Source organism: Rhizobium sp. B21/90 (assembly GCF_019355815.1).
GTDB lineage: Bacteria > Pseudomonadota > Alphaproteobacteria > Rhizobiales > Rhizobiaceae > Rhizobium > Rhizobium rhododendri.
On record NZ_CP072163.1, the window covers coordinates 1,208,390 to 1,266,060 of the forward strand.

At 61.2% G+C, this 57,671-nt stretch carries 50 protein-coding genes and 1 tRNA gene (1 of these 51 cut by a window edge); 27 read left to right on the forward strand and 24 right to left on the reverse strand.

The window, feature by feature from the left end; genetic code table 11:
• Nucleotides 1-212 precede the first annotated feature (212 nt).
• Together J5278_RS23650 and J5278_RS23655 are read left to right on the forward strand one after the other, a co-directional pair.
• The gene (locus J5278_RS23650) at nt 213-1,307 is read left to right on the forward strand and encodes a porin (RefSeq protein WP_374109210.1); all 1,095 of its coding nucleotides are present in this window, start codon (nt 213-215) and stop codon (nt 1,305-1,307) included.
• 221 nt (nt 1,308-1,528) lie between these two features.
• The gene (locus tag J5278_RS23655) at nt 1,529-2,314 is read left to right on the forward strand and encodes a class I SAM-dependent methyltransferase (RefSeq protein ID WP_219258561.1); all 786 of its coding nucleotides are present in this window, start codon (nt 1,529-1,531) and stop codon (nt 2,312-2,314) included.
• Nucleotides 2,315-2,420: 106 nt separating this feature from the next.
• Here the strand turns inward: J5278_RS23655 and J5278_RS23660 are convergent, their stop codons facing one another.
• The gene (locus J5278_RS23660) at nt 2,421-3,398 is read right to left on the reverse strand and encodes an acyltransferase (protein WP_219258574.1); all 978 of its coding nucleotides are present in this window, start codon (nt 3,396-3,398) and stop codon (nt 2,421-2,423) included.
• A gap of 548 nt (nt 3,399-3,946) precedes the next feature.
• On the opposite strand from J5278_RS23660, the gene J5278_RS23665 reads away from it, so the two are divergent.
• Nucleotides 3,947-4,597, forward strand: a complete 651-nt coding sequence (locus J5278_RS23665; RefSeq protein ID WP_219258575.1) for a helix-turn-helix transcriptional regulator — start codon at nt 3,947-3,949, stop codon at nt 4,595-4,597.
• Nucleotides 4,594-5,955, forward strand: coding sequence for a HipA domain-containing protein (locus tag J5278_RS23670; RefSeq protein ID WP_219258576.1), 1,362 nt, complete (start codon nt 4,594-4,596; stop codon nt 5,953-5,955). Before J5278_RS23665 ends, J5278_RS23670 begins: the two co-directional genes overlap by 4 nt.
• 300 nt (nt 5,956-6,255) lie before the next feature.
• Here J5278_RS23670 and J5278_RS23675 read toward each other — a convergent pair.
• The 8 genes from J5278_RS23675 to J5278_RS23710 form a co-directional block, all read right to left on the reverse strand.
• Nucleotides 6,256-6,331: transfer RNA gene (locus J5278_RS23675), tRNA-Val, on the reverse strand.
• A gap of 222 nt (nt 6,332-6,553) precedes the next feature.
• On the reverse strand, nt 6,554-7,834 hold the full coding sequence (locus J5278_RS23680) for a TRAP transporter large permease (RefSeq protein WP_142831335.1): 1,281 nt from the start codon (nt 7,832-7,834) through the stop codon (nt 6,554-6,556).
• A complete protein-coding gene (locus tag J5278_RS23685) occupies nt 7,825-8,400 on the reverse strand; it encodes a TRAP transporter small permease (protein ID WP_142831334.1) in 576 nt (191 codons plus the stop codon). The genes J5278_RS23680 and J5278_RS23685 overlap by 10 nt, the downstream gene beginning before the upstream one ends.
• Before the next feature lie 98 nt (nt 8,401-8,498).
• Complete coding sequence (locus tag J5278_RS23690) at nt 8,499-9,473, reverse strand: TRAP transporter substrate-binding protein (RefSeq protein WP_219258577.1); 975 nt, start codon at nt 9,471-9,473, stop codon at nt 8,499-8,501.
• 176 nt (nt 9,474-9,649) lie between these two features.
• The gene (locus J5278_RS23695) at nt 9,650-10,531 is read right to left on the reverse strand and encodes an amidohydrolase family protein (RefSeq protein ID WP_219258578.1); all 882 of its coding nucleotides are present in this window, start codon (nt 10,529-10,531) and stop codon (nt 9,650-9,652) included.
• Nucleotide 10,532: 1 nt separating this feature from the next.
• Nucleotides 10,533-11,669: a mandelate racemase/muconate lactonizing enzyme family protein gene (locus J5278_RS23700; RefSeq protein ID WP_219258579.1), complete on the reverse strand. Its 1,137-nt coding sequence runs from the start codon at nt 11,667-11,669 to the stop codon at nt 10,533-10,535.
• A 4-nt stretch (nt 11,670-11,673) separates the two neighbouring features.
• Nucleotides 11,674-12,579, reverse strand: coding sequence for a 5-dehydro-4-deoxyglucarate dehydratase (gene kdgD, locus J5278_RS23705; protein WP_142831330.1), 906 nt, complete (start codon nt 12,577-12,579; stop codon nt 11,674-11,676).
• A 69-nt stretch (nt 12,580-12,648) separates the two neighbouring features.
• Complete coding sequence (locus tag J5278_RS23710; protein ID WP_257623424.1) at nt 12,649-13,386, reverse strand: FadR/GntR family transcriptional regulator; 738 nt, start codon at nt 13,384-13,386, stop codon at nt 12,649-12,651.
• 143 nt (nt 13,387-13,529) lie between these two features.
• Here J5278_RS23710 and J5278_RS23715 point away from each other — a divergent pair, with 143 nt between their 5' ends.
• The 16 genes from J5278_RS23715 to J5278_RS23790 all read left to right on the forward strand — a co-directional run bounded on the left by J5278_RS23715 (nt 13,530) and on the right by J5278_RS23790 (nt 34,513).
• Nucleotides 13,530-14,327: an NAD(P)-dependent oxidoreductase gene (locus tag J5278_RS23715; RefSeq protein WP_219258581.1), complete on the forward strand. Its 798-nt coding sequence runs from the start codon at nt 13,530-13,532 to the stop codon at nt 14,325-14,327.
• Between the two features lie 397 nt (nt 14,328-14,724).
• Entirely contained in the window at nt 14,725-14,814 is a 90-nt protein-coding gene (gene kdpF / locus J5278_RS23720) for a K(+)-transporting ATPase subunit F (protein WP_111221508.1), read from the forward strand.
• A gap of 33 nt (nt 14,815-14,847) precedes the next feature.
• Nucleotides 14,848-16,551: a potassium-transporting ATPase subunit KdpA gene (kdpA, locus tag J5278_RS23725; protein WP_143123246.1), complete on the forward strand. Its 1,704-nt coding sequence runs from the start codon at nt 14,848-14,850 to the stop codon at nt 16,549-16,551.
• Between the two features lie 25 nt (nt 16,552-16,576).
• Nucleotides 16,577-16,717: a hypothetical protein gene (locus J5278_RS23730; RefSeq protein ID WP_209184825.1), complete on the forward strand. Its 141-nt coding sequence runs from the start codon at nt 16,577-16,579 to the stop codon at nt 16,715-16,717.
• A gap of 43 nt (nt 16,718-16,760) precedes the next feature.
• Nucleotides 16,761-18,827 (forward strand): potassium-transporting ATPase subunit KdpB, encoded by a 2,067-nt coding sequence (gene kdpB / locus J5278_RS23735; protein WP_142831326.1) that lies wholly within the window; start codon nt 16,761-16,763, stop codon nt 18,825-18,827.
• 55 nt (nt 18,828-18,882) lie between these two features.
• Nucleotides 18,883-19,449: a potassium-transporting ATPase subunit KdpC gene (gene kdpC, locus J5278_RS23740; protein ID WP_209229648.1), complete on the forward strand. Its 567-nt coding sequence runs from the start codon at nt 18,883-18,885 to the stop codon at nt 19,447-19,449.
• Between the two features lie 50 nt (nt 19,450-19,499).
• On the forward strand, nt 19,500-22,211 hold the full coding sequence (locus tag J5278_RS23745) for a sensor histidine kinase KdpD (protein ID WP_142831324.1): 2,712 nt from the start codon (nt 19,500-19,502) through the stop codon (nt 22,209-22,211).
• Complete coding sequence (locus J5278_RS23750) at nt 22,208-22,900, forward strand: response regulator transcription factor (RefSeq protein WP_209229646.1); 693 nt, start codon at nt 22,208-22,210, stop codon at nt 22,898-22,900. The genes J5278_RS23745 and J5278_RS23750 overlap by 4 nt, the downstream gene beginning before the upstream one ends.
• 210 nt (nt 22,901-23,110) lie before the next feature.
• Nucleotides 23,111-24,868: an alpha/beta fold hydrolase gene (locus J5278_RS23755; protein WP_209229644.1), complete on the forward strand. Its 1,758-nt coding sequence runs from the start codon at nt 23,111-23,113 to the stop codon at nt 24,866-24,868.
• A 69-nt stretch (nt 24,869-24,937) separates the two neighbouring features.
• Nucleotides 24,938-26,092 (forward strand): glycosyltransferase, encoded by a 1,155-nt coding sequence (locus J5278_RS23760; protein ID WP_219258583.1) that lies wholly within the window; start codon nt 24,938-24,940, stop codon nt 26,090-26,092.
• A gap of 4 nt (nt 26,093-26,096) precedes the next feature.
• On the forward strand, nt 26,097-28,289 hold the full coding sequence (locus J5278_RS23765; protein WP_219258584.1) for an exopolysaccharide transport family protein: 2,193 nt from the start codon (nt 26,097-26,099) through the stop codon (nt 28,287-28,289).
• Entirely contained in the window at nt 28,289-29,422 is a 1,134-nt protein-coding gene (locus J5278_RS23770; RefSeq protein WP_219258586.1) for a glycosyltransferase family 4 protein, read from the forward strand. The genes J5278_RS23765 and J5278_RS23770 overlap by 1 nt, the downstream gene beginning before the upstream one ends.
• The gene (locus tag J5278_RS23775) at nt 29,419-30,825 is read left to right on the forward strand and encodes an O-antigen ligase (protein ID WP_257623425.1); all 1,407 of its coding nucleotides are present in this window, start codon (nt 29,419-29,421) and stop codon (nt 30,823-30,825) included. The genes J5278_RS23770 and J5278_RS23775 overlap by 4 nt, the downstream gene beginning before the upstream one ends.
• Nucleotides 30,822-32,369 carry a lipid II flippase MurJ gene (locus J5278_RS23780; protein WP_219258588.1) on the forward strand — a complete coding sequence of 516 codons (1,548 nt, stop codon included), beginning with the start codon at nt 30,822-30,824 and terminating at the stop codon, nt 32,367-32,369. Before J5278_RS23775 ends, J5278_RS23780 begins: the two co-directional genes overlap by 4 nt.
• Nucleotides 32,362-33,375 (forward strand): polysaccharide deacetylase family protein, encoded by a 1,014-nt coding sequence (locus tag J5278_RS23785; RefSeq protein ID WP_219258592.1) that lies wholly within the window; start codon nt 32,362-32,364, stop codon nt 33,373-33,375. Before J5278_RS23780 ends, J5278_RS23785 begins: the two co-directional genes overlap by 8 nt.
• On the forward strand, nt 33,368-34,513 hold the full coding sequence (locus tag J5278_RS23790; protein WP_219258594.1) for a glycosyltransferase: 1,146 nt from the start codon (nt 33,368-33,370) through the stop codon (nt 34,511-34,513). Before J5278_RS23785 ends, J5278_RS23790 begins: the two co-directional genes overlap by 8 nt.
• Before the next feature lie 5 nt (nt 34,514-34,518).
• Here J5278_RS23790 and J5278_RS23795 read toward each other — a convergent pair whose 3' ends face one another.
• Nucleotides 34,519-35,847 carry a hypothetical protein gene (locus J5278_RS23795; RefSeq protein WP_257623426.1) on the reverse strand — a complete coding sequence of 443 codons (1,329 nt, stop codon included), beginning with the start codon at nt 35,845-35,847 and terminating at the stop codon, nt 34,519-34,521.
• On the reverse strand, nt 35,844-36,995 hold the full coding sequence (locus J5278_RS23800; RefSeq protein WP_257623427.1) for a glycosyltransferase family 4 protein: 1,152 nt from the start codon (nt 36,993-36,995) through the stop codon (nt 35,844-35,846). The genes J5278_RS23795 and J5278_RS23800 overlap by 4 nt, the downstream gene beginning before the upstream one ends.
• 507 nt (nt 36,996-37,502) lie before the next feature.
• Between J5278_RS23800 and J5278_RS23805 the strand changes: the two genes are divergently transcribed.
• Complete coding sequence (locus J5278_RS23805; RefSeq protein ID WP_219258596.1) at nt 37,503-38,564, forward strand: aldo/keto reductase; 1,062 nt, start codon at nt 37,503-37,505, stop codon at nt 38,562-38,564.
• 45 nt (nt 38,565-38,609) lie between these two features.
• On the opposite strand, the gene J5278_RS23810 is transcribed toward J5278_RS23805, so the two are convergent.
• The 8 genes from J5278_RS23810 to J5278_RS23845 all read right to left on the reverse strand — a co-directional run bounded on the left by J5278_RS23810 (nt 38,610) and on the right by J5278_RS23845 (nt 47,742).
• Nucleotides 38,610-40,460 carry an ABC transporter ATP-binding protein gene (locus J5278_RS23810; protein WP_257623428.1) on the reverse strand — a complete coding sequence of 617 codons (1,851 nt, stop codon included), beginning with the start codon at nt 40,458-40,460 and terminating at the stop codon, nt 38,610-38,612.
• A 35-nt stretch (nt 40,461-40,495) separates the two neighbouring features.
• The gene (locus tag J5278_RS23815) at nt 40,496-41,254 is read right to left on the reverse strand and encodes a DUF1028 domain-containing protein (protein ID WP_219258598.1); all 759 of its coding nucleotides are present in this window, start codon (nt 41,252-41,254) and stop codon (nt 40,496-40,498) included.
• Nucleotide 41,255: 1 nt separating this feature from the next.
• Nucleotides 41,256-43,043 (reverse strand): gamma-glutamyltransferase family protein, encoded by a 1,788-nt coding sequence (locus J5278_RS23820; protein WP_219258599.1) that lies wholly within the window; start codon nt 43,041-43,043, stop codon nt 41,256-41,258.
• A 21-nt stretch (nt 43,044-43,064) separates the two neighbouring features.
• Nucleotides 43,065-43,949 (reverse strand): ABC transporter permease, encoded by an 885-nt coding sequence (locus tag J5278_RS23825; RefSeq protein WP_142831318.1) that lies wholly within the window; start codon nt 43,947-43,949, stop codon nt 43,065-43,067.
• Entirely contained in the window at nt 43,946-44,893 is a 948-nt protein-coding gene (locus J5278_RS23830; protein WP_219258600.1) for an ABC transporter permease, read from the reverse strand. The genes J5278_RS23825 and J5278_RS23830 overlap by 4 nt, the downstream gene beginning before the upstream one ends.
• Before the next feature lie 57 nt (nt 44,894-44,950).
• A complete protein-coding gene (locus tag J5278_RS23835) occupies nt 44,951-46,459 on the reverse strand; it encodes an ABC transporter substrate-binding protein (protein WP_219258601.1) in 1,509 nt (502 codons plus the stop codon).
• 69 nt (nt 46,460-46,528) lie between these two features.
• On the reverse strand, nt 46,529-47,260 hold the full coding sequence (locus tag J5278_RS23840; RefSeq protein ID WP_257623475.1) for a FadR/GntR family transcriptional regulator: 732 nt from the start codon (nt 47,258-47,260) through the stop codon (nt 46,529-46,531).
• Between the two features lie 242 nt (nt 47,261-47,502).
• Nucleotides 47,503-47,742 (reverse strand): hypothetical protein, encoded by a 240-nt coding sequence (locus J5278_RS23845; RefSeq protein WP_142831314.1) that lies wholly within the window; start codon nt 47,740-47,742, stop codon nt 47,503-47,505.
• A 359-nt stretch (nt 47,743-48,101) separates the two neighbouring features.
• On the opposite strand from J5278_RS23845, the gene J5278_RS23850 reads away from it, so the two are divergent.
• From J5278_RS23850 to J5278_RS23865, 4 genes are all read left to right on the forward strand, one after another.
• Nucleotides 48,102-49,796: a bifunctional diguanylate cyclase/phosphodiesterase gene (locus J5278_RS23850; protein ID WP_257623429.1), complete on the forward strand. Its 1,695-nt coding sequence runs from the start codon at nt 48,102-48,104 to the stop codon at nt 49,794-49,796.
• A gap of 225 nt (nt 49,797-50,021) precedes the next feature.
• A complete protein-coding gene (locus tag J5278_RS23855; protein ID WP_202617198.1) occupies nt 50,022-50,381 on the forward strand; it encodes a PAS domain-containing protein in 360 nt (119 codons plus the stop codon).
• Nucleotides 50,382-50,393: 12 nt separating this feature from the next.
• A complete protein-coding gene (locus J5278_RS23860) occupies nt 50,394-51,704 on the forward strand; it encodes a sensor domain-containing diguanylate cyclase (protein WP_219258604.1) in 1,311 nt (436 codons plus the stop codon).
• Between the two features lie 98 nt (nt 51,705-51,802).
• The gene (locus tag J5278_RS23865) at nt 51,803-52,930 is read left to right on the forward strand and encodes a hypothetical protein (protein ID WP_219258605.1); all 1,128 of its coding nucleotides are present in this window, start codon (nt 51,803-51,805) and stop codon (nt 52,928-52,930) included.
• A gap of 70 nt (nt 52,931-53,000) precedes the next feature.
• Here the strand turns inward: J5278_RS23865 and J5278_RS23870 are convergent, their stop codons facing one another.
• From J5278_RS23870 to J5278_RS23890, 5 genes are all read right to left on the reverse strand, one after another.
• Nucleotides 53,001-53,207 carry a hypothetical protein gene (locus tag J5278_RS23870; RefSeq protein ID WP_143123244.1) on the reverse strand — a complete coding sequence of 69 codons (207 nt, stop codon included), beginning with the start codon at nt 53,205-53,207 and terminating at the stop codon, nt 53,001-53,003.
• 20 nt (nt 53,208-53,227) lie between these two features.
• Nucleotides 53,228-53,584, reverse strand: coding sequence for a hypothetical protein (locus J5278_RS23875; protein WP_209229624.1), 357 nt, complete (start codon nt 53,582-53,584; stop codon nt 53,228-53,230).
• 20 nt (nt 53,585-53,604) lie between these two features.
• A complete protein-coding gene (locus J5278_RS23880; protein ID WP_219258607.1) occupies nt 53,605-54,075 on the reverse strand; it encodes a hypothetical protein in 471 nt (156 codons plus the stop codon).
• A gap of 25 nt (nt 54,076-54,100) precedes the next feature.
• Nucleotides 54,101-55,507: an efflux transporter outer membrane subunit gene (locus tag J5278_RS23885; protein ID WP_219258608.1), complete on the reverse strand. Its 1,407-nt coding sequence runs from the start codon at nt 55,505-55,507 to the stop codon at nt 54,101-54,103.
• A gap of 121 nt (nt 55,508-55,628) precedes the next feature.
• Nucleotides 55,629-56,249 carry a TetR/AcrR family transcriptional regulator gene (locus J5278_RS23890; RefSeq protein WP_142831343.1) on the reverse strand — a complete coding sequence of 207 codons (621 nt, stop codon included), beginning with the start codon at nt 56,247-56,249 and terminating at the stop codon, nt 55,629-55,631.
• 114 nt (nt 56,250-56,363) lie between these two features.
• Between J5278_RS23890 and J5278_RS23895 the strand changes: the two genes are divergently transcribed.
• On the forward strand, nt 56,364-57,440 hold the full coding sequence (locus J5278_RS23895; RefSeq protein ID WP_219258610.1) for an efflux RND transporter periplasmic adaptor subunit: 1,077 nt from the start codon (nt 56,364-56,366) through the stop codon (nt 57,438-57,440).
• Nucleotides 57,437-57,671, forward strand: the beginning of a protein-coding gene (locus J5278_RS23900; protein WP_142831305.1) for an efflux RND transporter periplasmic adaptor subunit. 845 nt of this gene lie beyond the right edge of the window; only the first 235 of its 1,080 coding nucleotides appear in the window; its start codon is at nt 57,437-57,439; its stop codon lies beyond the right edge, outside the window. Before J5278_RS23895 ends, J5278_RS23900 begins: the two co-directional genes overlap by 4 nt.

Genomic DNA, 57,671 nt, shown 5'->3' on the forward strand with positions numbered 1-57,671 from the left:
ACCTAAATTGCATCACCGAGTAAGTCGGCGTATTTTCTGTGTAACGGCTGGCGTTTCAGCGGATCGTCCAATGCCCAAATGCATCCGATATGCGTTGGCGCTCGCGACCCGGTTTGTAATCACTCCCCCGCGCAAATCTGTTTGACGCGCATTTTCACTTGTCGGCAGGCTCATTATTAGCCTGCTACATTTATGGGGGTTGATACGTGAATATGGTAAAACCGCTTCTGGGCTTTGGGTCCGCGCTCTTTGCAATCTCCCTTGCCCACGCTGCCAATGCAGCGGATGCAGCAATTGCTGCAGAGCCCGAGCAGCTTGAATATGTTCGTCTCTGCGACGCCTATGGCGCAGGCTATTTCTTCATTCCAGGCACTGAAACCTGCCTCAAGATCAGTGGCACGGTGCGAACCGAGGGAAAATGGCATAATCCGTATAACCCGGGAACGGGTGGCGACTACGGCACGCTTTGGCACTCGCGCGCCCAGATCGCGGTCGATACCGCATCGGATACCGAATACGGCGCGCTGAAGACAGACAGCATCTACCGCTTCGACTGGCAGGAAGGCGTGACAACCGATAAACTGGTCTGGGCCAATATCAGTCTGGCTGGCTTTACCATTGGCAAGATAGATTCGGCATATAACCTTTACATGGGTTACGCCGGAAACGTCATGAACGACGATATCGTCTATGACGGCCCGCCCGAAATCAACCAGATTACCTACAACTACGATGCCGGAAACGGCATCACGGCTGTCGTTTCGCTGGAAGATACGAACTCTGGCGCTGACCTGTCCGCCTATAACGGCGCCTGGGTCCAGTCCAAGACCAACGAATATATTCCGAACGCCGTTGCCGGTATTGGTTTTAAATCCGGTGCCTGGCAGATCCGCTTTGTCGGTGGTTACGATGCTATCGTTGAAGAAGGAGCCGTCAAAGCGCGCGTCGATGCAGATTTCGGCATCTTTAAAGCGTTTCTGATGGGCGGTTGGAACACGGACGGCAACAAGCTCAACAAATATGCCGGCTCGAACCTTGATCCGTCGGCTTGCCCGGCTGGCCATGCCGAACTGTGCGGCTGGGGCGACTGGGCATTGTGGACCGGCGTCACTCTGCCGATCGACGAGAAACTGCAGGCAAATGGCCAGGTAGCCTTCGCCGACTCGAAAATCCTTCAGGTGACAACCAATATTCGGTGGAGCCCGGTTAAAAACATGCTGGTCGAGCCGGAAGTTACCTATACCAAGTTCGACTCGGTAAATCAGGAGCAATGGGCTGGCATCCTGCGCCTGCAACGCAGCTTCTAGTGCGACGACAATTACTCTGAGACAAACAGGAGAAGCCTGGCATTTCGCCCGGCTTCTCCAACACGCTTCGAGCCGAAGTCTGCAACTTTGTTGCCAACAGCGCTCGATGTGCCGCTTACGACTTTCATACGAGTGCCGAGATGGAATGGTAAAACTGCTCTCGGCGCGCAGAGATGCCTACATCCTCTGTTCCTGATGGCTCACCTGAGCGGAGATGCAAAATGAAATCAAATGAAGTCGCCAACTGCTGGGAGGCCAACGCCGAAGCCTGGACCCGGCTGACCCGTGCTGGCTATGATGTCTATCGCGACGTTCTCAATACGCCGGCTTTCCTGGATATGCTCCCTCCGGTGGCTAACCTGAAGGGGCTGGACCTGGGCTGTGGCGAAGGGACGAACACGCGTGCGGTCGCACGTCTCGGTGCACACCTTACCGGGCTCGATATCGCGCCAACTTTCATCCGACATGCCCGCGAGGCGGAGCAGCAGGATCCCATCGGTATCGACTACGTGCTGGGCGATGGCCTGACGATCGATTTTCCGGATGCGAGCTTCGATTTTGTCGTCGCCTTCATGTCGATGATGGATATGGCAGATCAACGAGCGGTCTTCTCCGAGGTGCAAAGGGTATTGAAGCTGGGTGGATTCTTCCAGTTCTCGATTTTACACCCATGCTTTGTACCGCCAACCCGGAAGAATATTCGCAACGAAGCAGGCGAACCCATCGCTGTGCAGGTCGCGGACTATTTTGAAGAACCGGACGGCCAGATTGAGCGATGGACCTTCTCCGCGATACCCGCAGAACAGCGGGTGACGGAGAAGCCCTTCGAGGTACCGAGATTTCATCGAACGTTGACCACTTGGGTATCGATGATCGTCGAAGCCGGGCTGCAAATTGAAGCGTTTGGCGAACCTCGCGCAACCAAACAAGTCGCCAAATCTCAGCCATCTGTGGCGGACACGCGCATTGCCCCACTCTTTCTCCACATCAGAGCACGAAAGCCGTAGGCTCGTCGTTGACCGCTCCTGGGACGAGAACATCAGCACGCCGGATCTGCCTACGGTTTCGCAATGAACCCTCTTGCATGGCGGTGATGCGGCAGGGGCCGTTTCGCTACAAATCCTGCGATTTTGGTCGTTCGAGCTTCGTCCAGCTGGACTTCGAGGCAAGGCGGTTGATCGGGCGTTCCACCAGCAGGTAACAGACTTCTGCGATGGCAAGGGCAGCGACGATTGAAACGATGGCGTTCATGTGGCCCAACCGGTCGAACTTGAGGACGGCGGCGAGCACGATGCCGTGGGTGAGATAGAGCGAATAGGACGCATCGCCGAGTTTCTCCAGAGGCGACAGCAGGCGCGCGGGCCAGCGCCCGCAATCCTCGAGCGCAATGCAGCTTGCAAGCAGCAGCCCGGCGGGTAGCCCCCAGACGATAATGCGGTAGGGCGTCATGTCGATGTGGGCAACGGCTGTTGCGGCCAGGAGGACGACGCTGCCGGCCAGGCCTATCAGTGCGACGCCAGCGGGGATGGGTTTGCGCAACTGTGAAATGCCGAGACCGAGGACAAACTCCAGCAGCATCGGCGTGGTCCACTGGATCATGGCGGGCGCCTGCCAGTCGTAGAGGCCGAGGGCGACCAGTGCGCAGAGCAGGGCGGAGGCGACGACAATCGGACGGGTGGTGAAAAGTGCCGCCGCAAAGACGGCATAAAAAAGCATTTCAAGGTTCAGTGTCCAACCCGGCACGAACAGCGGCCAGATGTGACCGCCGGGGTCCAAATGCGGAATGAACAGCATCGATAGGATGATCCGCCGGGCATCGAACGAGAAGTTTGACAGTAGGCCGAGGGCCGATGCGCCGCAGACGGCAAAGGTGACGAGCCAGTAGAGCGGGGCTATCCTCAGCAATCTTCTGGCCAGGAAAACACGCGGCGTCTCGCGCGTCCCGACGGTGCCCATGATGAAGCCCGAGATCAAAAAGAATATGTCGATGCCAGCTCCACCAGCATCAAAAGCGCCGTCGCTTAAATGATAGAAAAGGACAAGAAGGGCTGCAATTGCCCTCAGGCTCTGTACAGAACGTAATTTTTTCAAAATGAAATCCAGGTACGGTTGCTCTTCAAAGACGAGCGATAGCCCCGTGACGTGACCATATTGTGCCGTTCTGTCATTGGGGTAGCGGTGGCTGATTTTGCCACCATCGCCCGTTGCGTCATGCCATCCTCGTTGACTGGTGTAGCATGGTGGTCAGTTTGACCAGCTGAAAGCCTCACCACGGCTCGTCTTCGAGCCAACTATAGAGGATCAGCGAAAAGATTAGCGCTATTTCCGTATCTGCCAGGTGAAGGCCTGTTGACCGCACTGTGCTGCTTGCCCAAAGATACAGTCGCGCACTTGGGAGGCTGCATGATTTTGTTATTGCTCTTATACGCGCCCTCGCTGAGTTCGACTCTTGGGCTTCCCAAATCCTGCCTTTCTCACATGACGAGGATGGCATCACTCACACCAAATACGTTGTTCGAGTTTATCAAGCTGCTCCCGATCGGGTGCAGACCACTTGGATATTATTCAATCGTGCGACTTGTGACCCCGTACGGGATCAAGGGCTGAGTTGCTCCCATACGGGATCAATGTCCATTGATTTGGAGGCGCTCGCCTGCTATGTTCCCGCTCGGGAGCGAAATATGGCAAATAACCCTAAATTTCCGAAGAAACAGCACGCTCTTGGTGGCACTGATAATGTCCAGGATTTGGCGCGACGGCTGGCGGCCGGCGAAGCTTCTGTGGATGTGATCAAACGCATCAACGAAAGTATGGCCGCCCATAGCAGCATCATCAAAACGATATCGTCGGCCGGAGAGATCGCCAAGGTATTATCGCAGATCAGCGAGACCGGGAAGATCATGGAGAGGTTCAAGGTCTCGCTCCCAAAGGTCGATCTTAAGCTCCCCGATCCTTCGCAAAGGATACAGGCCTCGCTACCGCGGCCTCTCGACGACTTGCCGTCGTATATCCCGCCAACTATGGCGGACACCTGCCCGGACGTGCCTCACTCAAACCTTTCAAGCGCACCCAAGAAAGCCACGCAGATCAACACGCCGGGCGATCTCGGCCAAATGATACGCCGTGCCCGAGAAACGCGCGGGCTTTCCCAGCAAGCCTTTGCGGACCTAGCCGGCGTTGGTCGACGGTTCATTTCCGAACTTGAAAACGGCAAGGCAACGCTCGAATTCGACAAGGTGCTGACGGTGCTGCGGGCCGCCGGCATCTCGATGTTTGCAAGAGACCGATGACGTCGATGGATGTTCTGGCTCTTGATGTTCGCCTCGACGGCTACGACCACCCGGTCGGCATTCTGGTACGCGATCCAAACGGCGCAATCGCATTCGCCTATCGCAGCGACTATGTTTCCCGTAGCGATGCCACGCCGTTGTCGCTATCCTTGCCGCTTGGGACAAATCCATTTGAAGATTTGGTTGCTCGGCCATTCTTCGACAATCTGCTGCAAGAGCGGGACAGCGCCTTGTCGGACATCATGGCGCGCGAGGGACTGTCGCGTGACGATGTTGTGGGGCTTCTGTACCATCTCGGCAAGGATTGCGCCGGTGCGCTCTCCATCCTGCCGGCCGGCGCGGCACCGACAAAGGTGCCCGGCGAATACGGAAAAGATTACCTTCCGCTCGACCTCAACCGCCTTGAGGCGATCGTCGATGCGCTACACAAGCGCAAACGCTTGCCTGCTGGAATAGAAGACCCGTCGCCCCTGGCAGGCATGCAGAGCAAGATCGCTCTGACACTCCTGCCGGACGGATCACTTGCCGAGCCTGTTCCAGGCTCAGGCGCACCGACCACACATATCCTCAAGGTGCCGGACCAGGACCATCTGCAAGACGCCCTTCTTGAGAACGAGGCAATGCGCCTGTCGCGGTCGCTCGGTTCCGATACCGCCGACACGGTGGTTTTGCCACTCGGCGGGCTTAATACGCTGCTTGTGACCCGATTTGACCGGGCGCTAAACCAGCAAAACCGCATCGTCCGAATCCATCAAGAGGACTTTGCCCAGGCCTTGGGCTTGCCTGCGTCCCTGAAATACGAACGACGCGGAGCAGGCAACCGTCGCTTCGACGTGTCCGCGATCCGACGAGTCCTCGAAGCGACGATTGATCCGGCCGGCGCCAAGGAGATTTTCATCCGGGCGACACTGTTTGATCTCCTGGTCGGCAACGCCGACGGTCATGCCAAGAACTTCGCCCTGCTTTACGAGCGGGGAGGTCGCATACGCATGGCGCCACGCTATGACATCCTGCCAACTCGACTGGATGAGGCTTTAACGGATGAGCTCGCCTATCGGATCGGCCAAGCGGAGACGCTCGACGAGATAACGACCGACAATTTCGACTTATTCCTCAAGACGCTTGGTGTCGATGGTGCCGCCGCGCGCCGGCGCATCCGCGTCAACTACACCACATCCATTGGCGGCGAGCTTGCCGACCATCTAGACGATCTTGGACAACGCGGCCTGAAACGGCTTGCGGATCTCATCGCATCGAACATCAGGACGCTTTTCGATGCGTTCGGACTGGAGGTTCCAGAGAAAGCGAGGGATCGCGATGCCTTTATCGGCAGAGGTGGCGGATCGCTGTTAAGTTGATTGCGGCGGCATAGCCTTGACGACGGCGGCGGTGAAGTAGCGTCGTTTCGACACTGGCCAACAAGAGCCTTTGGCAAGCCACGCAGCTCTCAGCTAATCGCTCAGACGCGCAGGCAGAACTCCGTGACCCGGGATGCAGAACTTTGATGTGTTCGACCAGCCAGGCCTCATGCGGGATTTCGTAGGGGCAGAATAGCGGGCGCCGACATCGTCGGGCAGAGTACGAAAAGACGGAAATTGTCCCACTTTTGGCGGTGGAAAAGCCACATAAAAGTCATACAAAATATGATTTTGGTGAGATGGTGGGCGATGACGGACTCGAACCGCCGACATCCTCGGTGTAAACGAGGCGCTCTACCAACTGAGCTAATCGCCCGTCGCATTCGCTGGGAAACTTCCAGCTGCGTTCGGTGGCCGCTTTCTAGTCTTTGCGAAAAAAATCTGCAAGAGCGAATGTTCATAATTCTCGGCTTTTTTTCGGGTGGTGACAGCGGTCGGTCGCAAATTCCTTCGCCTGTCAGGGCGACCGTCTATCGCCACTCAGCCGGTCATACAGTGGCCTCCCGATCAGGGGATCCGGTGGTTCCGGCGGCCCAGCTTATCGGAAGATATCCTGCACCAGCATGGACGTTTCCGGAACCAGCGTTACGATCATCAGCGTCACCCAGAGTGCGAGCATGAACGGCCAGATCGACTTTACCACCGTGCTGACCGGTACTTCGCCGATGGCGCAGCCGAGGTAGAATGCTGCTCCAACCGGTGGTGTGTTGAGGCCGATGGTCGAGTTCAAGAGTACAATGATGCCGAACTGGACGGGATCCATGCCGTAATGGGTGACGATCGGCAGGAAGATCGGCGTGCACACCAGGATATGGGCGGCCATATCGAGGAAGATGCCGAAGATGAACAGCGCGATGTTGACGAGGATGAAGATCACCCAGGGCTGCGTGCTGATATGGCTGAGCGCATCGCCGGCCATGTCGGCAACGCCGTAGATGCTCATGAGGTAGCCGAACATGGTGGAAATGCCGATCAGAAGCAGCACTACGCCCGTGGTTTTTGTCGCCTTGGCCACCGCCTTCAGGAAGCTCTCGAAGGACAACGTGCGATAGACGAACACCGTCAACAAAAGGGCATAGAGTACGGCGACGGCGCCAGCTTCTGCGGCGGTAAAGACGCCCGAAAGGATGCCACCGACGATGATGACGATGATGAAGAGGCCGGGCACGGCTGCCGCAAGGCTTCGCCAGACTTCGGTCCAGCCGGGGAAGACGCCCTTGGCATAGCCGCGCGACCGCGCCACGAAGTAGGCGGTCATCAGGTTGGCGATGGTGAGAATCAGGGCGGGAATCGCGCCGGCCATGATCAGCGAATTCATCGAGACGAGGCCGCCGGCCGCCAGCGAATAGATGATCATGTTGTGGCTTGTCGGCATGAGAGCGCCGACGAGAGAGGAATAGGTGGTGACGTTGACCGCATAATCGGCATCGATGCCTTCGCGCTTCATCAGCGGAATGAGCGCCGAGCCCATGGCGGAGACGTCGGCGACAGGCGATCCGGAAACGCCCCCGAACATCGTGCAGGCTACGACATTGGTCATGCCGAGACCGCCCCTGACATGGCCGACCATCGCCTTGGAGGCGCGGATGATGCGGTCGGCAATGCCGCCATACATCATCAGCTCACCGGTGAAGATAAAGAACGGGATCGTCAGGAAGGAGAATGTCCCCATGCCAGACGCCATGCGCTGGAAGACGACCGCCAGTGGCAGGCCCTCGTAAAGCACGGTGGCAATGGAGGAGAGGCCGATGGCAAAGACCACCGGCATGCCGAGTATCAGGCCTACGACGAAGGTCGCGCAGAGAATGATCAATGCCATGAGGGGATTACCTTGATTTTCAGGATGGCGGCGATGATGCGTTCGACGGCGAATAGGGCGATCAAAAGGCCGCCGGCGGCCAGCGGCACGTAACTCCAAGCCTGTGAAATTGGCAGGCCGGCATTGAGGTAGGGTGCCATCTCCACCGCAAGCTCGGCGCCGCTGTAGGCCATCGACAATCCGAAGACGATCATGCCGAGATAGACGATGATCTCTGCAGCCATCCGAAATGGCTCGGGCGCCAGATTGAGCAGCGAATCCATGCCGATATGCCGCCCGTCGCGCACGCCGACGGCCGCCGCAAAGCAGGTGACATAGAGAATGACGACCAGCGCGAAGATTTCCGTCCAGGCCGGCGAGTCGTTCAGCACGTAGCGCCCGAAGATCTGGTAGAGGACGGCCGCAACGATCAGCAGCGTACCGAGCACCGCAAATTTCAGGCAGATCCGCGAGAGCCAGGCGTTGAAGGCGAAGAAGCGGCCAAGCGGGCCCGTCGTATTGACGGTCGTCCGGATCGTCTCGGCACGCGCGGGGTCGATGGGCGGTGCATGCGGATGCGCAGCCATGGGCGGTCTCCTCGGATGATGATCGTCAGGCGGAGTGGATAGCCGTCACCGCCACGCAGTGGTCAGGGCCGACGCGCTGTCACGCGCCGGCGGAGACGTTATTTCGTGGCCTTGATGGCGGTGATCATGTCCTTCAGGGCGGGATCGGTGACGAACTGATCGTAGATCGGCTTCATCGCGGCCTCGAACGGTGTCTTGTCGATGGTGATGACCTCGACGCCGGATGCCTTGACCTTCTCTTCGGACGTCGTTTCCATGGCGTCCCAGAGCTGGCGCATATAGGTGACCGACTGTTTGGCGAGCTGGCGGACCTGCGTCTGTTCAGCCGGTGTGAAGCTGTCGTAGACGCGCTTCGACATCAACAGGACATCCGGGGACATCGAGTGTTCGGTGAGCGAGTAATACTTCGCCAGCTCATAGTGGTGGAAGTTGTAGTAGCTCGGCCAGTTGTTTTCGGCACCGTCGATCAGCCCCGTCTTCAGGCCGGTATAGACTTCACCCGTCGGCATAGGCGTGGCGTTGGCGCCGAGCGCCTTCATCATCGCCACCCAGACATCCGACTGCTGGACGCGGATCTTCATGCCCTTCAGGTCTTCCATCTTGCGCACCGGCTTGGTGGTGTAGAAGGAACGCGAGCCGGAATCGTAGAAGGCAAGGCCGACCAGTCCGTGGGCATCGCAATCGGCGAGGATCTTGTCGCCGATCGGCCCGTCGAGCACTGTGCGCATCTGCGCCTTGTCGTGGAACATGAAGGGCAGGACCGGCACCATCATCGCCGGGCAAATGGTGTTCAGCGTTCCGGCATTGACGCGGATGAAGTCCAGCGCGCCGAGCTTGACCTGCTCGATCGTGTCCTTCTCGCTGCCGAGCTGCGAGTTCGGGAACACCTTGATGGTATATTTTCCGTCCGACGCCTTGCCGAGCGCGTCGCTCATGAACTGCACGGCTTTGACGGTCGGGTAGTCCGGTGCCTGGACGTCGGCCGAGCGGAACTGGCGCGCCTGTGCCGGCGCGAACGCGCCGAGTGCCAGCAGGCCGGCAAAGGCAGCAGTGATGATCTTGCTATGCGTCATTGTTTCTCTCTCTCCCAGTACGAAACAAAATGGCCGTGCGCTTTGGCTCTGTCAGAGAGCGAGGCGCCGGTTAGGCGTAGAAATCGATGTTGCCGGGGATCGGGACGTTCAAACGCTACTCGACGCCCCGCTGTCCTCCCATGCCGAAGCCGAAACCTCCCCGTTCCGGCAAAACCTCAAGCCACCGTGCCGTTGGCAGGCAAAAATCCATAAAGCTGCTCCGGATTATCGACCAATGCCAGCTTTCGGGCATGGTCATCCGAAAGCCAGCCAAGCACGGTATCCACTAGCGCAGCATCGTCAGGATATTGCTCCTGCTCCCGCGCCAGATTGTGCGGCCAGTTGGTGCCCCAGACGATCCGCTCCGGCGCATGGGTTGCGATTGCACGGGCGACCGCCGCGATATCGGCAAAGTCAGGACCGCCGAATTTCGACGATTCATAGCAGCCGGCAAACTTAAACCAGCAACGGCCGGCATCGATGAGCCGCTTCAGCGCTGCGACCTCTGGTCCGTCAGGCGCCGCGCCCGCAAAAAACTTGCCGTGATGATCGAGAACCCACCGTGATTTCAGCGTCGCGAGCCGCGGTTCATGGCTGATGATGTCGCTGCCGTCGAACTGTATCGCCAGCATCCAGCCCCGGACACTTGCCTTTTTGTCAATATCCTCGAGAGCCTCCAGCCCGATCCCCCCGCCAGGCAGATCCATGATCCGCGCTCCCACGACGCCGGCCTTAGCGAGCGCGTCGAGTTCGGCGTCGGTCGTGTCTGCATCGATGACCGCAACGCCGCGAGCGCTGCTGCCCATTTCGGCCAGGCAGGCCATCAGGTTGCCATTGGCGCGCTGGTGGGAATTGCCCTGCGTGATCACCACGCGCTCGATGCCGAGCCACCCCATCAGCTGACGATATTGCGATGGTGTCGGCAGGTCGCCGGCTGGCAGAGGCGGTCCGCCGGGAAGTGCCGGGAAGCCGGGCAGGTACATATGCGTCTGGCTGTCGATCGCACCGGCGGGAAGGGCGATGCGCGGCTTGCGGCCGGAGAGGGGACGGACGAGCATGTCAGTCGTCTCCCATGCGGAACTCGGCGAGTGCCGCGCGGTCGATCTCGATGCCGAGCCCCGGACCATCCGGTATCGCCACGACGCCGTCGACGTGTTCGATGGGCGTCGTGATGACGGCCTGGCGGAAAGGATTGTCGGTGCGGTCGAATTCGAGGATCGGCTCGATAGGATTGACCCGCACCGGGTTGGGGATCATCGACGCCATGAACTGCAGTGCTGCGGCGATATGGACCGCAGTGCCCCAGACATGCGGCACGACGCGCACGCCATGCAGCGCCGCCATGTCGGCGATGCGGCGGGCTTCGGTGAAACCGCCGACGCCGCAAAGGTCCGGCTGGATGATGTCGATGGCGCGGCTCTCGATGGCCTCCTGCATGCCCCAGCGCGTGTGCCAGGTCTCGCCTCCCGCAACCGGGATAGGCTGGCCTGCGCGCACCGCGCGATAGGCGTCCAGTTGTTCCGGCACGACGGGCTCCTCGAACCAGTCGATGCCGTATTCGGCGGCGCGCTTGCCGAGCGACACTGCCTCGATGACATCGTAGCCGTGGTTGGCGTCGATCATCAGCCGGGTGTGCGGTCCGATGGCTTCGCGCACGGCGCGGATGACGCGCAGGTCCTCCTCAACATCGAAACCGATCTTGATCTTGACCGCATGAAACCCTGCCTTGGCATGGGTTCCCATCTCGTTGGCATTGTCCTCAATCCGGTCGACGCCATCGCGTTTGAAGCTGCCGGTGGCATAAGCGCGGACGCTCTTGCGGAAACGACCGCCCAGAAGGGTCGAGATCGGCACGCCGAAATGCTTACCCTTGATATCCCAGAGCGCAATGTCGATGCCGGACAGGGCGGTAATGGAAAGGCCTCGTTGGCCCTGGTCGCGCAGCGCGTTGTAGAGGACCGCCCAGATCTTTTCGGTCTCCAGTGGATCGGCACCGATCAGCCGGCTTGTATAGGCAGCCACAACTGCCGCATTCGGTCGCGCCGGGCCGAGGCATTCGCCCCATCCGATCTTGCCGTCGTCGCAAACGATCTCGACGAGCATATGCGCGCGGCGGTCGAAGCGCATCGATGCACTTTCGAAGGGCACCGGCAGGCGGTATTCGAGCAGGTGCGTGTTGACGGCAGCGATCTTCATCGGCCTAGCGCTTCCAGGGCGAAATGAGCTTCTCGAGCATGGCCTCTTCGTCCCGCGTCAGGTCTTCCAGCGGCGGCCTGACCTTGCCGGCATCGAAACCCTGCAGCCGCACGCCGGCCTTGATGGCAGCGACGGCATAGCCCTTGCGGCGATTGCGGATCGCCATGAACGGATAGAAGAAGTCCTTGAGGATCGTCTCGCAACGGGCGCGATCGCCGGAACGGAGTGCTTTGTAAAAGTCGACGGCAAGATCCGGCACGAAGTTGAAGACGGCCGACGAGTAGGTGGTAAAGCCGGCGCCGAGATAGGCTTCGGCGAAAAGCTCGGCCGTCGGCATCCCGCCGAGATAGGTGAGACGATCGCCGAGGGTCGCGGTGATCTGGCGGACGTTGCCGATCTCGCCGGTGCCATCCTTGAAGCCCACCAGATTAGGGCAAGCATCGCAAAGACGCTGCAGGGTGTCGACCGACAGCACCGAGTTGTCGCGGTTATAGACCATGACGCCGATATCGACCGACTGGCAGATGCGCTTGATGTGGGTGAAAAGACCTTCCTGCGGCGCATCGATCAGGTAATGCGGCAGCAGCAGGATGCCATCGGCGCCTGCCTTCTCTACGGCCTGCGCCAGTTCGACGCCGACATGGGCGCCGAAGCCACAGCCGGAGACGATGGCGGTCGAGCCGGCCGCTTCCTTGGCGGCCTTGACGATTGCCGGAATTTCATCGGGCGACAGCGAGAAGAACTCGCCAGTGCCGCCAGCTGCAAAAAGCACCGGCGCATCGTAGCTGGAAAGCCATTCGATGTGGCGCTGATAGCTTTCCGGCTGGAATTTTTCGTCCGCCCCGAAATGGGTGACGGGAAAGGATAGAAGGCCGGCACCAAGCGCGGTCTTGATTTCTTGTGGTGTCATCGGGTTCCCCTCCAGGCTCCTCCAGCTGCATTTGTCGTATAGGCAGCAGAGCCCATTGTCAACAACTCATCATACAGGTTTGCGTTGCCCGCGCAACAGTGTGCGGTAGCGGTCCTGGCTGCCCCTGAGGTGGCGGCGCATGGCGGCCCGGGCGGCTTCCTCGTCGCCGGCAGAAATGGCGGCGACGATCTGTTGATGCTCGTCGTCGATGAGGAGGATGTAGGTCGACTGGTCGGCTTCGTTCTCTCCGTCACGGATGGCAGCACGGGGAATGATGCGCGGTCCGATCATCGACAGGAATTCGCGAAACCGACCGTTATTGGTCGCTTCGGCGATGGCCAGATGCAGCGCGAAGTCGGCCTCGCTGGTCGGCACCCCGGCGTCGAGACAGTCGCGCACGGCGTGGTGGCGCTCGAAGATAGCCTCTTCCTGGGCCGGCGATCGGCGCAGGGCGGCAAGGCCCGCCGCCTCGACTTCGACGGCTGTTCTTAACTCCAGAAGCTCGATAACCGAGGAAACACGGGCGTGATCGAGGCTGCCGAAGGCCTGGATCTGGCCAGGCGGGTCCAGCACGAAGACACCCGCACCCTGTTGCGCCTCGACCAAGCGGTCGGCGCGAAGAGCAGCGATGGCTTCGCGCACCACCGTTCGGCTGACCCCGTGGGTTTCGGTCAGTTGCGCTTCGCTCGGCAGCTTGCTGCCCGGGGGGAACTGGCCGGCGGCGATGGCGCGGCGCAATGTGTCGCTGAGACGGGCCACCAGGGTTTGCGACTTTGCTTCGGTTTGTGACTTAGGCTGTAGGGCCACGCCGTCGGTTCCTTCGATCTGCAAGACTTCTTTGGTGGAAATGCCTATATCATATTGGCGACATAAGCCATGACGAAGCTGCATCGTTGACGCAAATCTGCCAACATGTATGATGAGTTGGAATGGGTTTGGAGGAGTTGGATATGAAGAGATTGCTGGTGACCGGCGCTGCCGGCGGTTTAGGCCGGGCAATGCGGACACGTCTGGCGTCGATGGCGGATGTCATCCGGCTGTCGGATATCGTCGAGCTCGGTAAGGCTGAAGCCCACGAGGAAGTGGTGACCTGCGACCTCAGCGATGCCGAGGCCGTCGATCGGCTCGTGGAGGGTTGTGAAGGTATCCTGCATCTGGGCGGCATCTCCGTCGAAGACAAGTTTTCCAAGATCCTGAATGCCAACCTGCTCGGCCTCTACAATCTCTACGAGGCGGCCCGTGCCCACGGAAAGCCGCGCATCCTGTTTGCGAGCTCGAACCACACCGTCGGTTTCTACAGGCAGGATCAGCACCTCGACACAGTCGCGCCGATGCGCCCCGACGGGCTTTATGGCGTGTCGAAATGTTTCGGCGAGGCCCTCGCGCACATGTACTTCGACAAGTTCCAGCAGGAGACTGCCATCGTGCGGATCGGCAGCTGCATGGAAAAGCCATCCAATCATCGGATGCTGTCGACTTGGATGTCCTTTGACGATTTTGCCAGCCTGATCGGCTGCGTCTTTCGCGCGCCGATGCTGGGATGCCCGATCATCTGGGGCGTGTCGGACAATGACAGCCGCTGGTGGGACAATTCCGCCGCCTCCTTCCTGGGTTGGCATCCGAAGGACAATGCCGAGCGCTTTCGTGCCGAGCTCGAGGCGGCCGTCGTTCGCCCCGATCCCCGTTCGCCCATAGCCGTCTACCAGGGCGGGCAGTTCACGCAGGATCCGATCTTCGTCGAGGATTGAGGCAACTCTGCCCACCGGCTAAACCCGGCTGCCTCCTCGAGACAGCCCGCAGTCGCGGCTTCTGCTCGCGGCTGTGTCACACGCATGCCGCATTTTTTTTGCGAGCGCTCTCTGCCCCGAGCCCACGCAGACTGCAAAACCTCCAAATCTTTATAGCTTTTTTATATGGGCCGCCGCGATCACGTCTCGAACGTTTATGCGGATCGGGTGCATATCATTGGTGCGGGAAGCGCGTGCTTTCTCGCCGGGCGTAAGCCCTGTGGCTCCCTGTTTCTCGACAATCTGAAAGGACATGCGCGCGATGGATATCGCCATGCTTGGCATCGTCATCATCTTTTTCGGGCTTTGTTTTGCCTACACCAAAGCCTGCGACCGTCTCTGAAGAGGAATAACACCCATGCTGTTCGACTACATTTTGAGCGGTGCGGTGACCGTCTTCCTGACGGTCTATCTCACCTATGCCCTCATTCGCCCAGAGCGCTTCTGATCCGCCCGGCGCCGGGACCTGAAAGATAACCCCATGACCCTCAACGGATGGCTTCAGATCCTGCTTTTTTGCGGGATCGTCATAGTGCTCGTCAAACCGCTCGGCGGTTACATGACCCGCGTGTTTGCGGGCGAGCGCACCTACCTCTCGATCGTGCTCGGCCCTGTCGAGCGCGGCCTTTACCGACTTGCTGGCACCAGCGAGCGCGAGGAGCAGCACTGGACCTCCTATGCGTTCTCATTGCTGATGTTCAATCTTCTCGGCGTCGTCGTGCTCTATGCACTGCAACGCTTCCAGGCGGTGCTCCCCTACAATCCCGCCGGCATGGCTACCGTGCCGACAGACCTGTCGTTCAACAACGCCGTGAGCTTTGTCACCAACACCAACTGGCAGAACTACGGCGGCGAAAGCACAATGTCGTACCTGACACAGATGGCAGGCTTCACGGTCCAGAACTTCCTGTCGGCAGCGACCGGCATGGCCATCGCGATGGGCCTCATCAGGGGCTTTTCGCGCGCCTCCGGTAAAGCGATCGGCAATTTCTGGGTCGATATGACCCGCGCCACATTCTACATCCTGCTGCCGATCTGCATCGTCATGACGCTGGTCTTCGTCTATCTCGGCGTGCCGCAAACGCTGGGCGCCTATGTCACCGCAACGACGCTCGAAGGCGCGCAGCAGACCATCGCTGTCGGCCCGGTCGCCTCGCAGCTGGCGATCAAGATGCTCGGCACTAATGGTGGCGGCTTCTTCAATGCCAACTCAGCCCACCCGTTCGAAAATCCGGATGCGATTTCCAATCTCATCCAGATGGTGTCGATCTTTGCCATCGGCGCGGCCCTCACCAATGTCTTCGGCCGGATGGTCGGCAATCAGCGGCAGGGCTGGGCAATCCTCGCAACGATGGGCATCCTGTTTGTCGTCGGTGTCGGTGTCACCTACTGGGCCGAGGCTGCCGGTAATCCCTTGATGCATGCCTTCGGTCTGCAGGGCGGCAACATGGAAGGCAAGGAAGTCCGCTTCGGCGTAGTGCTTTCCTCGCTCTTCGCCGTCATCACCACGGCGGCCTCATGCGGCGCGGTCAACGCCATGCATGGTAGCTTCACGGCGCTCGGAGGCCTTATTCCGCTCATCAACATGCAGCTCGGCGAAGTCATCGTCGGCGGCGTCGGCGCAGGCTTCTACGGCATCGTGCTGTTCGTGATCATCGCCATCTTTGTTGCCGGCCTGATGGTCGGCCGCACGCCGGAATATCTCGGCAAGAAGATCGAGGCCAAGGAAATGAAGATGGCGATCCTTGCCATTCTTTGCCTGCCGACCGCGATGCTGATCTTCACGGCGATTGCCTCCGTGCTTCCGAGCGCCGTTGCCTCCATCGGCACGGCCGGGCCACATGGCTTCTCGGAGATCCTCTATGCCTACACCTCGACGGCTGCCAATAACGGTTCTGCCTTCGGCGGCCTCTCGGGCAATACGCCCTGGTACAACATCACGCTTGGCATCTCGATGCTGATGGGTCGCTTCCTGGTGATCATCCCGGCTCTGGCGATTGCCGGATCGCTGGTCACCAAGAAGCGGGTCCCGTCGTCCGCCGGGACGTTCCCGACCGATGGTCCGCTGTTCGTCGGCCTACTTGTCGGCACGATCGTCATCGTCGGTGGCCTGACCTTCTTCCCGGCGCTGGCGCTCGGACCGGTGGTCGAGCATCTGATGATGATCGCCGGACAGACATTCTGAGGTCTTCCAGATGATCCTGCGACACATGCTGCGCAAACGTACACGCCCTCGCGCCGGTTCGCCGGCACGAGGGCCGGCAGCCACGACTCGCGCCTCGGACGTCATCCTGATGATGATGGCCATCCTGCTGGTCGTGCTTGCCGCCTTCAAAATCCTTCACGGCTGACCGGCCCATCCGATCACGCTTCCTCTTTCGCTGGAGTCTCTCAATGAGCCAGGCAAAATCTGCGAGTATCCTCGATAGTCGCATTCTCATACCCGCCATCGGCGGTGCATTCGCAAAGCTCAACCCACGTACGCTTTCCAAGAACCCGGTCATGTTTGTCGTTGCGACAGTTTCCCTGCTGACGACGGTGCTGTTCATCCGTGATCTGGCCACCGGCGGAAGCAATCTCGGCTTTTCGCTGCAGGTCAATATTTGGCTCTGGTTCACGGTCCTGTTTGCCAATTTCGCCGAAGCTGTTGCCGAAGGGCGCGGCAAGGCGCAGGCGGCCTCGCTGCGCAAATCGCGCACGGAAACCCAGGCCAAGCTGCTGCAGTCGGGAAGCCGGGATGCCTTCACCATGGTGTCTGGCACGAGCCTCAAGGTCGGCGATGTCGTGCTGGTCGAGGCCGGTGACATCATCCCGTCGGACGGCGAAGTGATCGAAGGCGTTGCCTCCGTCAACGAGGCGGCAATCACCGGCGAATCCGCCCCTGTCATCCGCGAGTCCGGCGGCGACCGTTCGGCTGTGACCGGCGGCACGCAGGTGCTCTCCGACCAGATCCGGGTCCGCATCACCGCGGCTGCCGGCTCGACCTTCATCGACCGCATGATCGCCCTGGTGGAAGGCGCCGAACGTCAAAAGACCCCGAACGAGATCGCCCTCAACATCCTGCTCGCCGGGATGACGCTGATCTTCGTTCTCGCTACCGCCACGATCCCGAGCTTTGCCTCCTACGCCGGCGGCTCGATCCCGATCATCATCCTGGTCGCGCTGTTCGTCACGCTCATCCCGACCACCATCGGCGCGCTACTTTCGGCCATCGGCATTGCCGGCATGGACCGTCTGGTCCGCTTCAACGTGCTCGCCATGTCGGGCCGCGCCGTGGAAGCTGCCGGTGACGTCGATACGCTGCTTCTCGACAAGACCGGCACGATCACGCTCGGCAATCGCCAGGCAACATCCTTCAGGCCTGTGCGGGGTGTTACCGAGCAGGATCTCGCCGACGCTGCGCAGCTGGCCTCGCTTGCCGACGAAACGCCGGAAGGCCGCTCGATCGTCGTGCTCGCCAAGGAGAAGTACGCGATCCGTGGCCGCGACATGACGGCGCTGTCGGCCACCTTCGTGCCATTCACGGCGCAGACCCGCATGAGCGGCGTCGATGTCGATGGATCGTCGATCCGCAAGGGTGCCGTCGACTCCGTGCTTGCCTATGTCACCGGCGCCGGTGCGTCTTCCGGCAGTGCCGATCATGACGTCGTGCGCGAGTTGCAGGCTATTGCCGACGAGATCGCAAAATCGGGTGCGACACCGCTGGCCGTTGCCCGCGACGGGCGCCTGCTCGGCGTCATCCAGCTCAAGGACATTGTCAAGGGCGGCATCCGCGAACGCTTTGCCGAACTGCGCCGCATGGGCATCCGCACCGTGATGATCACGGGCGACAATCCGATGACCGCAGCGGCCATCGCTGCCGAAGCCGGTGTCGACGACTTCCTCGCCCAGGCGACGCCTGAAATGAAGCTGGCGCTGATGCGCGAGGAACAAGCCAAGGGCAAGCTCGTCGCCATGTGCGGCGACGGCACCAACGACGCTCCGGCGCTGGCCCAGGCCGATGTCGGCGTGGCTATGAACACCGGCACGGTTGCGGCACGAGAAGCGGGCAACATGGTCGATCTTGACAGCGATCCGACCAAGTTGATCGAGATCGTCGAGATCGGCAAGCAGTTGCTCATGACCCGCGGCGCGCTCACCACCTTCTCGATCGCCAACGACATCGCCAAGTATTTTGCGATCATCCCGGCCATGTTCATCGCCTTCTACCCGCAGCTGAAGGCGCTCAACATCATGGGGCTGGCCTCGACGCAGAGTGCTATCCTGTCAGCGATCATCTTCAACGCATTGATCATCATCGCACTGATCCCGCTGTCGCTGAAGGGTGTCAAATACCGGCCTATCGGTGCCGGCGCGCTACTCAGCCGCAATCTGCTCATCTACGGTCTCGGCGGCGTCATCGTGCCTTTCATCGGCATCAAGGCAATCGACATGATCGTCACGGCGCTTGGCCTTGCATAACCCGCGTCGCCACCGCCGCATTCTCGCTTTCACCCCAACCAGGGAGTACTCATAAATGCTGAACCAGCTCCGCCCCGCCATTGTGATGATCGTCGTGACCACGGCTCTCACCGGCCTTCTTTATCCGCTGGCAATGACCGGCGCCGCCCAGGCGCTGTTTCCGACACAGGCCGCCGGCAGTCTTGTCGTCATGGACGGCAAGGTCATCGGCTCCAGGCTGATCGGACAGGCGTTTGCCAGCGACCGATATTTCCACGGACGTCCGTCTGCTGCCGGCGATGGCTATAATGCTGCCAGTTCCGGGGGCTCCAACCTCGGCCCGACCTCGAAGAAGCTGATCGACCGCGTGAAGGCCGACTATGAGGCCGCCAAGGCTACTAATCCGAATGCAGAGGTGCCCGCCGATCTCGTGACCGCTTCCGGCAGCGGCCTCGATCCGGCCATTTCTCCGGAGGCGGCATACTTTCAGGTACCCCGGATTGCCAAGGCTCGCAACTTGGACGAAGCCAAGGTAAAGACGTTGATTGACACTGTCGTCCAGGGCCGCGAACTCGGCATTCTGGGCGAGGCCACGGTCAACGTTCTGGCTCTCAACCAGGCTCTTGACGCCATGGCCACCTAACAGGCCTTGGCCCGCCCCCGGGCATGGGCCAATTGCGAAAGAATGACTTGATGTCTGCAGGCGACCGCGATCAATTGCTGAGACCTTCACCCGACGCCCTGTTGGAGAAGGCCCGGGCGGAAACACGCGGTCGCCTGAAGATCTTTCTGGGTGCTGCTCCGGGGGTCGGCAAGACCTACGAGATGCTTGTCTCCGGGCGAGCCAAGATCGCCGACGGTTTCGACGTCGTCATCGGCGTCGTCGAGACCCATGGGCGCACGGAAACGCAGGCCTTGCTTTCCGGCTTCGAGATTGTCCCGCGCGTCAAGCTGCCCTACAAGGGGCAGCTGCTCGAGGAGATGGATCTCGACGCTATCCTCGCCCGGCGACCGGACTGGGTGCTGGTCGACGAGCTGGCCCACACCAACGCCGAGGGCAGCCGCCACCCGAAACGCTACCTCGATGTCAAGGAGCTGCTCGACCGCGGGATCAACGTCTACACGACCCTGAACATCCAGCACGTCGAAAGCCTCAACGACGTCGTATCGCAGATCACCCGCATCCGCGTTCGCGAGACCGTTCCGGACTCAATCATCGACATGGCCGACGACGTCGAGATCATCGACTTGACGCCGGACGATCTCATCAAGCGCCTGCACGACGGCAAGGTCTATGTCGCCAAGACGGCGGAGCGGGCGCTGACGAACTATTTTACGCCGGGCAACCTCACGGCCCTGCGTGAACTGGCCTTGCGCCGCACTGCCCAGCGCGTCGACGACCAGCTTTTGACGCACATGCAGGCCAATGCGATTGCCGGGCCCTGGGCCGCCGGCGAGCGTATTCTCGTCTCCGTCGATGAAGATCCGCGCTCGGCATCGCTGGTGCGCTACGGGGCGCGGATGGCATCGCGCCTTCGGGCGCGGTGGTCGGCGGTCTATGTGGAGACAAACCGTTCGATCAATCTCTCGGAGACGGAGCGCGACACGATCGCGGCCACCCTGAGGCTTGCCGAACAGCTGGGCGGCGAGGCGATCACCATTCCGGGGCGGGACGTCGCCGAGGAACTGCTGCAGCACGCCGCCAGCCAGAACGTCACCCATATCGTCACCAGCGCACCGCGCAAGCGGCGCTGGCGGGACACCTTCTTGGGGTCGGCATCGGACGCGCTGATCCGGCGCGCCGGCGATATCAGCGTCCACGTCATTTCCGGCAACGACAAGGATGCGCCGGTGGCAGGACGGGGTGTCGCCAGCGCCACAGCCGTTCCGTCCTTCGACTTGAAAGCCTATCTCCTTGCCACCGGTTATGTCGTCATCGCGCTGATGGTCGGCGCACTCCTCGACCAGTTCCTCGATGTCCGCAACCTGGCACTCGTCTTCCTGATGGCGGTGCTGACCTCGGCTGTCATGCACGGGCTGCGGCCAGCGCTCTATTCATCGGTGCTCGGTTCGCTGGCCTTCAACTTCTTCTTCCTGCCGCCACGCTACACCTTCACGATCAGCGATCCCGAAAGCGTGCTGGCGCTGTTCTTTTTCTTCGGCGTGGCGATCATCGCCAGCAACCTGACGGCAACGGTGCAACGGCAAGCCGCTGCCGCCCGCCATCGCGCCCGGACCACCGAAGACCTGTATCTGTTTTCGAAGAAGCTTGCCGGCACCGGCACGCTGGACGACGTTCTGTGGGCAACGGCCTTCCAGCTGGCCTCCATGCTCAAGGTTCGCGTCGTGCTGCTGTTGCCGGAAGACGGCACGATTGCCGTCAAGGCGGGCTATCCGCCGGACGACACGCTGGACGACGCCGACATCGCGGCTGCGCGCTGGGCCTGGGATCATAACCACGCCGCCGGTCGCGGCGCCGATACGCTGCCAGGCGCCAAGCGCCTCTATGTTCCGCTGCGCACCGGCCGCTCGGCCGTCGGCGTGATCGGCCTCGACAGCGATCGGCGCGACGGCCCGCTGCTGACGCCGGAGCAGCAGCGCCTGCTGGACGCGCTGGCGGATCAGGCCGCACTCGCCATCGAGCGCATTCAGCTCGTCGGCGACGTCGACCGCGCCAAGCTTGCCGTCGAAGCGGATCGGTTGCGATCGGCATTGCTGACCTCCATTTCCCATGATCTGAAGACGCCGCTGGCGGCCATCCTCGGTGCTGCCGGGACGTTGCGCGACTATCTGGATTCGATGACTGCCGAGGACCGCGCCGACCTTCTGTCGACCATCGTTGACGAATCCGAACGGCTGAACCGCTTCATTGCCAACCTTCTCGACATGACGCGCATCGGGTCGGGCGCGATGGAGCCGAACAGTGCGCTGTACTTCATAGAGGATATCGCCGGCAGCGCGCTTCGGCGGAGCGCCAAAATCCTCGCCCATCACCAGACGCAGCTGCAAATTGCCGCAGACCTGCCGATGGTGCGCGTCGATCCGGTGCTTCTCGAGCAGGTGTTCTTCAACCTCCTCGACAACGCCGCAAAATATGCCCCGGAGGGGTCGACCATCAGTATCCGCAGCTGGGCCAATCCCTACAACGTCTTCGTCGAGGTAGCCGACGAGGGACCGGGCATTCCGGGCGATGACCTCGAACGCGTGTTCGACACGTTCTACCGCGTCCGCAAGGGAGACCAGGTGCGCGCCGGGACAGGCCTCGGATTGTCGATCTGCCGCGGCTTTGTCGAGGCGATGGGTGGCACCGTCACGGCAGCGAACCGTATCGACCGGGCAGGCGCCGCCTTCACCATTCGCCTGCCGCGCGCAATCGACGCTCACCCAATGGAAGATCTCAGATGACAGGCGCAGCGATCAAGATCCTCATCGTCGACGATGAACCGCCGATCCGTCGGCTCCTGCGCGTCGGGCTGACGGCGCAGGGCTACGATGTCATCGAGGCTGCCGATGCCCTCTCGGCGGCCCGGCTTGTCAAGAACGAGCCGCCTGACCTCATCATCCTCGATCTCGGACTGCCGGACAAACCCGGTCACGAACTGCTGCAGCAATGGCGCGACGAGGGGGTGATCATCCCTGTCGTCATTCTGTCCAGCCGGACGGACGAGGGCGGCATCGTCCAAGCGCTGGAAATCGGCGCCGACGACTATGTGACCAAGCCCTTCGGCGTCAACGAACTTGCCGCCCGCATACGCGTCGCCTTGAGACACCGGCTGCAGCAACAGGGTGAGAAGGCCATTTTCCAGACCGGAGGACTATCCGTCGATCTCGTCAAGCGGATCGTCCGGGTGGATGGCGTCGAGGTCAAATTGTCGCCAAAGGAGTACGACATCCTCCGCGTCATGGCGCAACATGCCGGCAAGGTGCTGACGCATCAGTTCGTCCTGAAACAGGTCTGGGGACCTGCCGCCGACGTGCAGTATCTGCGCGTCTATGTCCGTCAACTCAGGCAGAAGATCGAGGCATCGCCCGACCAGCCGGTTTATATCACCACGGAAACGGGCGTCGGCTACCGGCTGCGGGCGCCAGACTGAAGCATTAGCTTCAGGCCGAAGGAACGTATCGGCGCTCACGCGATGAGGGCAGGCCTCGGCGGCTATGTCTGAACTAGATCGCGTCTGCATACGAAATATTTATATTGCTCGACGCTAATGTCCTTCACTGGCGCACCATGCAGATTTTGAACGACTGCCTGGTGGGCCGATCCGTGAAGACATCGTGGGGAAAATACCTTGGATCGCGCGTTGGGAGTACCAGTCACATTCCAGGGATGCGCCGGGTTCATCCATGATGGCAGCGGCAGCACCGGAGTAGTCATGCTTCCCGCCTGGGGGTTCGAGGAACTGACGATCCGGCGCGGCTGGGCCGGGTTTGCGGAGAGACTGGCGAAAGCCGGTTATTGCTGTCTGCGCTTCGATTGGCCCGGCGCCGGCGACAGTATCGGAGATACTAAAGCCGGTATCTCCTTGGCCGACTGGCTGGATGCCGTCAAGGCAGCGGCAAACGTCCTGACCGAACGTTATTCGTTGGAAAGGGTTGTCCTCGTCGGCCATGGCGTCGGGGGGCTGCTGGCACCCCACTGCGCCGATCTCGTGTCTGCCGCCGCCGTCGTTCAGATGGCGCCTCAAAGCGAAGGCAGGACTGGGCTTCGCGAACTGGAAATCCTCGGTCGTCTGATCGGCTCTTTCCTCGGCCTGCCCAATGCCCCCTCGAAGGATACGATAGAGATCGCCGGCCACTCCATCTCCATGGCCCTGGCCAAGGAGATCGCTGCGCTACGGCTCGATGAGAGCACGCATCTCCGTTCGGCAATTCCGCTTCTATCCGTGTTGAGGCCGGGCATTCCAGGCGCGGCAGACTGGCCGAAGCGGCTTGCCACTGCAGGATTTACAGTCACGGCTGCGACATATACGGGGTCGGAAGGCTTTCTCGCCTATAATCAGGCGTCGGTTTCGCCGCTCGAATGTTTCGAAAATGTTTGCGCGTGGCTGGTGCAGACGGTGCCGCCGGGCACACGGGAGGTCCCCGGGCAACGGCCATTGGCGGAGGCTCTGCGAGGGGACGGATACAGCGAGAGGCCGGTGCTCTTCGGGCACGGGGGACGCCTGTTCGCCATCCTGTGCCTGCCGGATAAATCGCCGCCGCGAGCAACCGTCATAATGATCAATTCAGGCGACAACTACCACATCGGCTGGGCGCGCATGCATGTCGAGTTCGCGCGGAAGCTGGCGCGGCAAGGCATTGCCAGTTTCCGGATCGACACCGGCGGTATCGGCGACGCTGAGGATATCGATGGGCACGCCTACTACGTCGATGGGCAAACCCGCGACGTGATCGAGGCCGTCACGACGGTCGAGGAGCTCGGTCTCGGTCCCGTCCTCGTATCGGGCAGATGCAGTGGAGGATATGCGGCGATCCAGACGGCGGTAGCAGATCCGCGCATCCGGGGACTGGTCGCTGTCAACACCGTACGGCTCGGACTTTCGCCATCAGAGACGTTCGAGCAGATCATGAGCGGCGGAACATCTTCGGTCGCAACCTATCGCCGGCGTGCATTTTCGACGCAGATCGCAAGGGATGTTCTCAGCGGCCGCAAGTCGCTACTGGCAGTCAGTGCAAAAGGCCTGCGTATCGCCAGGAGACAGCTCTCGGCGCGCCTCCCGCCTTTCGCAGGCGCTCTTTCGAGTGCCGGGAGGCTGACGGCTTCCATCCGCCAACAGGCACAGCAACTACAAGACCGCGGGGTTGCGGTGTTTTTGCTTTATGCCGAGAACGATGGCGGCCTGGACGAGCTGGCTCGCCATTTCGGCAAGCGCCATGCCTCCGAATATGACCATGCGACGATCCGTATCGCAGCCGGTGCGGAGCACAACATGACCGCCCGGTACGCTCGCGACGAAATCCTCAAGGAGCTGGTGGCATGTGTCGAGGCGATTGAGCGCCTCGGCAAGGCAGCTCTCGTGCTGCCGCCGGCTGATATGGCTAACAAGGGCTTAACCTAAGGATGTACGGACTAACATAATTTTAAGCTGTCGGATTGTATGAGGAAAGTGGATCAAAGGATTTTCCCGATGCGCGTGGCGATTGTACATGATTGGCTTTACACGATCGGCGGTGCCGAGCGGGTATTGCAGGAGATGCTGCGATGCTTCCCACAGGCCGATGTTTTTTGCCTCTTCGATTTCCTGACGCAGGAAGACCGTGACCGCATCGGTCTCAAGCAGACCAGAACAAGCTTCCTGCAAAAAATGCCCTTCATGCAGCGGGCGCACCGGGCCTTCCTGCCGCTGATGCCGCTTGCCATCGAGCAGCTCGATCTGTCGTCCTACGACCTCATCATTTCCAGCAGCTATGCGGTGGCCAAGGGCGTGCTGGCCGGGCCGGACCAGCTGCATGTTGCCTACGTGCATTCGCCGATCCGCTACGCCTGGGATCTGCAGCATGCCTATCTCGCCCGCAATCGAAATCCCGTGACGCGGCTTTTGGCGCGGCCGCTCCTGCACAAGCTACGCATCTGGGATACCCGCACCGCCAACGGACCGGATCTGCTGCTGGCAAATTCGCACTTCGTCGCGCGGCGCATCCGCAAGGTCTATGGTCGCGAGGCGAAGGTGCTCTATCCGCCGGCCAATCTTTCGACGCGCCAGCAAGAGGCGGCGAAGGGCGACCACTTTCTCGCCGCCAGCCGGCTTGTGCCTTACAAGAACATCGAGGCGATTGTCCGTGCGTTCGGCGAGTTGCCCGACCAGCGGCTGATCGTGGCCGGCGACGGCCCCGAGGCGGCGCATCTTCAGAAAATCGCTGGAGCCAACGTCACGTTTTCCGGCTTTGTCAGCGACACCGCGCTGCGTGACCTGATGGCCACTGCGCGTGCCTTCATCTTTGCCGCAGAAGAGGATTTCGGCATCATTTCGGTCGAAGCCCAGTCTGAGGGAACGCCGGTGATTGCTCTTGGGCGCGGCGGCTCCTGCGAGACCGTCGTCGACGGCCGGACCGGCCTGTTCTTCGATTGGCCCGAGCCATCCGCCATTGCTGCCAGCGTCCGCTTGTTTCTGGGCCGGGAGGGTGAATTTTCCCCGGAAAACTGCAAGGCGCAGGCCGCGCGTTTCTCCGCCGAGCAATTCCGCTCGGGTCTGCGCGCACATGTTAACGAAACCATTTCAGCTTATAAGTCGTCTGTAGTCGGATACGTTCCCCGCGATAGATTTACGATGGAAGACGGATGACGCAATGATCGACAGGCGTGACATGGCGGAGGATCGGTCGATCGACGCACCGGCTAGCGTTGAGCGCAGCGGTATCGTCGCGACGATATGGCGCCACCGCCTGCTGGCGCTCGCCATCCTTGCGACAGTGGTGCTGCTCTCCGTCGTCGCGACCATCGTCATTCCGCCGCGTTACCTTGCAACCGGCTCGGTCATCGTTGCCGAAGACGATCCGGCCACGCGCACGTCGGATGTCTGGGCCCAGAAACAGGGCGACCCGGCAGATCTGGAAAGCCAAATCATGATCGTGCGCTCCTCGCGGCTGCTGAAGATCGCGTTGGCGCAACCCGGCGTCTATGACGAGGTGATCGCCGAATGCCGCAATGCCGGCGCCCGCTGCGCAACTCTTCCGGCCGATTCCCAGCTGCTGGCCGACACGGTAGCGCAACATTACGCCGTCGCCGCCGTCGGCCGGTCCCGTGTTCTGTCCATCTCGTACAATTCCGCACTTCCGGCCACCGCGATGACGTTGGCGAATGCTCTGGTCACGGCCTATCTGGACGACCAGCGCAGCTCTCAGTCCAACAGCCGTGAAGTTGCCGCAAAGTATCTGTGGCAGGAGATCGCCAATCTCGACACCGAAATTCGCGACAGCCTTGCCAAGATCGAGGCCTTTCGGCAGCAGAACGGACTGGTGCAGGGATCGACTGCAGCGATCAGCTCCGAAGGCCTGACCAGCGTCAGCCAGCAGCTTGCCGCCGCCGAACAGGCCAAGGCGCAGGCACAGGCCCGCCTCGATGCCATCAAGGACACGCGCAACGGGCAGGATGCCTCGACCATGGCGCTGGAAAACCGCACGGTTGCCGATCTCAGGCAGCAGATGGCGACGATCGGCAACCAGCTGGCTGCCAGCAACACAGTGCTCGGACCGCGACACCCGCAGCGTCGCATGCTCGAAGCCTCGATGGAGCTGCTGCAGAAGCAACTGACCGCCGAGATCGACCGCATATCGGCCAATGCCCGCAAGGATTACGAAACCGCCTCCAGCCTGGTGACAGCGCTCAAGGCACAAACCGCCAAGGCCAAGGACAACGCTGCCGATGCACGCTCGCATGAGGCTTCCATCGAAGGCATGGTTCGGGATGTGGAGGCCAAGCGCCAGCTTTATACGCAGCTCTATCAGCGCGCCAGCGAACTGGAGTCGGAGCGCAGGTCGCTAAACGGCGGTGCCCGCCTCGTCAGCCTCGCCGAAATGCCGACCACACCCTATTTCCCGAAAAAGATGCCCATGGTGGCTGCGGGACTGGCCCTTGGGCTGTTCTTCGCTGGCGCAGGCTGCGTGTTCTGGGACCGCTTCCGTGCAGATCTGCAACCACGGGGAAAAATCGTTCGTCCGTTTGCCAGGACGCGGAAAGAGCCGGCGCCAGATCCCGCTGCCGTGGCTGCAGCACCCGATGCGGTCGTTGTCGCTGAGAAGCTTCCGGTCATCGCCGCACTGCCGGCGTCGGGTCTGGCAGAAAAGCCCGACGAGACGCTTTTGACCATGGCGTGGTGGAGTATGCTGTCCGCCGGGTTCCGACAGAGCGTGCGGCAGATGGCGGCCGACCTCGTCGAAACCTCGGGCGGAAGGCTGCTGGTGTTCCTACCCGTCGGCAATGACTCGCGCAATGCGCCGTTTGCCTGTCTGCTGGCGGGACAGGCGCTGGTGAAGGGCGGGCTCAGGGTCCTGATGATCGAATGCGCGCCCTCGTCTCTGGAGTTTGCAGCTGCGTTCGAACTCCCCGCAGATCACCCGACCCTTGGCGACGTGCTGGCTGGAAAGGTCGAACCTGCGGCCTCTGTCTCCCGGACGCAAACGCCCGGTCTCGATGTCATCCCCGGCAGGCCAGCCGATCTCGACCTTTTTGCCACCGCCAAGCGGCAGGGGCTGACGGCGATGATGGACTGGGCCGGCCACTATGACTTTGTGCTGCTTAGCGGCCCGGCGTTGTTCGATTCTCGCTCCAACCATGTCCTTGCCATGCTCGCAGCCCAGCTGCAAGTCCGTGCCGTCGTTTGCGCAGACAGCGGTGGCGAGACCGACAAGGAGCTGGATGAGGCGAGCGCAGTGATGGCGGAACTAGGTCTGCTCAGCGTCGGGGCGCTGCTCTTGCCGTCAATTGGCCCGGACAGACACTCGGCGGCTATTCCAGCCCGGCTGCAGAGAAGGAGCGCCTGATGGGCGCACCGCGCGTTCTTTTCGTGAACCAGGCAGGGGTGATGTCGGGCGCAGAATACGTCCTTGCCAGCCTGACTGTCGGCTGGAAGGACGCTTCCGCACTCCTGCTCGAGGGTGGGCCGCTCGAAGATGTCCTTCGCCGGCAAGGCATCGATGTCTCGGTCGCTTCCGGCGCGAAACTCGGCACGATCAAGCGCGACCAGTCCCTGTTTGCAGCCTTGCCGCTCGTGGCGCGGCTTTTGAGACTGGTCCGCGCGATCGCCGCTGCCGCTCGCCAAAACGACGTGGTCTACGCCAATTCGCAAAAGGCGTTCCTGCTGTCTGCTCTCGCCTCGTTTTTGCTCCGGCGTCCGCTTATCTGGCATCTCCACGACATCATGGACGGTCGCCATTTCGGGTCAATGCAGCGCCGGATGCAGGTGATGCTGGCGACTATGCGGGCAGCCTGCGTCATCGTGCCGTCGCAAGCTGCCGCAGACGCGTTTGTCGCTACCGGAGGCCGTGCCGGCTCTGTGCACATCGTCCCAAACGGGATCGCGCTCGACCAGCCGCCGACGCTCGACCGCGCCGCGCTCGGGCTCCCGCAGGGCCCACTCATCGGCGTCTTCAGCCGGCTGGCGCCTTGGAAAGGCCAGCATGTGGTGCTTGAGGCCCTGGAAGCTCTTCCCGGTGTTCAGTGTATTATCGTCGGCAGTGCGCTGTTTGGCGAGGATGAATACCGCAGTCGCTTGATCGATATGGTTGGCAGAGCCGGACTGGCGGATCGCGTCCACTTTCTCGGCCAGCGTGCCGATGTGCCCTGCCTGATGCAGGCGGTGGATGTCGTTGTTCATCCGTCCGTCGATCCGGAACCATTCGGGCTGACGCTCGTCGAGGCAATGCGCGCGGGGACACCGGTCATTGCCACCGACACCGGCGCCTCCGCTGAAATTCTGGATGGCGGCAAGGCGGGAACGCTCGTTGCTGCAGGCGACGCCAGAGCGCTCGCAGCCGCCCTGTTACGCTTCCTTGAAAACCGTAAGCCCTTTGGCGAAAAGGCGACGGTCGGAAAGCAGCGCGTCAACGCCGTCTACGACATCGTCACCATGCGCCAGACCGTGTCCCGCATCGTGGCAAAGGTTGCGGCGGCATGACGGCCATGAGGATGGATGTGTCCGGCGGGCTGCATGGAAAAAACTGGGGCAGAATTCCCGGCTGGCTCACCGCGCTGGCGTTGATCGGCCTATTCGCGGTCATCGGCAATTTTACCGGCGGGCTTGGCAGGCCGCTGTTCGTTGCCGGTTGCATCGGCGTGGCAATCCTTGCCTGGCACAACGGCATTGCCTCGCATTTCCAGGCAAGCCTCGTGCTGTTTGCCTTTGCGCCGTTCGTCAGGCGGGTCATCGACAACGGCGCCGGCTACGATGAACTCGGCCTGGTGCTGATCGGACCACTGATGGCGCTTCTCGTGCCCGTCGTCGAACTGCGCCATATCGTCAACCGCAAGGAAAGCTTCGACAGCCGTCTCGGTCCTCTCGTGCTCGTCTGTGGCTGCATCGTCTATGCCGGCGTGCTGTCCCTCCTGCAGGGCAAGATGAACGATGCGGCGAGCGGCCTGCTGAAATGGATGACACCGGTGCTTTACGCAGCCGTGCTGACAATCCGCGCAGACCGCGACGAGATCCTGGATGCCGCCGTGCGCGCCTTTTTCGTCATCCTGCCGATCACCGGACTCTACGGCATTCTCCAATATGTCGATCCCCAGCCGTGGGACCGCTACTGGATGCAGTTCGCGCCCATCTTGTCCATCGGCGATCCCGTGCCCTATGGCGTCCGGGTATTCTCGACGATGAACAGCCCGGCGAGTTTTGCAAGTTTTACGGCGGCAGGCCTCCTGCTCGTTGCCTTCCTGCGCACAGGGTGGATTTCGTTGTTCGTCGCCGCGCCGTCGATCCTCGCCTTGTTGTTGACGCTCTACCGCACCGCTTGGCTGTCGCTGATCCTGGCCCTGATCTTCTGCCTGGCCTTTACCAGCACGCGCCTGAAGGCGCAGGCGATCGCCATCTTCCTGGTTCTTGCCGGCGCCATTGCCGTGACCATTCCGCCCTTTTCGGATGTCATCGGAGAGCGCCTGGCAACACTCGGTCAAGGCAGCCAGGACGGCTCGTTCCAGGAGCGCCTGATGCAATACTATACCCTGTGGATGCAGCCGGACAGTTCGGTGATCGGCAACGGCTTTACCGTCACCGATGTCGGCTCGGCCGGCCAGATGCCGATCGACGGCATGATCATTGCCTGCTGGATAACGATGGGGATCGTCGTCGGCATTCTGTGCCTTTGCAGCTTCGGCTGGGCGATATCGAACGCCGTCGTGCGGTCCCTCGTGCAGCGCTCGCGCCAGGCGGTCATGATCGGGGCAATGGCGATGGGCAGCCTGCTGCAGATCCCTTTGGCCAATATCACGGCGGCCGAGGCGGGGTTCCTGTTCTGGAGCTTCGTCGTCCTGATGCCGCTCGATCCGCGCCCCGGCGAAACGCGCAGTGGCCCGGCCTCATGACGAAAACAGAACAGGAAAACGCGCCAGCACCGGCGGCAGAGCCTTCGATCAAGAAGGTCGCAGCGAGGCTCTCGAGCGGTGCCTTGTTCAGCAAGACTCTCGGCTTCGTACGCGAAGTCTTCATGGCGCATGTGGTCGGTGTCGCAGCACTCGCCGACAGCTTCCGAAGCTCGATGACGATCATTCTGCTGCCGCTCGCCTTCCTGCAGAACGAGAGCGTTCCCGCAATCCTCATTCCGCGCATGCAGGAGGCGGGGCGCAATGGCGAAGCCGCCCGCCGCCTGGCAGCGATGACCGTCGCTCTCTCCGCCATCGGTGCACTGCTGATGGTGCTCACCATCGTTATCGCCGATTTCCTGGTGGATACGATGATGGCAGGCGTTTCGGCTGCAGATCAGCAGGAGACGATCTATTTCGTGCGGATCATGGCCTTCTCGATGCCGGCCTCCGTGGCGATCAATTGCCTGGCAGCGGGCGAAATCGCCTTTGGCAAGACACGCGTGACCAATGCGCGTGCCGCCATGCTCAACATCGGCGTGATGCTCGGCCTCTGCATGCTGGTGCTTACCGGCAAGGGCCAGATGCTTGCCATCGCCTTCACCTTGTCGTTCAACGGCCTTGCGATCTGGGCGATCTGGGCTTTGTGGCGCGAGGGGAACCTTGCCCTTCGCGAGCTCAGCGTCGCCGACATCCGGACCGAGACAAACATCTTCCTCGGCCGCCTCGTGCCGTTCCTGCCGCTGCCGGCCGCCGAACAGACGAGCATCTGGCTCGAGCGGCTGCTTGCCTCAAGGCTGACGACTGGCGCCATCGCATCCATGGATTATGCGCGTACACTGACCGACAGCGCGCTGCTGCTCGTCAGCCAGCCCATAGGGCTCGCGGTCCTTTCCCACGGTGGAGACGGCAAGCTGAAGGAGCAGGCGGAGGCGATTACGCGTTTCGTCGCCATCGTGATGATGCCGGCCTCGGCTTTCATCTTCGTCTTTGCGCCCGATATCGTCCGCATGATCTTCCAGCGCGGCGCCTTCAATGCGCTTGGCGTCGAATTGACCAGCGAGGCGTTGCGCGGCATTTCCATCGGACTATGGGCATCGACGCTTGGATGGATCCTGTTGCGGCTGTTGAACCGGGCCAACCGCAGCACGCTTGCCGCCGGCATCCTCGTCGCCTCCTACCTTGCCAATATCGGCATCAATGCCACCTCGGCGGCGCTGCAGCACACGCATACCTACGGGACCTTCTTCCTGGGGCTCGGTGAGACTGTCCGCAGCCTCGTCATGTGTACTGCCGTCATCATCGCACTCGGCACGCCGATGTCGCTGTTCAAGCTGCTGGCACGGGGGCTCCTGCCGGTCGCGCTGATGGCCTTTGCGGGCAAGGAGATCATCGGCTTTTTCGACGGCGGACTTGCGCGACTTGCCTGCGGTATCGGGGTCTATCTCGTCTCGGTCGTGTTTGCTGCCGCCTTGCTCGCCCCGGAAATATTCGGGAAGCTCTACCGTTCGATAATGTCAAGGAAAGGAACGCCGCCTGATGCCTGACAGCGCTTTGTCGCCTCCATCGTTTTCCTCGTCCATGCTGGCTGCCATGGCGCGGTGGATCGATGCCATGCGCAGTGCGCGGGGCTGTTTCTTCACCTTTCACCGGGGCGCGCCCGCCGCGATGTGGCCAACCCTGCCAAACCGCAACTTTTATCTCGATCTCGATTTTCTCGATGCGTTGCTGAGCTATCTGGCAGCCAGCCGACGCAAGGTGGTGACGATCGAGGAAGGGTTGAAGCTGGCGAGAGACCCTCTGACACGCAATAGCTTCGTCAATTTCTCCATCGACGATTGCTACCGCGACACCTACGAGACGGTTGTCCCGCTGTTTCGCCGGCACGGCGTGCCGATAACGCTGTTCGTGACGACCGGAATTCCGGACGGGACCCTCCCGATGTGGTGGATCGGTCTCGAGGAGACGATCCAGCAGAGGGATTACATCATCGTAGACGGCAGCCGTGTTGCGACGGAGACGGCACAGCGCAAAGTCTCGGTGTTCGAGGACTTGCAGAACAGCTGGAGTGGCCGCGAGGCCAACACCCGCTACAAGACGTTCTGCCATGAGAACGATGTCGACGTCGCGGCGGTGCATCGGCGGCATGCGATCACCTGGGACATGCTGTCGGAGCTGGCGAAGGATCCGCTGGTGGAAATCGGATCGCACACTCTGTCCCATCCCCGGGTTTCCGGACTTTCGCCAGAGGATGCACGGCGCGAACTGGCGGAAAGCCGCACGCGCCTGCGCGAAAAGCTCGGCGTTCCCGTTGCCCATTTCGCATTTCCCTATGGGCGCGTGAACGACTGCGGTCCGCGCGATTTCGAGATTGCCCGCATGTCAGGCTACGAGAGCGTCGCAACGACCACGAAGGGCGTGCTCAAGGCTGGCGACGTTCCATATGCCTATCCGCGCGTCACCCTGAATGGCGCTCACCGCAACCTGTTGATACCGGAGCTTCATATCGCCGGCGCGTCGGCAGCTGCCGCGAGGATGCTTGGTCGTGTCTGAGGAGAAACTGAGGGTCATCTCTATCGCCCATACCGGCGTTTCGCGCGCGGCCGGCCGCTTGCGTTATGCACCGTTCGAAGGTCGAAGCGATCTCGACGTCCACCTGGTCGTGCCGAGCCGCTGGAAGCAGTTCGGTCGCAGCCTGTCCGCCGATCCCGGTGGCGACCCCGGCGTGACCACGCATGTCCTGCCGATCCTGTTCCCTCATGCCGGGCCGTTCAGCTGGTACCTGCACGTCTATCGCGGCCTCGGTCGTCTCATCCGGGAAACGCAGCCTCACGTCATCCACCTCTGGGAGGAGCCCTGGAGTTTCATCGCGCTACAGGCCCGCATGCTGAAGGGCGATGCCGCGCTCGTACTTGAGGTTGACCAGAACATCCTCAAGCGGCTGCCGCCGCCCTTCGAGGCGATCCGCAAGGATGTGCTTGGCCACACCGCCCATCTCCTGTCCCGCAGCAGCGACGCCACCGTGGTGGCCCAGGCAAGGGGCTATCGCGGGCCGGTGAGCACGATCGGCTACGGTGTCGACCAGCAGGTCTTCAGGCCGATGCCCGCAACAGGCGATGCCTCCGGATCGTCGCGGCTGGTCCTCGGCTATGTCGGCCGCCTGATCGAGGAAAAAGGCATTCACGATGTTCTTGATGCCATGGCCCTGACGAACGCTCCGGTTTTACTGAAACTGATGGGCGAGGGGCCCTTCGAAGGCGAATTGCGCGCTCGGGCAGAGCGGCTCGGTCTCAGCGACCGCCTGACTATCCGCCCATGGGACAATCCCGAAGGCGTTGCCGACTTCATCCGTTCGCTGGATGCACTTGTGCTCATGACGCATATGACCCCGGCGGTGAAAGAACAGTTCGGGCGAGTCATCATCGAGGCGCAGAGCTGCGGGGTTCCGGTGATCGGCGCGCGCTCGGGAGCCATTCCGGATGTCGTCGGCAAAGGCGGATGGATCGTGCCTGAGCGGGATCCCGGTGCGATTGCCGAGCTTCTGACGCATATCCATCAAAACCCGCAGGACAGGTTCGACAAGGCGGCTGCGGGGCTCGAAAATGTGCGCAACTCGTTCACCTACGAGGCAATCGCCGACCAGCTCCATTCCGCCTGGAAAGCTGCAGCGGCAGCCCGCCGCCATCGCTGAAGCCTTCAGCGCGTGACAAGCGCCATGTATGTCTCGCCACCGGGAAGGGCCTCGAAGACGTAGCGGTCACCGGAGACTTCGTGGGTCTCCCGAAGACCGTCCCAGCCCCAAAGCTCGATCCGGCGCGCGCCTTGTGGCAGGTCGATGGTCCAGCGACCACCCGAGATGTCCGTCCATCCGCGCAGGTTGTGCCATACGAACAGATCCGACTTCGGTCCGGTCAGATGCATCGTTCCGCTGTGATAGGGATCGGAGGCAACGATGGTCATGTCGCCGGCAATCCCGAGAACACGCTGCATCACCTTGGAGCGCTCCTCCGGCCGCCAGGGTGCCTCGCTTGCCGCCATCGCGTAGCCTGGCCCATCGACGCGCGCGGTATCGCCGATATTCCACGGGAATGCGAAGACGGTGACGGGCTGGCCCTTCGCGCCGACGACCCCAAAATTGTCCCAGAAAGCCGTCAGGAAGAGTTTGGCCGAGAGTTTCTCATCCCCCCAGCCTTCACTGCGGGAGATGTTGAATTCCGTAGCGTAGAAATTGATATCGCGCTTCAGGCCCATGTTGGACTTGATCTTGTCGAAGCAGGTCTGCGCGGAAAATTGACGGCCTTCCGTCAGGGGGTACCAGCGGTCGTTGTAATAGGTGTGCAGGTCGAGGCCATCCAGCTTGCCGTTCTCCAGCAGGTCGGCGATGGCCGGACCGTAGCCCCTGAGCGTGGCGTCGCCGTCGATATTGCAGGCGGCAAATCCTCCGGGAACGACTTTGAGCGCTTTGTCGATCGAATGGATGCCGTCGGCCAGTCCTGCGAGCGCGTCGTGATAGTCCTTCTTCGGGATGGTGTTCTGCACATCCGGTTCGTTAATGGCGGCAAAGATCGTTGCGCCGAAATCCTTGATGCCGTTTTCGCGGCCCCAATCGCCGTTCGGACGGAACCGCCGGGCGTACTCGGCGCCGGCACGGAACCAGTCGCTGTAGGCGCCGACCGGCTGCGGCGGATCGATGTACTGGTAACTGCCCTCGTATTCCAGAAGCATCACCGGCGTTATGCCCTTGTGAAAGGCTTCCATCATGGCGGCGTCGAAGTCGTGCGGCGTGGGAATGCGCTTAAGATCCCGCCAGCCGTAGGAGTTCATCCGCCCAAGGCGGGCACCGATCGCATGCAGGCCCTCGTAAAGCGGGGCCGTCGCCTCTCCTGTCAGATGCGTGACGATGTTGCCGCTTCCCGTTCGCCACCGCAGCGTTCCCTCGGCGGCAAAAGCTTGCCCGGCGATAGACGCCAGGACGAGGCTGACGCAGCCTGCCCAGCAGAGGAAAGCCCGAGGCAATCGGCTCATGCATATTTCTCCCGGAGCACGTCTTCGGCAAGGCTCACATAGCGCCGGCTTATCTCATTCCAGCTGTAACTGTCTGCCGTGGCAATTGCACCTGCCTTGAGTGTCTGGAGGCCGCTTTCGCCGGAAAAAACGAGGGCCAGCTTCCTGGCGATGTCGTCCCGGTCGCGGTCGATGCCGTAGCCGTTGACACCGTCCTTCAGATACTCCTCGATACCACCGACACGGGTTGCCAATACGGGCACGCCACAGGCCATTGCCTCCATGCAGACCAGCGAGAAAGTCTCGTAGGCCGTGGGCAGGACGAAGGCGTCGGCAGCGGGGTAGATGCGCTCCATATCACAGCGTTCGCCGGCAAAAACGATACGGGATGCGAGGGACCCTGCCATGGCGACATAGGGTTTGCGATTGTCAGAGCCGACAACGAGGAGCCACAGGGTTGGATCGTTCAGCGTCTGCATGGCCTGTATGACGTAGGCGAGGCCCTTGCGGCTGAATTCGTGGCCGACGAACAGCAACAGTCTGGCGTTATCCGGAATTCCGAACTCGGCACGCAGCGCATGGCCGCCTCTCGGTTCCGCCCTGAACTTGGACAGGTCTATCCCGTTCGGAATGATGGCGATACGGTCCGCTGGAACCCTGTAATTGTCCATCAGCTCGTGCTTGACGCGGCCCGACACGGCCACATAGCGGCGATACCTGAGGCCGCCGATCATCAGCCTGTCGCGGACGGCAACCCAGGCATGGATCGGGTTGAGGAGCCAGCTCCACTGCCCGGCACGTCGCTTTTCCTTCAGGTTCTCGGCATTGACGGCGTGCACCACCAGGATGTCGCCATAAAACGTATCGCCATGGCTGATCAGCACGCTTTCTCTTTTGGGCAGGTTCGCAAAATTGGCCGCGATCGTGAAGATCGGCACGACCACCATCCGCCCGACATGGCGAAACAGCCCCCGCTTCGGGAGGCGTGCGAGCCAGGGCACAATCGGCCGGAGCTTGACATTGGCGGGGGGAAATTGCGGCGTCGTCGATGCCACGACCGAGTTTACCTGGCCGAGCTGGCCAAAGGCGATCGACAGGTCCCAAGCGACCCGTTCTGCACCCCCCACGGTGTTGAATTCCTGGATGATCTGGACAATCTCGAAGGTCATGGGTGTGGTGGTGCCTGTCGTTTGTCAACGCTTTATTGAGGATAACGTAATAGAAGCCTTATCTAATCATTAACCTTCTCCGATTGCTTGTCGACAGCTTAAGTCATTGATGGTTAATGCCAAAATTTTTTCCCGGCTTGATACATTTCGGGCTATCCACTGTATTTCTGATGTATTTTTGCATCGATAGGCAGTCGTAATGTTCACTTTCGGCACGCCTCTAGTTCGTCCGAAGGAATTTCTGGCAAGGTGGCGGTGATCTCTTTCGCCGCCCTAGGTTGTTTTGGCGCCGTATCACAGAGTTTTGATCGGGGCTCTCATTTTTGCAGCGATGGCGGCGCTCGGTCGTTGGCGATAGGGTATGCACGCATCGTCGCCAGCAGGCCGGTGTCCTTTGCATTCCGTCGCGTGTGCCATCGACAAGGTTGCAACTGTCGGCGTTGTCATTGGTTCAATTGGTGCGAAATTGACCGGCGAGTGCTGCCGGCGCGAAAATGGGAGAGAGAAATGGAATATCGGCAACTCGGCCATTCGGGCCTGAAAGTCTCGACGATCACGATGGGCACCATGACCTTCGGCGGTGTCGGCTGGGCGAAGACCGTCGGTGATCTCGGCGTCAACGAGGCGCGGCGCCTCGTCGATATCTGCGTCGATGCCGGCGTCAACCTGATCGACACGGCCGACGCCTATTCGCAAGGTGTCTGCGAGGAAATTCTCGGCGAGATCATCGGTGGGCCCCGCAAGAACGATGTGCTGGTCGCCACCAAGGTGCGCTTCCCGATGGGCGATGGCCCGAACAGCAGCGGCCTTTCCCGCCAGCACCTGATCGCCGGTTGCGAAGCCAGCCTCCGGCGCATGAAGACCGATGTCATCGACCTCTATCAGGTCCACGAATGGGACGGGACGACGCCGGTCGAGGAAACCATGGAGGCTCTGGATACGCTCGTGCGCCAGGGCAAGGTCCGCTATATCGGCTGCTCCAATTTTTCCGGCTGGCACATCATGAAGGCGCTTGGCGTTGCCGAGCGTGATCGTTACCAGCGCTTTGTCAGCCAGCAGATCCACTACACGCTGGAAAGCCGAGACGCCGAGAACGAGCTGATCCCGATCAGCATCGACCAGGGTCTCGGTATCCTGATCTGGAGCCCGATTTCCGGCGGTCTTCTGTCAGGCAAGCATCGCCGCAATCAGGCAGCTCCCGAAGGTACGCGCCAGTTTGCCGGCTGGACCGAACCGCCGATCCGCGACGAAGACCGCCTCTGGAATATCGTCGACGCGCTGGTCGAAATCGGCGACAGCCGTGGCGTGTCTGCCGCCCAGGTGGCTCTTGCCTGGTTGATCGGCCGCAAGGGCGTGACCTCCGTCATCATCGGCGGCCGCACGGAAGCGCAGTTCAGGGACAACCTTGCTGCTGCCGAACTCAAGCTTACCGACGAGGAGCGGGCAGGGCTCGACAAGGTCAGCCAACCCTGGCTGCAATACCCTTACTGGCACCAGAAAAACACCGCCACCGACCGTCTGAGCGAAGCCGACCTCAGCCTGATCGCGCCGTATCTGAAGGACGCATGACGATCACGACATCAGGCCCCAGATAGGGTCTGCGCAAACTGCCGGTCACGCGGGCTCGTCGAGCCGTACGAGGTGACCGGCAGACACTTCGCGGTAGCTGCGCACAGGCGGCTCGAAGCCGACGGCACGGATCGGGCTTCTAAGCTCATCCGTCGACATATCCCGCTTGATGCCACGGCGCGAGGGATCGGGGACTGGAACCGCCGCAATGAGTTTCTTCGTATAGGGATGCTGCGGGTTTTCGAACACCGCCGCGCGCGGTCCGGTCTCGACGATCTCACCCAGATACATCACGGCGACGCGGTGACTGACGCGTTCGACAACCGCCATGTCGTGGGAGATGAACAGGAAGGCGAGGTGCAGGCTCTGCTGCAGGTCCATCAGTAGATTGCAGACCTGCGCCTTGATGGAGACATCGAGCGCCGAGACGCTCTCGTCGGCGACGATGACCTTCGGATCGAGCGCCAGGGCACGGGCGATGCAGATGCGCTGACGCTGGCCGCCGGAAAACTCGTGCGGGTAGCGGCTCATCATGTCGGCCTTCAGGCCGACGCGTTCCAGCAGGTCGGCCGCCTTGTCGCGCGCCTGGGTGCGGGTAGCGAGGCCGTGCTCGATCACGGGCTCGGCGACGGTAAAGCCGATGGTCAGGCGCGGATTGAGGCTGGCGAACGGGTCCTGGAAGATCATCTGGATGCTGCGACGCATCTGGCGAAGGGAAAGTGAATCCAGCTTCATCACGTCGTAGCCGTCGAGATGCACCTCTCCGCCATCGGGCTCTATGAGACGCATGATGGAGCGCCCGGTGGTCGACTTGCCGCAACCGCTTTCGCCGACAAGCGACAGAGTTTCGCCCTGAAAGAGATCGAACGAGACGTTTTCCACCGCATGGATGGCGCCGGTCTTTCGCCCCAGCAGGCCGCCATGGATATCGAAGCGGGTGGTGAGGTTCTTGACGTCGAGGATCGGCGTCTGGCGGCGATCGACGGTGTCTGCCACCTCGCCCGGTTGCTGGAGGACACCGGTGGCCGCATCGACGACGGGGAAACGCAGCGGCCAGGCCTTGTCCGCCATCGAACCGAGGCGGGGGACGGCGGAGAGGAGAGCCCGGGTATAGGGATGCTTGCCGCGATGGAAGATATCGTCGGTCGCGCCGCTCTCGACCGCTTCGCCGCGATACATGACGATGGTGCGGTCGGAAATTTCGGCAACGACGCCCATGTCGTGGGTGATGAAGAGGACCGACATGCCTTCCTCCTCCTGCAGGATCTTGATGAGGTCGAGGATCTGGCCCTGGATCGTCACGTCGAGCGCGGTGGTAGGCTCGTCGGCGATCAACAGCTTCGGCCTCGAGGCCAGCGCCATGGCAATCATCACCCGCTGGCGCATGCCACCGGAGAACTGGTGCGGATACTCGCTGCAGCGCGAGGCGGCGTTGGGAATGCGCACCTTCTCAAGGAGGCGAATGGTCTCTGCCTTTGCCTCGGCTTTCGAAATATCGCCGTGGCAGGTGAGTGCCTCCGAGATCTGGCGGCCGATGGTAAAGATCGGATTGAGTGAGGTCATCGGCTCCTGGAAGATCATCGCGACGTCCTTGCCGCGAACGCCTCTCATTTCCTTGTCGGACAGTGAAAGGATATCGCGGCCTCCAAGCAGGATGCTGCCCTCGATCCGGCTGCTGTTGGCAGCAAGCAGGCGCATGATCGACAGCGAGGTCACACTCTTGCCCGACCCGCTTTCCCCGACAATCGCCACGGTTTCACCGGGCATGACATCGAAGGAGATGTCGCGGACGACCGAACGCCACTGGCCATCGACGCGAAAAGAGGTCGTCAGATGGGAGACTGACAGCACCGGCACTGCACCGGTCATGGTCTTCTCAGCGGCTGTATTGGTCATGGAGTACCTCGATATCTGCTATGGGCGGCCGAGTTTCAAACGGATTTCGGCGAGGTGGCAAAGGAGGCCGACGATAGCCCGGCGGCCTTGCGCTCGGCCTCCATCCGCGCAATTTCCGCATCGATTGCGCTGCGGTCGATCATGCCGCTCGGGTTCTCCCGGGTTGGCGCTGTTTCGGCGACGGGCAGGTAGCGCTCCTTTGCCACGGCGTAGAGACGCCGCAGTTCGGCGAGCGGTTCGGCGTGGTCGTCGACGCGGATGTTGAGCCAGGCATAGTCCTGGTCGCGGTAAATCACGAGCGCTGCAGATTGCCGCCCGCGCTTGTCGCCGCCGGCGTCTTCGCCGGCCTGCATCGCTTCCAGCAGCCGTTCGGCCAACGGCGCTCCGGACGTCTTCTTGAATGTCTCGAGCGTTTTGGCGATCACCTGCGGGCCGGACAGCATGTTGCCGGCAACGGAGACGTTCTCGTCGACGAGATGGCCGGCCCAATCGATGCATTTCCGCCCGGTAAAGGCTGCGTTGCGGCCCTTGCCGTCGATCAGGTGCAATTGCCGCTGCTCGTGGCCGTCGTCGCGATTTGTGAGTGCCGCAATGGTCTGCTGCGGCGTCTTGCCCTCGGCCAGCATGATCAGGCCGTCCGTTCCATAGAGCGGGCTCGAGAAAGCCTGCGTCGCGATGGCGCCGACACCCCCGCGTATATGAGGCACGATGCTGCCGACCGCGAAAAAACGCGTGGCGACGGCGATGGCGAGGTGGCCGGTTTCGGGATCGCGGGTAACGATGGACCAGGTCATATCAACGCCCCACTGCATAGGCTTGCATTAGCCGCGGTGTGGCCGCTGCCCGGAGCAAGCCGCAGGCGTCGCGTCCGGCCGCAGTCAGCCGGCCAACGGTCCACTCGTCCGCAACCGTCAACCGGTGACCCTTGGCGCGCAGGGCTTCCAGCACCTCCGACCCGAAATTCGCCTCCATCGTCAAGCCGCCTGGCTCGCGGGTGCGGGGATAGAACGAGCTCGGAAAATGGGTCGTGTGGAACAGCGGCGTGTCGATCGCCTGCTGCAGGTTCATCTTGTGGTGGACGTAGTGCAGGAAGAACACCAGCTGCCACTGGTCTTGCTGGTCGCCACCGGGCGTTCCGAAAGACAGAGCCGGGCGGCCCTCGTGGAGTGCTATCGACGGCGTCAGGGTGGTCCTCGGCCGCTTGCCGGGTGCAAGCGACGAGGGCAGCCCAGGCTTCAGCCAGAACATCTGGGCCCGGGAATTGAGGCAGAAGCCGAGGCCCGGAATGGTCGGAGACGATTGCAGCCAGCCGCCCGAGGGTGTCACGGACACCATGTTGCCCTCGCGGTCGATCACGTCGATATGCACGGTGTCGCCGCGCTTTTCGGTCAGATGCGACATGGTCGGCTCGTAGACGGCGCCCGACTTGGCAGCCGAGTTATCCAGCATGGCCATCGTCGCCTCCCACTGGGCCTCGAAACCCACAAGCTTGCCGGGGCGCAGGTCGATCGAGGCTTCGGGTGCGATCAGCTTGCGACGTTCCGCAGCATAGGCTTCCGACAGGAGGTGGTCGAGCGGTACGTCGCAGAAATCGGGATCGCCGTAGTAGACCTCGCGGTCGGCAAAGGCGAGCTTCATCGCCTCGGTGACGGTGTGGACGAAATCGGCGCCCGCTGGGTCCATCGCGGCGATATCGAAGCCTTTCAACAGCGACAGCGCCTGCAGGAAGACGGGTCCCTGACCCCAGGTGTCGGTCTTTGCCACCGTCCAGCCATGATAGTCGAACGTCTGCGGCGCCTCGACGGTCGCCGACCAGCCGGCCATGTCTTCGCCGGTCAGTACGCCCTTGTGCCTTGTTCCGCTCGCGTCCATCACCGCATTGTTGCGCACGTAGCCATCGATCGCCTCGGCAATGAACCCTTTGTAGAATGCGTCTCGGGCAGCATCGACCTGCGCCTCGCGGCCGCGCTTGCTTTCCGCCTCGGCGATAACCCGGCGCCATGTTTCGGCCAGTGCCGGCTGTCGAAAATTCGAATGTGGCTCCGGATGAGAACCGCCGGGAAGCCAGTGGGCATGGGATGTAGGCCACTCCGTTTCGAAGAATTGGGAAAGGCCCTTGATGGTTGCCGAAACCCGGGGAAGGACTGGATGGCCATTCTCGGCGTAATAGATAGCCGGCTCAAGAACATCGCGTACGGTCATCGTGCCATAGTCGCGCAGCATTAGCATCCAGCCGTCGAAGGCGCCCGGAATGACGGTCGATAGCAGCCCATCGCCGGGGATGAGCGTCAGCCCTTCACTCGTGTAGTGCTCGATGGTGGCGCCGGCCGGGGCGGGACCCTGGGCGCAGATCACCTCCACCTTGCCCTTCTTCTTCGAATAGATCAGCGCCGGCAGATCGCCGCCTGGACCGCACAGATGCGGTTCTATGATCTGCAGGACGAAACCGGTAGCAACAGCGGCGTCGAATGCATTGCCACCCTTTTCCAGGATGCTCATACCGACCGCCGAGGCGATCCAGTGGGTGGATGTGACAACACCGAAGGTGCCGAGGATCTCGGGGCGCGTGGTAAAAGCGTTCATGGCAAAGTCCTTTGAGAGTAATCAGGCGTCGCGCGGGTCGAGGGCATCGCGAAGTCCGTCGCCGAGAAGATTGAAACCGATAACGACGAGGAAGATCGCCGCTCCAGGCCACATGGCCATCCACGGCGCCTGGCCGAGAAAGTTCTTGGCGACGTTGAGCATGGAGCCCCAGCTCGGTGCCGGCGGCTGCTGGCCGAGGCCGAGGAATGAGAGGCTCGCCTCGGCAATGATTGCCGTCGCGATGGTTAGGGTGGCCTGTACGAGGATCGGGGCGAGCACGTTGGGCAGGATGTAGCGGGTGATGATGCTGAAGTGACGAAGACCGATCGAGCGGGCGCCTTCGACATATTCCTCGGTCTTGACGGCCATCACCTGGCCGCGCGTCAGGCGGATGAAGACGGGCATGGCGGAGAGGCCGATGGCAATCATGGCGTTGGTGAGGCTTGGTCCGAGGAAGGCGGCAAGCGCGATGGCCATGATCAGGAAAGGCATGGCGAGAAACGCTTCCGTCACACGCGAGATGATCATGTCGATCCAGCCGCCGAAATAGCCGGAGATAAGGCCGAGCGGCACGCCGATGACGACTGCGATGGCCACCGAGAAGATGCCGGCCATCAGCGACGCCCGCGCGCCCCAGATCATGCGCGAAAGGATGTCGCGACCGATGTCGTCGGTGCCCAGCCAATGGGCCGCCGACGGTGCCTTGCGGATGGAAGACCAGCTGGTGGCGATAGGATTGGGGATGGGCAGGAGGGGTGCTGCAATCGCCATGACGACAAAGAACAGGATGATGACAAGCCCAATGAGCGCGCCCTTGTTGGCTTTGAGCTTGCGCCATGCGCGGTTGGTCGAGCGCGGGCTGGCGGTTGAAACCGGGATGGAAGCGACGGGGTTGATCGTGCTCATAGGGCGGCCCTTAGTCTCGGATTGAGAAGGACGGAAAACACGTCGGCAACCAGGTTCATGAAAATGAAGCCCACGGCGGTGCAGAGCACCACGCCCTGGACGACCGCATAGTCGCGGTTGAAGACGGCATCGACGATCAGCTTGCCGAAGCCGGGAATGGTGAAGATCTGCTCGGTCAGCACCGCGCCCGCCAGCAGTTCGCCGAACAGCAGGGCACTGACGGTGATGATCGGCAGCAGCGCATTGCGAAACGTATGCTGCAATACCACGGCAGATTCCTTGAGACCCTTGGCGCGCGCCGTTCGGATGTAATCGGCGCTGAGCACGCTCAGCATGGAGGATCGTGTGTGGCGCATCAGGGTTGCCGCCAGCGCATTGCCCAGCACGAAGGCGGGCATCAGCATCGTCTTGATCGATTGCAGCGGATCGTCGAAGAAGGGCTGGTAGCCGGAGGCCGGCAGCCAGCCGAGCTTTACCGAAATCAGCAGGATCAACATGATGCCGAGCCAGAAATTCGGGATCGACAGGCCGCACAACGCGATGATGTTCGCGAAAAAGTCGATGATCGTGTTGCGCTTGACGGCCGCGAGGATGCCCATCGGAATGCCGATGACGACGGCAAAAATCATCGACATGATGGCCAGCTGCAAGGTCACCGGCAGTTTCTGGGCGACCAGGGTGAGGACGGGCTGGTTGGTGCGCAGCGAGATGCCAAGGTCGCCCTTGAGCACCGCGCCCAGCCAGTACCCGTATTGATAGACGACGGGATCGTTCAGCCGGTATTTCTCACGCAGGAATTCTATGACCTGCGGGTCCCGCTCTTCGCCCGCCATGGCAAGGACGGGATCGCCGGGCAAAAGCTTCTGCAGCGAAAAGACGAAGATCGAGATGATGATGAGCGTCGGTATGGCGACGAGCAGTCTCTTTCCGATGTAGGTGTACATGGCCGATCCCAACCTTTTGCATCGGCCGCGCGAGAGTTCCCCGCGCGGCTGGCTCGATTAGCCGCTCTTCTTGACGCCGACCATGCGGATCATGCCATCAGGCGAGGGGACAAAGCCGGTGACGGCCTTGTTGTAGGCCCAGATCCAAGCGGAATGGCCGAGATAGATGATCGGCGATTCATCGTTGAGGATGGCGAGCGCCGCATTGTATTTTTGCTTGCGGACTGCGGCGTCTTGCGACTGGCGAGCTTCGACCAGCAGCTTGTCGACCTCGGGGTTGCTGTACTTGGAATCGTTCAGTCCGGCGCCGGTGGTAACGAACTGCTGGATGTTACCATCCGGATCGGCCCGTCCCGACCAGTCGGAGCGGCTGAGCTGATAGTTTCCGGCCGTCTGGGCATCGAGCAGGGTGGCGAATTCCGTCGGCTTCAGCGTTACGTCGAAGCCGGCTTCGGCGACCATCGACTGGATGATCTGCATCATCTGCAGGGTGACGGGATCGTTGGTGACGGCGATTTCTACGGGCACGCGCTCAAAGCCGGCCGCCTTGATCAGGGCTTTGGCCTTGTCCACATCGCGGGCGGGCACCGGGATATCCTTGTCGAACCAGGGGCTATTGGGCGAAAACGGCTGGTTTCCGGCCAGCGCCGTGCCGTCAAAGACGATCTGCATTGCCGCCTCCCGGTCGATGGCAAGCGAGAATGCCTGGCGCAACCGCTTGTCCTCACCCATCGAGTTCTTGGCGCGCGGGCCGTTGCCGATGTTGGCGTAGATGCCGAGCCAGCCCGTGCCGACGGCGTCGGCATAGGCGAGCTTGGGGTCGCCCTTGACCGTCGCCACATCGGTGGCTGAAACGCGCTCGATCATGTCGAGATCGCCCGAGCGCAGATTGGCGAGGCGCACTGTCGTGTCCGGGATCGGAAGATAGGTGATCTTGTCGATGAAGATATTGTCCTTGTTCCAGTAGTCCTGGAACTTCTCAAGCACAATGCGGTCCTGTTGCACCCGCTCGACGAACTTGAACGGGCCGGAGCAGACGGGATGATCTCCGAATTTTGCACCGGCGGCCTTGGTGGCTGTGGGCGACACCATCATGCCGGCGCGGTCGGAGAGCTGGGCAAGCAGTGTCACATCCGGCGCTTTCAGCGTGAACTTCACCTCGTATTCGCTGGTTGCCTCGATGTTGGTGACGGAGGAGAGTTCGCTCTTACGTCGCGATTCCGGCATCGTCTTGTTGCGCTGGATATCGTCTACGACAGCCTGGGCGTTGAAGGGTGTGCCGTCGTGGAACTTGACGCCCTGGCGTAGCGTCATCGTCAGCTCCTTGCCATCAGCCGACCACTTCCAGGCTGTCGCCAGCTGCGGAACGAACTCGAGCTTCGGCGTCACATCGACCAGCTTGTCGCACAAGGCCGTATAGACGATGCGGCCGACGAAGGTACGGGATTGGGCGGGGTCGAGCACATCGGCGTCGTCCTGCAGCCCGATTTTTAGCTCGGCACCGAGCGCCGGCAGGGCGCAGAGGGTGCCGATGGAGAGTAGCGATAGAAATTTGGCGATTTTCATTTTTGTTTCCCCTGTTTATGGCGCGGTCCGGTCAAGGCCGGATCCATCTGTGGTATTCTCAATGCTGCCTCAGGCATCCTCTTGCCGCAGTGCCGGCAGTTGGGCGTCGAAGGAGGTGACGCGGACCAGGCTTTCCTGCAGCAGCAGAAGGTGCTGTCGCATCGCTTCGGCAGCGCCCATCGGGTCGCGTGCCGCGATCGCGTCGATGATGGCCCGATGCTGATCGTGGGTCCGCTCCCGCGTGCGGCTGTTGCTGCGGGCCAATTCGCGAATGGTTTGCCACGCTTCGTCCTGGCGAACGTGATTGATAAAGTCGAAAATCGTCAGGAAGAACTGGTTACCGGCGCTCTGGGCGATCAGCCGGTGCAGGGCGCCGTCCCACAATTCCCGACCGTCCGCATCGCCGCTGCGGTAGATCTTTTCCGCCAGTTCGTACATGCGCCTGATCGAAATGTCCTTGGCGCGGATCGCGGCAAGCTGGGCCAATTGCGGTTCGATCCGCAAGCGGACTTCCATGATTTCCGTAATATCGGTGCTGGCGACGATCGAGCCGACGTGCTCGCTCCAGCCATCGGGGCGCGGTCCGGCATAGGTGCCGGATCCCTGCTTGCGCCAGATCAGACCCTCTGCCTCCAGCACCTCGAGAGCCCTGCGCAGGGCGCGACGGCTGACGTCGAACTGTTCCGACAGCACCCGCTCGGTGGGCAGCTTGCCGTCTGCATCGAGCTCGCCCGAGTGCAGCAGGCCTCTCAGCCGTTCCAGAGCATAGGTCGAATTTTCCGGCAGGTTGCTCACGGTTATATTCCAGCTCAAGGCGAACCAATGTTTGATTGGTTCCATTCAAGCCACGTTGCAGCGAGGCGTCAAGCGCTTTTTTGTGCATCCATGAAATTGCATAATTATTGGGCTAAGCGCTTAGGCCGCAAATGTGCCCGAGCCGGGTCGGCTCAAGCGTGCTGCCGGGATCGGCTGCCCCGGCAGATGCTGCAGCGCGCTTGGATGGGCGCACGGTGCAAATGACTATTTGTTTTAAAAGACCGAGCCTACTTCCAGCTCTTGCCGTCGGCAGCGGCGCAGCCGTATGGGGGCAGGTTGTTGGAAAACGTCGTCTTCAGGCGCGCGCAGCCCCAGGCGTTGATCGGGGCGGGCATGGAGGAATTGAGCGTGATGCCGACTTCATCATAGGGGCTGTCGGTGTTGGTGACGTAGCGATACCAGCGAAAACCGACCGTCGCGACCAGTGCGATGACGATGACGAGGATCAGGCGAACCAGCATTTTCATAATCTTTTCCTTGCTTCAAAACGCCGCCCTCTAGCAGCCTTGTCGCCAAAGCAAAAGCGTTTGTCTGGGGCAGTTAGGGAACGGCGGCTCCGGCGCCGACAGGCCGGAGCAAGGCCTATAGGCGATGAAATGCTTGGAATTGCCGGTGAAGCGCCTCATCTGGCACATTGTTAAAATAAGATATGCTTTCTTCTGTAATCGATAATCGACAGGTGTTAGCTTGTGATCAGACGCATTGGAGCGTCAGCTTGAACAGATTTCCCATGACAAACTCAACAGAGCAAGAGCGCCTCGAGGCGCTATACAATCTCGGGCTTCTCGATACGCCAGCCAGTGAAAATTTTGATCGCATAACGCGAATGGCAAGCAAAATTTTCAACCTACCGATCGCTGCCGTGTCACTGACAGACGTCGATCGGCAATGGTTCAAATCCCGCGTCGGCGTCGATCACGACTCCATTCCTCGGGATCGCGCGCCGTGCGCGCAAGTGGCGGAATCCAAGGACCTGTTGGTCATTCCGGATATGGCAGGGGACAGTTGCTACCGGGAAAGCGTTCTTGGTAAAAGCGGCATTCGCTTCTATGCCGGCGCCCCTTTGATAACGCGCGAGGGGCACGGCCTCGGCGCCCTCTGCGTCCTTGGAACGGAGCCGCGCACCGCGACGGAGGAAGAGCTTTCGGGCTTGCGGGACCTCGCCGCGATGGTAATGTCGCAAATCGAACTGCAGCATTCCATCGGCCGGATCGACCCGATCAGCGGTCTGCCAAACCGGGTGCAGTTCTTCGACGACCTTTCCGACCTCGTACTGGACGATGCCAGCGGGCTTCAACGTTTTGCCGTTCTGGTCGATCTTGCCGATAGCGCGCAGATCGATACGCTCGCGCGGGTGATGGGTCCGGCCCATGTCGACACCTGCATTCGGGAGGCCGGACGGATCATCCGGTTGTCCCTCGGCCACGCAAGAACCACCTATCACGTGTCATCGACGCAATTCGCTTTCATCGCTCCGAAAGCGGTCCGAAAACAAAAATATCTTGCCAGACTTGGCGTTATGCTGGCGCAGATTGAAGCTGGATTGAGCCTCAGGTTCGTGATGACGCCGGTGATGGGTGTTGCGCCGTTTATCGCCAGGAAAATCATCCCGGCGGAACTTTTGCAGCAATTGAACAGTGCCGCCCAGGATGCACGTAGCACCGAGGCCCGGGTCAGCCTTTTTTCGGCCTCCAGCCACGCCAAGCACGAACGCGCCTTCCGGTTGCTGGAGGATTTCGGCACGGCTCTCGATTCAGACAATCAATTGTCGGTCGTGTTCCAGCCGCGCATAGATCTTGCAAGTGGTCGCTGCGTGGCGGCCGAAGTGCTGTTGCGCTGGCGCCACCCGGACTTTGGCGCCGTCTCGCCCGGCGAGTTTGTGGCGATCGTCGAGCATTCGCCGCATGTGCGGAAAATGACAGCCTGGGTTCTGGATGCTGCCCTTCGCCAGACAAGGGCCTGGAAGGACACCGGCCTGCATATGCCGCTGTCCGTCAACGTCTCTGCAGCCAATCTGGAAGAGGAAGACTTTGCCGAGCAGGTCGGTCTTGCTTTGCGTCGCCACGAAATTTCGGTTGAGATGCTGGAGCTGGAGGTGACGGAAAGCTCGATCATGAAGGACGCGGCAAAGGCAATGGAAAAGCTGCGCTCTCTGGCGGAGGCCGGCATCCGTCTCTCCATCGATGATTTCGGCACCGGCTACAGCAGCTTGTCCTATCTCCAGCTGCTGCCGGCAACCGTCGTCAAGATCGACCGGTCCTTCATCAGAAACCTGGAAGACGGAACGCGCGAGCGCAACCTCGTGCGATCGATGATTTCCCTCAGCCACGACCTCGGCTACCGCGTCGTCGCCGAGGGTGTGGAAACCAGGAAAGCCCGGGACATTCTTGCCGGCATCCATTGCGACGAGGCGCAGGGCTATCTCTTTGCAAAGCCGCTGAAGCCTCGCGAGTTCGAACGCTGGCATGATTTGCAGCAGAAGAGTCTGGCTGCCACCGGCGACACTTATCGGTCGGCTTGAGGCAAGTCCCTGATGTCAATTGCACCCTTGGATGGCGCAGCGCCGCGCCGGTGTTTCCGCCATGGTTGTGACGCGATCCCTAAGGGCGCCCGGATCGTCACGGAGGCCGCTAAGTGTTTGTGTTTTCACTTCTTGTCGATTTACGATATTCCACCACTTTGGAGGTTCTGCTAATTTCTGCAGGGCTGGCTCCGACGGGGCCATGTGACAGAGTGGGGATCAAGGGTGACGGCTTCGTTCGAAGGTATTTCTGGGCTGGCTCTGGAAAAGATGGATGACACGACGTTCGACAGCCTCGCATTCGGGGTGGTCGGCCTCAATGCAGACGGTATCGTCGAACGCTATAATGCGACGGAATCATCTCTTGCCGGACTTCGTCGGGAAACCGTCCTGGGTTCGGACTTTTTCGATGAAATTGCCCAGTGCATGAATAATTTTCTGGTCGCGCAACGGTTCGAGGACGAAGATCAGATCGACGACATCATTCCTTATGTCCTGACATTGCGTATGCGTCCCACCCCTGTTCGGCTTCGCCTGCTGAAAGGGTCGGATTTGGCGCTGAGATACATTCTGATACTGCGCTGATCGGGCACCGTCATGGAACAGTCGCAAGAGATCGAATACGAAAAGCTTCTGCAATTCGTCTACGCATGTCCCGTCGGCCTTGTCGACATGGCGCGCGACGGCGCGATAAACCTGATGAACCCGCTTGCCATGAAACTCGTCATACCGCTGGCGACAGACGGCATCATGACAAACTTGCTGACGGTGTTTGAAAACACGGCTCCCGAATTGCGCTCGCTGATCCAGGATTTTGCCGGCAGGCGGGGAACGATTTGCGATAACCACCGCATTTACGCTGGGCCGATAGCCGCCGACAAGCCCGACGAGCAGCGCATCCTGAACTGCACCATCGTCAAGCTGAAGGACGAGCGTTACGTGGTGACGCTGACCGATGTGTCGCTTCAGGTCCGCCAGGAGCGACGGCTGAGGGAAGCCGAGACGTGGTTCGGGTCGCTGCTGGAGGGTGTCAAGGATTTCGGCGTCGCATCGCTTGGTACGGATGGCGTGATCGATGCGGTAAATTCCACCCTTCTGGAGCAGACCGGCTTCGACGCGTTCGAGTTGGAGGGGATGCCGATTGGCGATCTGGTCGAGCCGCAGCCGGGCGGACAGGGGGCCTATATGGACCGTCGCCTCGAACACGCACGAAGGGACGGCTGGCATATCGACGAAGGCTGGGGCCTGCGACGCGACGGCGAGCGTTACTGGTGCCAGAGCCTCATCGCCGTATGCGCCGACAAAACGGCTAGCAGCGACACGTCGATCCAGGGATACACCGTCATCATGCGCAAGGTGGAGCGGCGTGACACGGATATGCTGGAACTCAAGCGGCTGTTGCGAACCGACCACCTGACCGGCGCCTACAACCGCGGTGCGTTCTTCGAAGCTGCCGAAAAAGAGTATGTGCTAAGTCGCGGCTCCGGACGATCCTTCGCCATCCTCATGTTCGACATAGACCACTTCAAGCGGATCAACGACAGCTACGGCCACAGCGTCGGCGACGATGTGCTGCGTTCGGTGGCCAACGCATGCCAGACAATGATGCGGCCCGGCGACACGTTCGCGCGCATCGGCGGCGAGGAATTCACAATCCTCCTGCCCGACACGTCTCTGGAGGAATCGGTCGAAATCGCCGAGCGCGTCCGGATCGCCATTGCTTCCGTGCCCGTGAGTGTCGGAGATTCGCTGCTGAAGGTTACGGCAAGCTTCGGCTGTGCAGCCGGTCCCTTGTCAGTCGGAAGTGCGGCAGCACTGCTTGCCGCTGCCGACGGAGCGCTCTACAGGGCCAAGCGCGCGGGCCGCAACCGGACGGAATCCGCACCTATGAAAACCGTGTTGGCCTGATCCTCATGCTCAGCCGCGCTGCGACTGCCCGCGTTCTGCAAAGCCTGATCGAGGCGGAGGTGAAGAGCGCGAGAAACCGGTCAAGCGGAGCCCGCAGCGTGAGAGCCTCCACTGCGGGGTCATGGTCCGAGGACCTGTCCCTGGGGCGCGACGACAACGCAGGCCTTGGCTTGGATTCGCTGGAAATGATGATGGTCGGGTCTGCCATCAACGAGATGTTTCACCTCTACGAAGGCGAGCAGGATCTCGATCCGACCGCAATGGACACGTTCGGCGATTGGCTCGATGCTATCGAGGCCGCCTGGGCGGACGGTGTTTCGAAGATGACCTTCCTGACGTCGGGCTCGACAGGCCTGCCGAAGAGATGCGTGCATGGCGCTGCTGTGCTGAACGGGGAGGCTGGATTTCTTGCCGGCCTTTTCACCTCGCGCCGCCGCATCATTGCGCTCGCACCGGCGCATCACATCTACGGTTGCCTGCTGACTGCCTTCCTCGCCGACCGGCTTTCTGTGGATGTCATCTCCGGCGCGACCTCATCTCCACGATTTCTGAACAAAGGGCTGTTGCCGGGAGACCTTGTCGTCTCCTTTCCAGACAGGTGGGCGGCAATCGATCGCACTGTCTCCACCTGGGTCGCCGACGTCGAAGGTGTCGTGTCTACCGCGCCATGCCCCGCTCCGCTGATGACGTCCCTGATCGATCGCGGGCTTGGCGGCATGACCGAACTTTACGGATCGAGCGAGACGGCGGGGATCGGCTGGCGCCGGCATCCATCCGATCGATACACCTTGATGCCGCTCTGGAGTTTCGAAAACGGTCGCGGGAATACGGCTTCGGGCGTGAGGCTGCGTCGTTGGGATGGAGCGATCCATGATGTTCCAGATGCCTTGGAGAGGATAACCGACCGGGCGTTTACCGTCGGCAGCAGGCGCGATGGCGGCTTTCAGATCGGTGGAATAAATGTCTGGCCGCAGCGTATCGCGGCCGTGCTGGAGCAGCATCCCAAGGTACAGGCGGCGTCGGTGCGCGTCGCGCAGATGCCGGCCGGCGCTCGCCTGAAGGCGTTCGTCGTCCCCGTTTCGAGCTGTGCCGAAGAGGAACTTTCATCCGATCTCGAGACGTGGTGCAGGCAGCGGCTTTCAGAAGTGGAATGCCCACGCATCTGGACGTTCGGCGCCACGCTGCCCGTTAATGAATTCGGCAAGGCGGCGGACTGGCGCAACTAGGGCCGGTGGCTGAGAGGAAGATGCTTCTCTCGTGCCCGGTAGAGACTCTCGCAGCAATCCCGTGACGAATTCACGGATTGGTCGCGGCGTGCGTGCCTGATGCAGCGGTGTCGGCGGGCGGCGCGGTGGCGAGGATCTGCGAGGCATTGTTGTCGTCCGATGTCGGACCTGCGAGCCACCATCCGATGGCAGCTGATGCCACCATCAAGGTGCCCGCAACCAACCATTTCGATTTTCGCCTATCGTTTTCGGGCTTTGCGCCCTTGCCGGTGTCCATGGGGTCGTCCTTTCCAGAATTTAGATGCTGATGATAACGGGGCTGCTTGCCAGCGGCTGATTGCGCCCGCTGAGCGCTTCGACGGATACCCGCAATAAGGGGCGTTCATCGATGCCTTTATCACTGACGAAAGAGCTGTGGTCGCCTGAGGCTATGCTACCGCCGACCCATAGCGACCACATCACTTTCGTCAAGAGAACATCCGTCAGTGCCGCAGCTTTCTTGAGGACGTCAAGCAACATCGGTGCCGGGAACAAGACAGCGCCGGCCACGGCAGCGACAATCACGGTGCTCAACAGGATCCGCGCCGAACTGCGCTTGCGGTTACGCGGCGCTGCCCCGTTGTTGCCCCGCAGACCGCACTTGGTCATTGCCATCGGTTGGTCCTTTGCAGGTCTTAACAGCCGGGTCTGTCGCTGGCAGAGGCGTTGGCCGGCGGGTGGGGAGGGACATGCCTCAGCACTTCGCCGAGCGATTTCGCCAAGCCCTTCAAGATATCGGGCGGGACATCCTGGAGGGCATCGACATAGGCGCTTGTGGTGGAGGCCTGCAGACGCCGCAGGTTTTCAGCGCCCTTTTCGGTGAGCGAAAGCCGGCCGTTCTCATCGGCAATGCTGCCGCCGTCGCACAGCGACCACATGACTTCCGTCAACAACTCGTCCGTGACCGACGCCGTTCTCTTCAGCGCATCAAAGGTCGTGGGGCCAGAGATGACGAGATGGCGGAGCACGCTGAGTTCGACAATTGTGAATTTGTCGTCCGAGAAGGCCGACGGGATGGTGTCGCAGACAACGCCGACAACCAGCGCGGTTATCCGGTCAAGGCCGATGGCGACGTCAAGCACGGTTCCTTGGTCCAGTTCAGTCATGGTTGGCTCCTGCAAAAGCGGTCGTCTATGTCCGCGGGCCCTTGTCGGTACCCGCATATCCCGCGCCGATCGCAACGTTCAAAGACACGTAATCGGTGGCGCTCTGCTGGATTGCGGCAGCCAGGCTTTCCTTTGCGGTCGCAAGCGAAAGCTGGGCGTCGATGACGTTCAACAGAGACGACGCGCCGTCCTTATAGCTATCGGTCGAGAGCTGCAGGGCCTCCTGGTAGGAATTGACCTGGGCACGCAGGGCGGAGATCGTCTGTGCATCGCGACGGACAGCCGAAAGTGCATTCTCCACGTCTTCGACGGCAGTCAGCACCGTGGACTTCCATGTCAAATAGTCGGCCCGAGCGTTGGATTCGGCGATCTCGACGTTGGCGCGCAGCGAACCTCCGTCGAGGATCGGAAGATTGAGCGTCGGCCCGAACGACCATGAGGTCAAACTGCCATGCGATCCGCTGGATGTGACATGGGAGGGCGAAATCGAGCCGCTGAGCGAGATGCTCGGATAGAGCTTGGCTTCGGCGACGCCGATCTGCGCCGTTGCTGCTGCGAGGTCCCGTTCTGCCTTGCGGATGTCCGGGCGGTTGCGGATGAGGTCGGCGGGAACGCCGGTGGCGACATTGCCGCGGAAGACAGGTTGCCTGCCTCCACTGCGCATGTCGGCAATGACGGTTGTCGGGGGCATGTTCAGCAATGTCGCGATGTGATGGACCTGCTGTCGGTAGCTGATTTCGAGGCCCGGCGCTTCGGAAAGCGTCGAATTGACGAGACCTTCGGCCTGTACTACGTCCAGGCGCGAGGCCGCTCCCGCAACCATCTGGAACTTTGTCAGCTCCAGCGTCTTGCGGCGGGAGGCGAGACTATCGGCAGCGATGGAAATGCGCGCCTGATAATAGCGGGCATTGATATAGCTTGTCACCAGATCCTGGAGATAGGTCAGCCGCGTGACGTCGACCGTGGCGTAGGCGGCGTCGAGCGAGTCGAGTGCCCCTTCGCGGGCGCGGCGATACTGGCCGAAAAGATCGAGCAACCAGGATGCCGTCAGGTCGCCGGCAGTCGAGTTCGTGGTGGCCAACTGGGTGCGTAGCTTGCCTTTTTCGCCGCTGGTGGTGTTCGACCCATCCGCCGAAAGGCTGGGAAGGGCGCCGGCACCGGCAACCGTGACGTCACCCTGGGCGGCGACCGTGGCCTCGATCGACGACAGGATCGATACGTTCTGTGCGAGGCCGGTGGCGACGAGGCTCTCGAGCTTCTTGTCGTGATAGGCCGTCCACCACTGGCGGCCAGCGATGTCTTCGTTGGCCTTCGTGGTCCCTTCCGAGAAAGTAGGAGGCAGCGGCATCACCGGCGGCTTGTGATCAGGACCGCTCACGCAGCCGGCGAGAAGAAGGAGGATGGCGGGGGAGGCCGCGCGGGGAAAAATCATGAAGCTATCTCACGAATTGATCGAACCGAACCGTTCGGTTCGACTCTCGAGTACAGAGTTTGGCTTGATCCGACAAGGTCGGCGCGTTGGCATTTTTTCGCCCATGCGTGTGGTGTCTGGGTTAGCGGGGCAGCAATCCGTTGAATATCATGTCGAAATGCGCCGCGAGAGAGGTCTCCCTGTCGAATGCGCGTCGATCGTCGAAGATCAGCCTGAAAACCATGGCCAGCATGATGGGCGACATCACGACTTCGGCCGTCGAGGCAGGTCCGGTCTTGAACTCGCCGTTGCGCTGGCCCTCATCGATGATGGACTGGGCAAAGCTTATCAGCGGTTCGATGAACCGCCTGTGGTTCTCGTCGATCACGTGGGGAAAGCGCGTGCCTTCTGCAATCACAAAGCGCAGGAGTTCCCGCATCCGCCGGCTCCCGAGAAAATTGTCGTAGAGGATCTCGATCAGCGTCCGCAGGCGATTTTCACAGTTTCCCTCGAGCTTCCTACCGCTTGTCAGTATATCTTCAAAAGGCGTGGAGATGTGGTTGATCATGGCTGAGAACAACTCCTCCTTCGTTTCAAAATAGACGTATATCGTCCCCTTCGTAACTCCGACGCGTTCCGCAATGTCTTCAACCCGCGTCGCAACATAGCCACGCTCGACAAACTCTTCGAAAGCAGCATCGAGAATTTGCTTCGGCCGCCGTGCTTTTTGCTCGGCACGGGTGATTTTTACTTCATTAGTCATTAGTCATTTGTATGTCTCTCTGCTTAACTGTCTGTGGAAATTTGGTGCAAAAATCCATTGACTGTTGAGTTAGTCAATTATATCAAGCGGAGACTGATAACAAGAGGCCACTTCATGAAAAGCGTTTTTAGCATCGCGCTGCTGGCTTCGGCTGCCGCCGTGCTGTGCTCCTGCGACAAGCAGCAGAGCAGCGAGGCCAAACCGAAGCTGGTGGAGACGGTCGTCGCTTCAACCGCGCCAATTGCCGCGAGCAATTCCATTACCGGCGAGATAGACGCACGCGTCCAGAGCGACCTTTCGTTCCGGGTGAGCGGACAGATTATCGAGCGGCTCGTCGACGTCGGTTCGGCCGTCAAGGCTGGACAGGTTTTGGCAAGGATCGATCCCGCCGAGCAGAAGGCCGATCTGGCGGTGGCAAAGGCCACCCTTGAATCGGCGCAGGCCGTAGAGACGCAAGCTCAGCTCGCCTACCAGCGCCAGCTCAACCTCTTCAAGACGCAGGTGACCACCAAGGCCTCGCTCGACCAGGCGCAGGAGACGCTACTGACGGCACAGGGGACCACCAAGTCCGACCAGGCCTCGCTCGAGACAGCGCAGGACGCTCTCTCCTATACAGAGTTGCGGGCTGACTCCGATGGCGTGATCACCGCAAGGAATGCCGAAGTTGGTCAGGTCGCCCAGGCAGCATCCGCGGTCTTCACGCTTGCGCATGACGGGCCGCGCGATGCCGTGTTCAACGTCTACGAGTCGCTTTTCCTGAAGAACAAGCCCGTCGACAAGGTCACCATCACGCTGCTCTCCGACCCGACCCGCCATGTCGAGGCATCGATACGCGAGATCTCGCCTACGATCGATTCCACGACGGGGACCATCAAGGTCAAGGTTGGCCTCGAAAATGCTCCGACGATGCCACTGGGAGCACCGGTTGCAGGAACGTTCCGCTCACAGGCCGAGCCGATGATCGAGCTTCCATGGTCTGCAATGGCCTCCAAGGCCGGGCATACGGCTGTCTGGGTGGTCGACCCCGCATCCTCGAAAGTTTCCATGCGTCCCATCGATGTCTCCACTTACGGAACGGGGAAATTCGGCGTCATCAAGGGCGTCGCGCCCGGCGACATAATCGTCGTCGATGGCACCAAGTTCCTGCGTCCCGACCAGGTCGTTTCCTACGGTAAAGGCGCCGCCCAATGAATTTCCGCCATTACGTCTTACCCATTCTCGGGCTGGCCATGCTGACCTCCTGCGAAAAGCAGGAAGCCCACCAGGAGCCCATCCGTCCGGTGCTCTCCATCGTCGCCAAGTCCTCGGAGGCGTCCACGCTTTCGCTGCCGGGCACGGTGGAAGCCAGGATCGAGACGCAGCTCGCCTTTCGCGTGCTCGGCCGGGTCATCGCCCGCAACGTCAGCGTCGGCGACCTCGTCA

What these genes read in the sequence shown, in the direction of transcription:
- J5278_RS23650 (WP_374109210.1), top strand. Translation starts at nt 213, where the DNA reads ATGGTAAAACCGCTTCTGGGCTTTGGGTCCGCGCTCTTTGCAATCTCC.
- J5278_RS23655 (WP_219258561.1), top strand. Translation starts at nt 1,529, where the DNA reads ATGAAATCAAATGAAGTCGCCAACTGCTGGGAGGCCAACGCCGAAGCC.
- J5278_RS23670 (WP_219258576.1), top strand. Translation starts at nt 4,594, where the DNA reads ATGACGTCGATGGATGTTCTGGCTCTTGATGTTCGCCTCGACGGCTAC.
- J5278_RS23680 (WP_142831335.1), bottom strand. Translation starts at nt 7,834, where the DNA reads ATGGCATTGATCATTCTCTGCGCGACCTTCGTCGTAGGCCTGATACTC.
- J5278_RS23685 (WP_142831334.1), bottom strand. Translation starts at nt 8,400, where the DNA reads ATGGCTGCGCATCCGCATGCACCGCCCATCGACCCCGCGCGTGCCGAG.
- J5278_RS23690 (WP_219258577.1), bottom strand. Translation starts at nt 9,473, where the DNA reads ATGACGCATAGCAAGATCATCACTGCTGCCTTTGCCGGCCTGCTGGCA.
- J5278_RS23695 (WP_219258578.1), bottom strand. Translation starts at nt 10,531, where the DNA reads ATGCTCGTCCGTCCCCTCTCCGGCCGCAAGCCGCGCATCGCCCTTCCC.
- J5278_RS23700 (WP_219258579.1), bottom strand. Translation starts at nt 11,669, where the DNA reads ATGAAGATCGCTGCCGTCAACACGCACCTGCTCGAATACCGCCTGCCG.
- kdgD (WP_142831330.1), bottom strand. Translation starts at nt 12,579, where the DNA reads ATGACACCACAAGAAATCAAGACCGCGCTTGGTGCCGGCCTTCTATCC.
- J5278_RS23715 (WP_219258581.1), top strand. Translation starts at nt 13,530, where the DNA reads ATGAAGAGATTGCTGGTGACCGGCGCTGCCGGCGGTTTAGGCCGGGCA.
- kdpF (WP_111221508.1), top strand. Translation starts at nt 14,725, where the DNA reads ATGCTGTTCGACTACATTTTGAGCGGTGCGGTGACCGTCTTCCTGACG.
- kdpA (WP_143123246.1), top strand. Translation starts at nt 14,848, where the DNA reads ATGACCCTCAACGGATGGCTTCAGATCCTGCTTTTTTGCGGGATCGTC.
- J5278_RS23730 (WP_209184825.1), top strand. Translation starts at nt 16,577, where the DNA reads ATGCTGCGCAAACGTACACGCCCTCGCGCCGGTTCGCCGGCACGAGGG.
- kdpB (WP_142831326.1), top strand. Translation starts at nt 16,761, where the DNA reads ATGAGCCAGGCAAAATCTGCGAGTATCCTCGATAGTCGCATTCTCATA.
- kdpC (WP_209229648.1), top strand. Translation starts at nt 18,883, where the DNA reads ATGCTGAACCAGCTCCGCCCCGCCATTGTGATGATCGTCGTGACCACG.
- J5278_RS23745 (WP_142831324.1), top strand. Translation starts at nt 19,500, where the DNA reads ATGTCTGCAGGCGACCGCGATCAATTGCTGAGACCTTCACCCGACGCC.
- J5278_RS23750 (WP_209229646.1), top strand. Translation starts at nt 22,208, where the DNA reads ATGACAGGCGCAGCGATCAAGATCCTCATCGTCGACGATGAACCGCCG.
- J5278_RS23760 (WP_219258583.1), top strand. Translation starts at nt 24,938, where the DNA reads ATGCGCGTGGCGATTGTACATGATTGGCTTTACACGATCGGCGGTGCC.
- J5278_RS23765 (WP_219258584.1), top strand. Translation starts at nt 26,097, where the DNA reads ATGATCGACAGGCGTGACATGGCGGAGGATCGGTCGATCGACGCACCG.
- J5278_RS23770 (WP_219258586.1), top strand. Translation starts at nt 28,289, where the DNA reads ATGGGCGCACCGCGCGTTCTTTTCGTGAACCAGGCAGGGGTGATGTCG.
- J5278_RS23775 (WP_257623425.1), top strand. Translation starts at nt 29,419, where the DNA reads ATGACGGCCATGAGGATGGATGTGTCCGGCGGGCTGCATGGAAAAAAC.
- J5278_RS23780 (WP_219258588.1), top strand. Translation starts at nt 30,822, where the DNA reads ATGACGAAAACAGAACAGGAAAACGCGCCAGCACCGGCGGCAGAGCCT.
- J5278_RS23785 (WP_219258592.1), top strand. Translation starts at nt 32,362, where the DNA reads ATGCCTGACAGCGCTTTGTCGCCTCCATCGTTTTCCTCGTCCATGCTG.
- J5278_RS23795 (WP_257623426.1), bottom strand. Translation starts at nt 35,847, where the DNA reads ATGAGCCGATTGCCTCGGGCTTTCCTCTGCTGGGCAGGCTGCGTCAGC.
- J5278_RS23800 (WP_257623427.1), bottom strand. Translation starts at nt 36,995, where the DNA reads ATGACCTTCGAGATTGTCCAGATCATCCAGGAATTCAACACCGTGGGG.
- J5278_RS23805 (WP_219258596.1), top strand. Translation starts at nt 37,503, where the DNA reads ATGGAATATCGGCAACTCGGCCATTCGGGCCTGAAAGTCTCGACGATC.
- J5278_RS23810 (WP_257623428.1), bottom strand. Translation starts at nt 40,460, where the DNA reads ATGACCAATACAGCCGCTGAGAAGACCATGACCGGTGCAGTGCCGGTG.
- J5278_RS23815 (WP_219258598.1), bottom strand. Translation starts at nt 41,254, where the DNA reads ATGACCTGGTCCATCGTTACCCGCGATCCCGAAACCGGCCACCTCGCC.
- J5278_RS23820 (WP_219258599.1), bottom strand. Translation starts at nt 43,043, where the DNA reads ATGAACGCTTTTACCACGCGCCCCGAGATCCTCGGCACCTTCGGTGTT.
- J5278_RS23825 (WP_142831318.1), bottom strand. Translation starts at nt 43,949, where the DNA reads ATGAGCACGATCAACCCCGTCGCTTCCATCCCGGTTTCAACCGCCAGC.
- J5278_RS23830 (WP_219258600.1), bottom strand. Translation starts at nt 44,893, where the DNA reads ATGTACACCTACATCGGAAAGAGACTGCTCGTCGCCATACCGACGCTC.
- J5278_RS23835 (WP_219258601.1), bottom strand. Translation starts at nt 46,459, where the DNA reads ATGAAAATCGCCAAATTTCTATCGCTACTCTCCATCGGCACCCTCTGC.
- J5278_RS23845 (WP_142831314.1), bottom strand. Translation starts at nt 47,742, where the DNA reads ATGAAAATGCTGGTTCGCCTGATCCTCGTCATCGTCATCGCACTGGTC.
- J5278_RS23850 (WP_257623429.1), top strand. Translation starts at nt 48,102, where the DNA reads ATGGCAAGCAAAATTTTCAACCTACCGATCGCTGCCGTGTCACTGACA.
- J5278_RS23860 (WP_219258604.1), top strand. Translation starts at nt 50,394, where the DNA reads ATGGAACAGTCGCAAGAGATCGAATACGAAAAGCTTCTGCAATTCGTC.
- J5278_RS23870 (WP_143123244.1), bottom strand. Translation starts at nt 53,207, where the DNA reads ATGGACACCGGCAAGGGCGCAAAGCCCGAAAACGATAGGCGAAAATCG.
- J5278_RS23875 (WP_209229624.1), bottom strand. Translation starts at nt 53,584, where the DNA reads ATGGCAATGACCAAGTGCGGTCTGCGGGGCAACAACGGGGCAGCGCCG.
- J5278_RS23880 (WP_219258607.1), bottom strand. Translation starts at nt 54,075, where the DNA reads ATGACTGAACTGGACCAAGGAACCGTGCTTGACGTCGCCATCGGCCTT.
- J5278_RS23885 (WP_219258608.1), bottom strand. Translation starts at nt 55,507, where the DNA reads ATGATTTTTCCCCGCGCGGCCTCCCCCGCCATCCTCCTTCTTCTCGCC.
- J5278_RS23890 (WP_142831343.1), bottom strand. Translation starts at nt 56,249, where the DNA reads ATGACTAATGAAGTAAAAATCACCCGTGCCGAGCAAAAAGCACGGCGG.
- J5278_RS23895 (WP_219258610.1), top strand. Translation starts at nt 56,364, where the DNA reads ATGAAAAGCGTTTTTAGCATCGCGCTGCTGGCTTCGGCTGCCGCCGTG.